55 protein-coding genes (1 of these 55 running past the window's edge) are annotated in these 57,671 nt (G+C 34.6%); 27 read left to right on the top strand and 28 right to left on the bottom strand.

Annotated elements, in window-relative coordinates; translation table 11 throughout:
- The 5 genes in view from N2Z58_08110 to N2Z58_08090 are tightly spaced (at most 35 nt apart) and all read right to left on the bottom strand, a layout consistent with a single transcriptional unit that may run on beyond the window.
- Positions 1–398 carry the beginning of a glycosidase gene (locus tag N2Z58_08110; protein MCX7654622.1) on the bottom strand. The gene continues 493 nt to the left of window position 1, outside the view, so only the first 398 of its 891 coding nucleotides appear in the window; its start codon is at positions 396–398; its stop codon lies off the left edge, out of view.
- Positions 399–415: 17 nt separating this feature from the next.
- The gene (locus tag N2Z58_08105; protein MCX7654621.1) at positions 416–1,240 is read right to left on the bottom strand and encodes a carbohydrate ABC transporter permease; all 825 of its coding nucleotides are present in this window, start codon (positions 1,238–1,240) and stop codon (positions 416–418) included.
- On the bottom strand, positions 1,237–2,121 hold the full coding sequence (locus N2Z58_08100) for a sugar ABC transporter permease (protein ID MCX7654620.1): 885 nt from the start codon (positions 2,119–2,121) through the stop codon (positions 1,237–1,239). Before N2Z58_08100 ends, N2Z58_08105 begins: the two co-directional genes overlap by 4 nt.
- A 35-nt stretch (positions 2,122–2,156) precedes the next feature.
- Positions 2,157–3,407, bottom strand: a complete 1,251-nt coding sequence (locus N2Z58_08095) for an extracellular solute-binding protein (GenBank protein MCX7654619.1) — start codon at positions 3,405–3,407, stop codon at positions 2,157–2,159.
- Between the two features lie 34 nt (positions 3,408–3,441).
- Positions 3,442–4,407, bottom strand: a complete 966-nt coding sequence (locus N2Z58_08090; GenBank protein MCX7654618.1) for a LacI family transcriptional regulator — start codon at positions 4,405–4,407, stop codon at positions 3,442–3,444.
- Positions 4,408–4,732: 325 nt separating this feature from the next.
- Here N2Z58_08090 and N2Z58_08085 point away from each other — a divergent pair, with 325 nt between their 5' ends.
- From N2Z58_08085 to N2Z58_08055, 7 genes are all read left to right on the top strand, one after another.
- Entirely contained in the window at positions 4,733–6,064 is a 1,332-nt protein-coding gene (locus N2Z58_08085; GenBank protein ID MCX7654617.1) for a DUF4861 domain-containing protein, read from the top strand.
- Positions 6,065–6,127: 63 nt separating this feature from the next.
- The gene (locus N2Z58_08080) at positions 6,128–8,284 is read left to right on the top strand and encodes a hypothetical protein (protein MCX7654616.1); all 2,157 of its coding nucleotides are present in this window, start codon (positions 6,128–6,130) and stop codon (positions 8,282–8,284) included.
- A 157-nt stretch (positions 8,285–8,441) separates the two neighbouring features.
- Positions 8,442–10,430, top strand: coding sequence for a glycoside hydrolase family 13 (locus N2Z58_08075; protein MCX7654615.1), 1,989 nt, complete (start codon positions 8,442–8,444; stop codon positions 10,428–10,430).
- 63 nt (positions 10,431–10,493) lie between these two features.
- Positions 10,494–10,964, top strand: a complete 471-nt coding sequence (locus N2Z58_08070; protein MCX7654614.1) for a pyridoxamine 5'-phosphate oxidase family protein — start codon at positions 10,494–10,496, stop codon at positions 10,962–10,964.
- 122 nt (positions 10,965–11,086) lie between these two features.
- Positions 11,087–11,506 (top strand): hypothetical protein, encoded by a 420-nt coding sequence (locus N2Z58_08065; GenBank protein MCX7654613.1) that lies wholly within the window; start codon positions 11,087–11,089, stop codon positions 11,504–11,506.
- Positions 11,507–11,853: 347 nt separating this feature from the next.
- Positions 11,854–12,837, top strand: coding sequence for a histidine kinase (locus N2Z58_08060; protein ID MCX7654612.1), 984 nt, complete (start codon positions 11,854–11,856; stop codon positions 12,835–12,837).
- A 51-nt stretch (positions 12,838–12,888) separates the two neighbouring features.
- The gene (locus N2Z58_08055; protein MCX7654611.1) at positions 12,889–13,626 is read left to right on the top strand and encodes a LytTR family DNA-binding domain-containing protein; all 738 of its coding nucleotides are present in this window, start codon (positions 12,889–12,891) and stop codon (positions 13,624–13,626) included.
- A 16-nt stretch (positions 13,627–13,642) separates the two neighbouring features.
- On the opposite strand, the gene N2Z58_08050 is transcribed toward N2Z58_08055, so the two are convergent.
- The 4 genes from N2Z58_08050 to hrcA are packed head-to-tail and all read right to left on the bottom strand — an operon-like array spanning position 13,643 to position 17,772.
- Complete coding sequence (locus tag N2Z58_08050; protein ID MCX7654610.1) at positions 13,643–14,917, bottom strand: hypothetical protein; 1,275 nt, start codon at positions 14,915–14,917, stop codon at positions 13,643–13,645.
- Positions 14,914–16,029 (bottom strand): molecular chaperone DnaJ, encoded by a 1,116-nt coding sequence (dnaJ, locus tag N2Z58_08045; GenBank protein ID MCX7654609.1) that lies wholly within the window; start codon positions 16,027–16,029, stop codon positions 14,914–14,916. The genes N2Z58_08050 and dnaJ overlap by 4 nt, the downstream gene beginning before the upstream one ends.
- 48 nt (positions 16,030–16,077) lie before the next feature.
- Positions 16,078–16,704, bottom strand: coding sequence for a nucleotide exchange factor GrpE (gene grpE / locus N2Z58_08040; GenBank protein MCX7654608.1), 627 nt, complete (start codon positions 16,702–16,704; stop codon positions 16,078–16,080).
- 45 nt (positions 16,705–16,749) lie between these two features.
- Entirely contained in the window at positions 16,750–17,772 is a 1,023-nt protein-coding gene (gene hrcA / locus N2Z58_08035; protein MCX7654607.1) for a heat-inducible transcriptional repressor HrcA, read from the bottom strand.
- Positions 17,773–18,109: 337 nt separating this feature from the next.
- On the opposite strand from hrcA, the gene N2Z58_08030 reads away from it, so the two are divergent.
- Complete coding sequence (locus tag N2Z58_08030; protein MCX7654606.1) at positions 18,110–19,846, top strand: methyl-accepting chemotaxis protein; 1,737 nt, start codon at positions 18,110–18,112, stop codon at positions 19,844–19,846.
- Positions 19,847–19,898: 52 nt separating this feature from the next.
- Here N2Z58_08030 and N2Z58_08025 read toward each other — a convergent pair whose 3' ends face one another.
- Genes N2Z58_08025 through N2Z58_08010 form a run of 4 tightly spaced genes read right to left on the bottom strand, consistent with a single transcriptional unit; the run spans position 19,899 to position 24,735 of the window.
- On the bottom strand, positions 19,899–21,728 hold the full coding sequence (locus tag N2Z58_08025; GenBank protein MCX7654605.1) for a PQQ-binding-like beta-propeller repeat protein: 1,830 nt from the start codon (positions 21,726–21,728) through the stop codon (positions 19,899–19,901).
- Positions 21,729–21,777: 49 nt separating this feature from the next.
- Entirely contained in the window at positions 21,778–21,957 is a 180-nt protein-coding gene (locus tag N2Z58_08020) for a MarR family transcriptional regulator (protein MCX7654604.1), read from the bottom strand.
- Between the two features lie 55 nt (positions 21,958–22,012).
- The gene (locus N2Z58_08015) at positions 22,013–23,068 is read right to left on the bottom strand and encodes a response regulator (protein ID MCX7654603.1); all 1,056 of its coding nucleotides are present in this window, start codon (positions 23,066–23,068) and stop codon (positions 22,013–22,015) included.
- Positions 23,056–24,735: a hybrid sensor histidine kinase/response regulator gene (locus tag N2Z58_08010; protein MCX7654602.1), complete on the bottom strand. Its 1,680-nt coding sequence runs from the start codon at positions 24,733–24,735 to the stop codon at positions 23,056–23,058. Before N2Z58_08010 ends, N2Z58_08015 begins: the two co-directional genes overlap by 13 nt.
- Positions 24,736–24,963: 228 nt before the next feature.
- Here N2Z58_08010 and N2Z58_08005 point away from each other — a divergent pair, with 228 nt between their 5' ends.
- Positions 24,964–25,890: a DUF523 and DUF1722 domain-containing protein gene (locus N2Z58_08005; GenBank protein ID MCX7654601.1), complete on the top strand. Its 927-nt coding sequence runs from the start codon at positions 24,964–24,966 to the stop codon at positions 25,888–25,890.
- A 30-nt stretch (positions 25,891–25,920) separates the two neighbouring features.
- On the opposite strand, the gene N2Z58_08000 is transcribed toward N2Z58_08005, so the two are convergent.
- The 14 genes from N2Z58_08000 to N2Z58_07935 form a co-directional block, all read right to left on the bottom strand.
- Positions 25,921–27,126: a D-alanyl-D-alanine carboxypeptidase gene (locus tag N2Z58_08000; GenBank protein MCX7654600.1), complete on the bottom strand. Its 1,206-nt coding sequence runs from the start codon at positions 27,124–27,126 to the stop codon at positions 25,921–25,923.
- The gene (locus tag N2Z58_07995; protein MCX7654599.1) at positions 27,095–27,808 is read right to left on the bottom strand and encodes a biotin--[acetyl-CoA-carboxylase] ligase; all 714 of its coding nucleotides are present in this window, start codon (positions 27,806–27,808) and stop codon (positions 27,095–27,097) included. The genes N2Z58_08000 and N2Z58_07995 overlap by 32 nt, the downstream gene beginning before the upstream one ends.
- 25 nt (positions 27,809–27,833) lie before the next feature.
- The gene (murJ, locus tag N2Z58_07990) at positions 27,834–29,264 is read right to left on the bottom strand and encodes a murein biosynthesis integral membrane protein MurJ (GenBank protein MCX7654598.1); all 1,431 of its coding nucleotides are present in this window, start codon (positions 29,262–29,264) and stop codon (positions 27,834–27,836) included.
- A gap of 20 nt (positions 29,265–29,284) precedes the next feature.
- Positions 29,285–30,838 carry a ribonuclease Y gene (gene rny / locus N2Z58_07985; protein MCX7654597.1) on the bottom strand — a complete coding sequence of 518 codons (1,554 nt, stop codon included), beginning with the start codon at positions 30,836–30,838 and terminating at the stop codon, positions 29,285–29,287.
- Positions 30,838–31,293, bottom strand: a complete 456-nt coding sequence (locus N2Z58_07980; protein MCX7654596.1) for a RecX family transcriptional regulator — start codon at positions 31,291–31,293, stop codon at positions 30,838–30,840. Before N2Z58_07980 ends, rny begins: the two co-directional genes overlap by 1 nt.
- Entirely contained in the window at positions 31,265–32,338 is a 1,074-nt protein-coding gene (gene recA / locus N2Z58_07975; protein ID MCX7654595.1) for a recombinase RecA, read from the bottom strand. Before recA ends, N2Z58_07980 begins: the two co-directional genes overlap by 29 nt.
- On the bottom strand, positions 32,328–32,900 hold the full coding sequence (gene thpR / locus N2Z58_07970) for an RNA 2',3'-cyclic phosphodiesterase (protein ID MCX7654594.1): 573 nt from the start codon (positions 32,898–32,900) through the stop codon (positions 32,328–32,330). Before thpR ends, recA begins: the two co-directional genes overlap by 11 nt.
- Positions 32,901–32,928: 28 nt before the next feature.
- Positions 32,929–33,492 carry a CDP-diacylglycerol--glycerol-3-phosphate 3-phosphatidyltransferase gene (gene pgsA, locus N2Z58_07965; GenBank protein MCX7654593.1) on the bottom strand — a complete coding sequence of 188 codons (564 nt, stop codon included), beginning with the start codon at positions 33,490–33,492 and terminating at the stop codon, positions 32,929–32,931.
- Complete coding sequence (rimO, locus tag N2Z58_07960) at positions 33,485–34,771, bottom strand: 30S ribosomal protein S12 methylthiotransferase RimO (GenBank protein ID MCX7654592.1); 1,287 nt, start codon at positions 34,769–34,771, stop codon at positions 33,485–33,487. Before rimO ends, pgsA begins: the two co-directional genes overlap by 8 nt.
- Before the next feature lie 62 nt (positions 34,772–34,833).
- On the bottom strand, positions 34,834–35,394 hold the full coding sequence (locus N2Z58_07955; GenBank protein MCX7654591.1) for a DUF4416 family protein: 561 nt from the start codon (positions 35,392–35,394) through the stop codon (positions 34,834–34,836).
- Entirely contained in the window at positions 35,382–35,684 is a 303-nt protein-coding gene (locus tag N2Z58_07950) for a hypothetical protein (GenBank protein MCX7654590.1), read from the bottom strand. The genes N2Z58_07955 and N2Z58_07950 overlap by 13 nt, the downstream gene beginning before the upstream one ends.
- 709 nt (positions 35,685–36,393) lie before the next feature.
- Positions 36,394–37,113 carry a Mut7-C ubiquitin/RNAse domain-containing protein gene (locus N2Z58_07945; GenBank protein ID MCX7654589.1) on the bottom strand — a complete coding sequence of 240 codons (720 nt, stop codon included), beginning with the start codon at positions 37,111–37,113 and terminating at the stop codon, positions 36,394–36,396.
- Positions 37,114–37,145: 32 nt separating this feature from the next.
- On the bottom strand, positions 37,146–38,354 hold the full coding sequence (locus N2Z58_07940; protein MCX7654588.1) for an adenylosuccinate synthase: 1,209 nt from the start codon (positions 38,352–38,354) through the stop codon (positions 37,146–37,148).
- A gap of 31 nt (positions 38,355–38,385) precedes the next feature.
- Positions 38,386–38,661 carry an acylphosphatase gene (locus tag N2Z58_07935; protein MCX7654587.1) on the bottom strand — a complete coding sequence of 92 codons (276 nt, stop codon included), beginning with the start codon at positions 38,659–38,661 and terminating at the stop codon, positions 38,386–38,388.
- A 134-nt stretch (positions 38,662–38,795) separates the two neighbouring features.
- Between N2Z58_07935 and N2Z58_07930 the strand changes: the two genes are divergently transcribed.
- The 6 genes from N2Z58_07930 (at position 38,796) to N2Z58_07905 (ending at position 44,952) form a co-directional block, all read left to right on the top strand.
- Positions 38,796–38,918 carry a hypothetical protein gene (locus tag N2Z58_07930; protein MCX7654586.1) on the top strand — a complete coding sequence of 41 codons (123 nt, stop codon included), beginning with the start codon at positions 38,796–38,798 and terminating at the stop codon, positions 38,916–38,918.
- A gap of 131 nt (positions 38,919–39,049) precedes the next feature.
- Positions 39,050–40,462, top strand: a complete 1,413-nt coding sequence (locus N2Z58_07925; protein MCX7654585.1) for an aspartate kinase — start codon at positions 39,050–39,052, stop codon at positions 40,460–40,462.
- A gap of 15 nt (positions 40,463–40,477) precedes the next feature.
- Entirely contained in the window at positions 40,478–41,884 is a 1,407-nt protein-coding gene (locus N2Z58_07920) for a 4Fe-4S dicluster domain-containing protein (GenBank protein ID MCX7654584.1), read from the top strand.
- A gap of 45 nt (positions 41,885–41,929) precedes the next feature.
- The gene (locus N2Z58_07915; GenBank protein MCX7654583.1) at positions 41,930–42,685 is read left to right on the top strand and encodes a UPF0280 family protein; all 756 of its coding nucleotides are present in this window, start codon (positions 41,930–41,932) and stop codon (positions 42,683–42,685) included.
- Positions 42,686–42,697: 12 nt separating this feature from the next.
- The gene (locus tag N2Z58_07910; GenBank protein ID MCX7654582.1) at positions 42,698–43,630 is read left to right on the top strand and encodes a methylenetetrahydrofolate reductase; all 933 of its coding nucleotides are present in this window, start codon (positions 42,698–42,700) and stop codon (positions 43,628–43,630) included.
- A 98-nt stretch (positions 43,631–43,728) separates the two neighbouring features.
- On the top strand, positions 43,729–44,952 hold the full coding sequence (locus tag N2Z58_07905; GenBank protein ID MCX7654581.1) for an L-serine ammonia-lyase, iron-sulfur-dependent, subunit alpha: 1,224 nt from the start codon (positions 43,729–43,731) through the stop codon (positions 44,950–44,952).
- On the opposite strand, the gene N2Z58_07900 is transcribed toward N2Z58_07905, so the two are convergent.
- On the bottom strand, positions 44,936–48,397 hold the full coding sequence (locus N2Z58_07900) for an ATP-binding protein (GenBank protein ID MCX7654580.1): 3,462 nt from the start codon (positions 48,395–48,397) through the stop codon (positions 44,936–44,938). The two genes, N2Z58_07905 and N2Z58_07900, sit on opposite strands and share 17 nt — an antisense overlap.
- A 196-nt stretch (positions 48,398–48,593) precedes the next feature.
- On the opposite strand from N2Z58_07900, the gene N2Z58_07895 reads away from it, so the two are divergent.
- The 12 genes from N2Z58_07895 to N2Z58_07840 form a co-directional block, all read left to right on the top strand.
- Positions 48,594–49,724 (top strand): sodium ion-translocating decarboxylase subunit beta, encoded by a 1,131-nt coding sequence (locus N2Z58_07895; protein ID MCX7654579.1) that lies wholly within the window; start codon positions 48,594–48,596, stop codon positions 49,722–49,724.
- Between the two features lie 39 nt (positions 49,725–49,763).
- A complete protein-coding gene (locus N2Z58_07890) occupies positions 49,764–49,898 on the top strand; it encodes a hypothetical protein (GenBank protein ID MCX7654578.1) in 135 nt (44 codons plus the stop codon).
- Positions 49,888–50,970: a diguanylate cyclase gene (locus N2Z58_07885; protein ID MCX7654577.1), complete on the top strand. Its 1,083-nt coding sequence runs from the start codon at positions 49,888–49,890 to the stop codon at positions 50,968–50,970. The genes N2Z58_07890 and N2Z58_07885 overlap by 11 nt, the downstream gene beginning before the upstream one ends.
- The gene (locus tag N2Z58_07880; GenBank protein MCX7654576.1) at positions 50,967–51,596 is read left to right on the top strand and encodes a class I SAM-dependent methyltransferase; all 630 of its coding nucleotides are present in this window, start codon (positions 50,967–50,969) and stop codon (positions 51,594–51,596) included. The genes N2Z58_07885 and N2Z58_07880 overlap by 4 nt, the downstream gene beginning before the upstream one ends.
- 6 nt (positions 51,597–51,602) lie before the next feature.
- Positions 51,603–52,271, top strand: coding sequence for an energy-coupling factor ABC transporter ATP-binding protein (locus N2Z58_07875; protein ID MCX7654575.1), 669 nt, complete (start codon positions 51,603–51,605; stop codon positions 52,269–52,271).
- Positions 52,272–52,298: 27 nt separating this feature from the next.
- The gene (locus tag N2Z58_07870; protein MCX7654574.1) at positions 52,299–53,519 is read left to right on the top strand and encodes a type II secretion system F family protein; all 1,221 of its coding nucleotides are present in this window, start codon (positions 52,299–52,301) and stop codon (positions 53,517–53,519) included.
- A gap of 32 nt (positions 53,520–53,551) precedes the next feature.
- Entirely contained in the window at positions 53,552–53,899 is a 348-nt protein-coding gene (locus N2Z58_07865) for a hypothetical protein (protein MCX7654573.1), read from the top strand.
- 1 nt (position 53,900) lies between these two features.
- Positions 53,901–54,821 carry a hypothetical protein gene (locus N2Z58_07860; GenBank protein MCX7654572.1) on the top strand — a complete coding sequence of 307 codons (921 nt, stop codon included), beginning with the start codon at positions 53,901–53,903 and terminating at the stop codon, positions 54,819–54,821.
- On the top strand, positions 54,793–55,353 hold the full coding sequence (locus tag N2Z58_07855) for a hypothetical protein (GenBank protein ID MCX7654571.1): 561 nt from the start codon (positions 54,793–54,795) through the stop codon (positions 55,351–55,353). Before N2Z58_07860 ends, N2Z58_07855 begins: the two co-directional genes overlap by 29 nt.
- Positions 55,353–55,760 (top strand): hypothetical protein, encoded by a 408-nt coding sequence (locus tag N2Z58_07850; GenBank protein ID MCX7654570.1) that lies wholly within the window; start codon positions 55,353–55,355, stop codon positions 55,758–55,760. The genes N2Z58_07855 and N2Z58_07850 overlap by 1 nt, the downstream gene beginning before the upstream one ends.
- A 1-nt stretch (position 55,761) precedes the next feature.
- Entirely contained in the window at positions 55,762–56,418 is a 657-nt protein-coding gene (locus tag N2Z58_07845) for a hypothetical protein (GenBank protein ID MCX7654569.1), read from the top strand.
- Between the two features lie 92 nt (positions 56,419–56,510).
- On the top strand, positions 56,511–57,671 hold a 1,161-nt coding region (locus N2Z58_07840; protein ID MCX7654568.1), incomplete at its 3' end, for a hypothetical protein.

Raw genomic sequence — 57,671 nt, 5'->3', positions numbered from 1 at the left:
TCAATTTCGTCTTTTATCACTATTCCATATCTTTCCCACGTAATGAAATTCTTGGTCGATGCCATCGCAACTCTTGGACCTTTTGGAGAATATGCAGTATAGAGCATATAATATTTATCACCTATCTTTGTAATCCTGGGATCTTCCACACCGTATAATTCATCTTGAGAAGCTGGTGAGAAAACAGGCTTTTCCAGTCGATTGAAGTGTACACCATCTGTACTTACGGCGTAGCCAATCCTTGAAACCATATCTTGACCTTGCGCCCTGTAAAGTAAATGAAATAACTCTCCATCGTAAACTACCGCACAATTAAAAACAAACTTATCTTCCCAAATATGCCCAGAAACAGGTGCAAGTAAAGGATTTAGTGGATGTCTCCTAAGCTTTAACTCCATGCACAAACTCCTCCTTCCTATTTTAATGACATTGATATGCCTTGTAAGAAATACTCTCTTAACACAAGAAAGATTAAAACCATAGGGATAGTTTGTATAACAGCACCAGCTAACACAGGTCCAACATAACTTGCATACTCATGGTTAAATGATGCAAGTAGGACTGAAAGTGGCATTCTGTCGTAATCTTTCATTACCATAAGTGGCCATAAGAAATTATCCCAAGTACCAATAAAGGTAAACATCCCAACTATTGAAGCCGTTGATTTACTTAATGGTACCATTATTCTAAAGATGATCCAAAAATTGTTTGCTCCATCTATTTTTGCTGCATCTATGTAATCTTTTGGTATAGTTTTGAAAGCTTGTGCGAACATGAATATGCCCCAAGAACTTGTCAAAGATGGAACTATAAGTGCTTGATAAGTATTTAGCCATCCAAGGTTTCTTATTAGAATAAACATCGGTATCATGAACATAAATCCTGGGAAAAGCATCTGATAAATCAAGAAATTGAAAAGATATTTACCTGCTTTAAAATCTATTTTTGATACGACATATCCTAATATAGCTGATGTGACTACGACAGAGAAAGTAACTGTCGATGTAACAAAAAGACTATTTAGAAAAGCTCTAACAAACGGTCTGTGGAATTTGTTCGCCATAAAGAAAATGAATTCATAGTGTTCAAGCGTAAGTTTTTTCGGTAAAAATGTTGTATATATATCCTCGGCTGGTTTGAACGATGATAAGACAAGCCACAAATATGGATAAATCCAAACTAAAGCGAGACCTAATAGTACAAATGTGACAATTAATGAAATAATTCGTTCTTTCTTCATACGAAAACCACTTCTTTCTCAAAAATTTTTCTTATAAGCATCACGAGTCCATAACTTACTAACGCAGTTACTATAGCTACAGTTGTTGCGTAAGATGGATCAATTCGCTTGAACGCCGTATCGTACATGTAAATCAAGAAGGTAGTCGTTCTTTGCATAGGTCCTCCACCAGTAATCATGTATGGCTCGGTAAAGATACCAAATGTAAGTGTAACAGCAAGAACAGTAACTGTTATTAACGATGGATTGAGTAACGGCAATGTAATTTTCCAAAATATAGTTCTCTTGTTAGCTCCATCAAGCTGGGCTGCTTCATAAATTGATTGAGGTATAGAAAGAAGACCAGCATAAATGATTAGTCCATAGTATCCTATGAATTTCCAGGTTATAATCAAGCATATTGAAAAAACTGCCAGCTGAGGATTACTAAACCACGGTATTGTGAAACCAAATAAAGCATCTACAAGCCTGTTTATTGGTCCATTTACAGAGAACAAATTTGAAAATAGTAGTGAATAAGCAACTCCTGATGAAACATTCGCAACAAGAAAACTGAGCATGATAAATGTTTTACCAAATCTTACTTTTGTCAGTGCTATGGCGAAAAGTAGTGAAGCAAATAATACCATCGGTATTAGGTACGCAAGGAAGTTCAAAGTGTTAAGGGCTATCCGTATGACTAAGCTATCGGTAAATATACGAAAGAAGTTATTTAAAAATACAAATTTTGGTTCTGAAAAGTAGTTCCACTTTGTAAATGCCAAGACTACCATCCAAATAAACGGATAGCCCCAAAAAATAGCAGTGTAAGCTAAGTAAGGAAATATAACAGAATAACCAAACATTCTTTCTTTCTTTCCAAGTTTTGAACAATTTGACATGTTTTCACGTCCAATCTACGTTGATAAATGAGTTCCTAGAAAAGCAATTTGTTTATTTCTTTCACCGCCTTGTCAAGGATGTCAAGAGGTTTACCTCTCAAATACATTAAGGGTTCTATGAGTTGTGTTGTCATAGCTTGTTGAATATCGATAGTTTTGTCTATTAAAGCTGGAGGTACTGCATATGGAACAAATTCGCAATATGCTTTGAAAAATTTGTCCTCCATGTATTTTGAAAATAGAGGATTTGTAGTTAAGTCTTCTCTTGCAGGAGGCATTTTGGTCTTTTCTATCCATAATGCATCGTTCTGTGCGTTAGAGAATACCCAAGATATGAATTCAAAAGCTTCTTTTTTGTACTTTGACGTTGAATAAATGACTAATCCCTTTGAGTCAGCGAAAGTGTAAATTGGTTTATCCTTCGGATAGTTATCAGGAACAGGTGGAGCAGAGAACCAAATTTCAGGTACAACCTTTGGGAATGTTTCTTTCGCCCAATTAACTTCCCAAGGACCTGTAATTTTGCCAAGTATTACTCCTTTGTAAAATGGGTTATCTCCTAGTTCCACAGCAGTGTATTTCTTTTCAAACATTGTATAGATGAACTGCACTATCTGTTTTCCGAAATCATCACCAAAATTGACCCTTCTTTTTGATACATCAATATATGGCTTACCTCCAGAAGCGGCATAGTAATAAGTGATAAAATCGAACCATCTGTCCCACCAGTTTCGTCCCACAACTACTTGCATTGTGAATTTTGTCTTACCATCTGCAAATTTCTTACTAAGCTCGTAAATATCACTGTAAGTTCTCGGTGGGTTGTTGTAACCAAGTTTCTTAAGTAAGTCTCCTCTCCACCAAAATAGCATAGGATTGGAATAAATTGGGAAAACATAGTACCTGCCTTTGATTTTCCAACCTTCAATAATATTTTTCATTTTTCTTGTTTCCACAAGTTTTTGAAAATCTGCTCCAAAGCTATCCAACGGATAAATAGCTCCAATATCCGCAAGCTGAGCCGCAAAACCACTGAATATGTTTTCCGAAAAGTCTGGAGCATTTCCAGCTGCAATAGCTGTAAGTATAGCTTCTTCAGAACTACCAGCAGCAGGTATAGTTTGCACCTTAATTTGTATATCCGGTCTCATCTTGTTCCATTGTGTCACGACGGTTTTCCAAAACTCTTCCTGTAATGGATTTGGAGCGGTCCAAAAAACAAGTTCAACAGCCAAAGCCAATCCTACTAACATACCAAACACCAAAACTGTCAAAACTTTTCTCATAACAATCCCTCCTCTTCAGATAGAGTCGAATCAATTATTTAGAAGAATTTCTCTTTACAAAAAGTGTATACAAACATTGCTTATACGGATGTAAACTCTGACCAGTTAGTAATTCATACATTCTTTTCACAGCATTCATTCCAAGCTCAGATTTTTGCACACGAAATGTTGATAATCCTTCCCTTTCAGCAGCTGGTATGTCATCGAAACCTATTACACTAATATCCTCAGGAACTTTGTATTCCCATTCTCTCAATTTTTTGAGAGTTCTAATAGCAATAACATCGTTAGAACATATAATTGCCTCTGGTATCCAATCTCTCAATACTTTTCTTAGAACGTTATCAACATCCTCGTGTAGATCATCGTATTCGTACGTAATTGGCAACTTTCCAAATCTTGACATCGCACTCACATATCCGTTATATCTATCCCTAAACCCGTAATATTTTAAAGGTCCATGTAAATGAACAATTCTGTTGAAACCTTTGTGTATGAGTTCTTTTGTAATAAAGAACACCCCATCGTAACCATCACTCACTATGCTATTAACCCTCAAACCATCTATATAATGATCCACAAGCACAACTTTTGCTTTAGAACTTAGCTTAGTTATCTGCTCTTCCGTTGCATCGCTTCCAACAATTATGTATCCATCGTGGTGAATTTTAAAGTCCCATTCATCTAACAACATTAACTCAACCGAAATTTTGTACATGACCGAAGCATTTTCTATGGCTTCTAGTATAATCTTGTAAAAAATACCAATTTCCGTTGGAAGTATTTCTTGTATTCTTCTACTTATAATTACCCCAACTTCAAAGCTTCTTTTTCTTGCAAGTGCCTGTGCAGAAAAATGCGGTTTGTAACCAAGTTCTTTAATTGCTTTAAGTACTTTGAGTTCCGTTTCTTCAGAAACGTATCCCGTTCCATTTAATACCCTTGAAACCGTAGCAATCGAAACTCCTGCTTTCAAAGCAACATCTTCTATCGAAACCATATTCTTCACTCCTTATTAGTGTAAGTCCCTGAATCAAATTTCCATTTGGAACAACAACTTTTTAACATTATAAGAAAACGCTTACACATCGAAGATATTATACAATTTCGAATTTTAGGTTCCAAGTGATAGAAAATAAAGAAAAATAAAATAAATATTTGTAACATGTTGTTTTATTTGTTTAATTATTGTTATTTTAAATTTCTTGAAGAAAATGGACAAATACGAGATTAAATTATCACGTTAGAGATGGGTATAATACCATGTAGATATGTAAGCGTTTACTTATCCCTATTTCCACCATATTAGAGGGAGGTGTGTTGAGATGAAAAGGTTATTTGTGATGTTTGGAGTTTTGTGTACGTTGCTTGGTTTTGCTGCAACTGTTTCTATTCCGGTGGTAGCTGGAAACGTAGAGGTTCCGGTAGTATTACAGATGGGAAAGTTGGTTGACATCTTACCAGAGAATTTTGAACCAGATTGGACAAGTTTGAAGGTACTAATTGACAACAAAGAGGTGCCCTACCAGATTGATGATGTAGATGGGAACAAACGAGTTTCAGCACCAGATTACTTAGTTTTTATAGCCAAAGGTAACGGCAGAATACAAGTATCGGATCAAGCAGCTAAAGCCACTGTTTATCCAAGAGCATTTACCTTAACGAAGGCAGAAAAGGGTTGGACGATAAGGACAACTGATAACACTCTAGAAGTATTTGTAAATGAAAAAGGAATAGCGAGGATTACCCAATTTGGCGACGTTAAGGCAAATTTAGTTGACGAAATTGGAATTGCGAGGATAGCCGGTTGGTCAAGATCAACTTACTATGTCGACGGTAGCATTGGGAATCAACATGATGAAGAAACGTCATCCGGATTGAGGGTTGTAGATTTAAAGATATTTGATCCAGGACCTGTAGCTATTGGAATAAAAGTGCTTCTTCAATCTGAAAGATTTTTTGGATTGTTCCAAGATTTACTCGTATACGTATTTAGAAACGGTGATATATACGTCGACAACAATTTCTTGTTCTATAATTATGCTGATATTATGAAATTACAAACAATGATCACAAAACCAATTATACCTGCATTCGACGATACCGTACATATATTACCCGTGTTTAGAAGATTAGCTTGGGCAGATCAACTTGGTATAACACCTTATGAATATTGGCTCGAGAGAAATGCAATAAGAATGGTAAACAACATACCATATGTCGTCTTTCCTGCTGGACAGAGTATGAAACCACCATTCTGGGGTGCAACATATATATTTGCTTCAGCTGAAAGGTGGAGAAGCAATTATTCAGCAAAGGGAAGAGTTGGTATTGCCGAAATATTCCCGACAATTCCTCTTCTAAAAGCAGATTATGCAAAATGGCTAGAAGGAGATACCTGGGTTTACGAAAGTCTTGAGTTTAGAACAGGTATATTCAAGTGGGTCGCTGACGAATTCAATGCTTATCCAGCTACGGAAAATGTTTATCCAGTCTGGGGAACGAAGAAGGAAGCCATGCCAAACAGATACAAAGCAGGTGATAAGGTAGAACACACTATACTTTACACTTTATATAGGGCTAATACTGTCGAAGATGCGATAAAGTTTATCGAAGAAAAGAGTAAGTCTTTCAGATCACTTAAGATAGGTGAATAATGTCTTTCTTCGGGTCAGGCGAAAGCCTGACCTTATATTTCGTTATGAAGGCTGGTGAGAATAGTGAATATTAAAAGATTAATTGTGATTTTTGGAGTGATTGTTTTTATGATTACCAAAGGCTTTTGTGATCTTACTTCAAGTTTTAATGTTTCCCATCTTGAGAAGTTATCTGAATGGTTTTTGCTTGAAGGAGAGTTGGTGAAAGGATATTGGGTTTACGCAGAAAACAAGGGCAATACATTTATCCCTGTCGGTGCAATTAACGAGGGAGATTTTTGTGTTGATGATGTGGCAAGAGTTGTATTACTTTATTCAGAGGCTTATGAACTCACAAAAGATCCTCGGTATTTGTCACTGGCATTGGATTCGGCAAAGTTTGTCTTGAAAATGCAAGCAAGTGACGGAGAATTTTACAACTTTGCTTACAAGGATGGAACGATTAATAGATACGGTATTACGAGTATGAAATCTTCTGGTTGGTGGGCTCTACGTGCCTTTTGGGGACTTTCAAAACTTGCGAAGTTTACAGATCAACAAGATATACACAGAGCTATTGTAAGGGCGTACAACGCAATTAAAAAGAAACCGCCAAATTCAGCCGATCAGCTTGCTTTGTTCGTCTTGGGATTATGCAATTATTACGATGTTTATAAATCAGAAGATGTTCTAAGAGATATAAGTAGATACACTGAAAATTTGCTTGAGTATGAAGTAAAAAGTTTGGATATTCTAAGGGGTTTTTTCTCTGTCCACAAGGATCGACTTTTATGGAACGGTTGGGGAAATCATTATGCAGAGGCTCTGATTCGCGCTTACAAGGTTACGGGTAACACCAAATTTTTGTCAGTCGCGGAAAGATCAATAATTCACCAGTCCTCTATACTCGTTTCAACAGGATTGATATATTCAATTGAGAATTACTTTAAAATGTATCCAGAACTTGCTTATGCCTTAGAATGTGTTACTATTCCTTTGGTAGAATTATATGATTTAATCAAGCAAGAAAAGTACGCTATATTATCTTCCTTAATGATCTCATGGCTTTTTGGAGGAAACAGGCTTGGAGTTAAGATGTTGGGTGAAAATGGTGAGGGTTTCGATGGTCTAGAATATATGCATTACAATAGAAACGCAGGTGCTGAATCAACAATATGTAGTTTGAGAACGGTGCTGTACGGTACAAAGTTACCCAAGTCTTATCAGTCGTTGGCAAAGAATCCGGAAATAATCGGAAGATCTGGTTTAAACGTGCTTGAAGCTGAATCTTTTGACGTAGGAATATCTTCAGTTAAGTTACTAACTGGGGATTATGGTTCGGGTGCAAGTTTACAAATAGATGGAAGAGGTAGAATAAGAAAAGCGGATGTTGATAGTGAAATTTACCTTGTACTTTTAGCTGGTAATTTCTCAAACACGGCAATAACAGTAAGTGGTAAAACAAGCGTAAGAAGGGATTTAACTGGCAAAGGGATTTTTGAAATTGGTTTTGTTGAAGTTAGTGATAGTATATCGATTTCCAATTCGAATAGTTGCATTATAGACCAGATTGTTCTCATTCCATCTAAGATAGGAATCTCCTATGGTAAAGAAAACCCAAAGACTTTCATCTACGATACAAATTCCAGAAATTTCATAATCCAAAATGGACAACTTTTTAAGACAAAAGGTAAAGTTTTTTCCTTCGAATCAGTAGTAACACTTGAAAACTTGGAAAATTTTGGAATGATAAACTTGAGCGAATTTTTCAACAACGATGGTTTTGGAACACCAAAGACACCTGGAAATTTTGATAATTTAGGCAGTGTGTTAGGTGCTTATCTTCCGCAAAACGAGATTGACGAAGGGGTCATATACGTTAATAATGTACCATTTTATTTAAAAGTTAACGGTTTGGACAATGTAAGATGCGATCGACAAGTAATAGTTTTCCCTGAAGAAATGCAAATAAGAAAAATACATATTCTTGCCGCAGCTAATCATGGCGATTACGACGTAGATTTAATTTTGAATGATATCTACTATAGTTTTAAGGTTAAGGATTGGTGCAATTTTCCTGATGGTATAATATTTGATTACAGATACATATCTTCTGGAGAAAAACAATATATAAAATGTGGTATAAGTGTATATACAGTAGAAGTTAATAAAAAAATCAAGAAGATAACCTTGCCACAGCAAATCAACACACATATCTTTGCTATTACTGTAGAAAAATAGCTTGTGAAAAGAGATCAAAAACACTGGCTTTAGCCAGTGTTTTTTTGTTTTCTTAAGTTAGTTTTGAAAATGTTCCAAGACGTGTTTGCAAAAAATTAGAAAAATGTGAGAAAATATATTGTAGTCGTTCAACAATCCTTTAAAAGGGGGGAGTAGTATGCGTATGGTAAGACTGACAGCAGTGATTTTTTGTATTTTATCCATTATCTCGTTTGCAGCCATAAAAGTTGAAGGTAACAGGATTGTTTTCACATTCAGCTATCCTCAAGCAACTACAGTGCATTTGGCTGGGACATTCAATAATTGGTCAACGACAGCTAATCCTATGAAAAAACAAGGAGATCTATGGATAACCGAACTCGAACTTAAGCCTGGAACGTATCAATATAAGTTTGTGATCGATGGTGGTAAAGTATGGAGAGAAGACCCAGATGCACCAGGTTACACAGACGACGGATTTGGGGGAAAAAATGGTGTTTTTACACTTGCTCAGAAAGACGGAAAACTTGTCATACTTGCACCAGCTGCGGAGATAAAAGAAAAAGTTGAAATCAACACACAAAGGCAGGAAAACTTCTCTGTTGAGGATAACAATTACGTAGTTATCAAATTTTACAAACCAGGGGCAAAATATGTATTCATAGCTGGATCGTTCAACAACTGGAGTATGAGTGATACAGAATGTTATAGTTCAGGTGGTGGATGGTGGGAAGCTGTTCTTGAATTATCAGTTGGTGTTTACCAGTACAAATTTGTTGTTGATGGAAAGGATTGGGTAGTTGATCCAAACGCCCCAGCATATGTGGATGACGGTTTTGGAGGAAAAAATGGTGTTTTTGAAGTTTGGAAAGAAGATGGCAAACTCAAAGTTGGCGCTCCGAGAATTCAAAAACAAGAACCACAACAAGTTGAACTACCAAAAGAGAACATAATAAGAGCTATTCAATACGAGATCGACGGAAAACTTTCCGAGGCTGAAAAAGCAACGGCAAGTTACAGTGGAAAAGTAATAAAAGCTGCATACATTTCAAGAACATCTACAACTGCGTACGTTGCTATAGTTCTTGAAAAAGCAGCCAAAGATTATGTTGGTCAAAATGTGCTTTTTGAAGTTTATACCGATGCACCTAGAATGCTAGCATCAAACAAAAAGACTTTCAACAATACTACGCTTAGCAAGCCTGTAGGTTTCAGATTTTCTATAAACATGAGGACTTGGCAAGCAAGAAAACGCGGTACATTTTTTGCAGCTGCTGGAGATGATTCCTGGATTCTTCAAGCTAACACTTTTAAAGCAGCTGTCGATGACATAGTTGAACTTGAGATCCCATACGATATACTTGGAGTAAAAAGTGGAGAGTCGTTCAATTTGTACGTTGTGTGTTCGATTGAAGGCAAAGACGAGATAGTACCTCAAGATGGTGTAGTTATAAAAGCGCCAACCATGCTTTCCGGTAATGTAATAGCAAAGTTTGTAGACAAAATCGGTGATGATTACGGATTTGGAACATACACGTATCCAAAAGATCCTGCATTTGCTCCATACAAGGGACTGTGGGATATTACCGAAGTTACTGTACTTGAAAATGATGAAGCTTTCGTTTTCAGCATAAAATTCGCTGAAATGACAAATCCATGGGCATCGCCAAAAGGATTTTCACATCAGTTAATAAACATCTACCTTGATACAAAAGAAGGAGGAAAGGTATCAACTTACAAAGAAGGTGCTCGGGTACAATTCAAAGATCCATGGGATTACTTTATAAAAGTTGCCGGTTGGCCAGATGATAGAATAGTTTTCGCCACTGCAGATGGTAAACAAATACAAGAAGCAATAACATACGAGGCAGATCCGGCTGATAAAGTAATACACATAGTAGTCTTTAAAAAATACATCGAAGTGAAAAGAGGTATAAAAGCGTACATATTGTCGCTTAGTCAAGATGGGTACGGCACAGATCATATAAGACCTATCTCAAAAGATTCTACTCAATGGACACTTGGAGGATATCCCGCTGATTCTAAGGATTTCGCTCCGTTCGTGCTCGATATAATCGTCCCAGAAGGATACACCCAAGAACAATTACTTAAATCATACGTACCGGGTCAATCCTATGCCACCTTGATTCCTGTGGTGATTAAATAACCTGTCAATGCTTACCAGCATCTTGGCTGGTAAGTTTTTCAATTAATGAAAGGGGAGATAGAGTTGGAAAGGTTTCCTAAGATGAGAAGAAAAGATAGAGAAGCGTCTAAACAAAAAGCTTTTGAAATACTCTCTTCGGCAGATTACGGTGTTTTGTCAACATTTAACGGTGAGTATCCTTATGGAGTACCTGTGAATTACGTTTTTTGTGATGATTTTATTTACATCCACTCAGCCCCTGAAGGACATAAATTGGAAAACATAAAAAAATTTCCCAATGTTTGCTTTACAGTGGTAAAATATTGCAAAGTTTTACCTGATGAATTGTCAACAGCTTACGAAAGTGCTATTGTTTTTGGAAAAGCACATATTGTGGAATCAGAAGAAGAAAAAAGGGAAGCACTCGAAAAAATAGGTATCAAATACTCAAAAAATTTGGATAAGATACAAAAAGAAATTCAGGAGAATATCGACAAGACTTGCATCATAAAAATCAAAATAGAACACATAAGTGCAAAAACGAGAAAAGAATAGAAAAATTTTAAGTTTACTAAAGGATCTAAGATTTTGGTAAACTAATAAAAAACTGAAAACCTATATATACCTGTTTTTTATTCAAAAAATACATTTTCAAATACTTCTTAGGAGGTGACAACATGAAGAGAATAGTAACTATGCTTTTGGCAGTGCTGCTTGTGTATTCATTGACCAATACCACAGCATTTGCGGCAAAGAAAAAGGAAGTTACCAGCGTAGGTGCCATATATGAAATCGACAGTTGGCTTGGTGCAACATATGAACTTTTCCTAAAAGAATACGAGCTCAAAATGCCAAGAAAAATTAAACTGAATTTCACATCATCCGATTCTGAGTTCTATTCCTTTGCCAAGATTAAAGCAGATGTTGGAGCAATTACAATAGAAGGAACTATTATAGTCTCTGGAGGACAAGTGACATCCAAAAATAGGACGGCACTACTAAAAGAATTAATTCGATTAACTTTGATGGAAAACAACAAAGCAAAAGATGCAGACAAAATTATAAGAAATTTCTTCGAAAAGCACAAAATTAAATAGTTTGATAAGCTCAATAGTTTTGCGAAAAATAACATGCCCCCTAAAAGGGGGCACTTTTTTTATCTGAAAATTACAAGTTATAGCTCTTGCAAAAATTACCTTTTTGTAGACAATTGATTGACAGATTTGCAATCAACTTCAGAAAATTTCATTTGAGATGATTAAAGACTAATTATCACTGCTAAGAACTTCGAAACCTGCGACGCCTTGATCTTTAGCTTCAGTTAGTCTCAAAGTAAGTTTTTGCACCTCTTTCCCTAAATTTTGTGCGTAAAGCTGCACAAAAATGCTTGAAACAAAAAACAGCCTATAGGTGATATAATAATATGCGAAAGAGGGTGGAATATGTGAGAGTGATTTTGTTTCTTCAACTCATTGTTTTAACTACTTTAACCTATTCTATGTACTTGCTTCCATCAAATGTATATCTCATCTCTGTGCTTTCTATATTTGTAATTTTCAACACTGTTGGTTTATTTTATTATGTGTTCAGAATGTGGTTTTCAAATATAAAAAATGGGAAGAATTCTGCAAAAATTTTATATACTATTGCTCTTGTATTTTCAGCTCTAAGTGTTGCTTACTTACTAATAAACCTGTTTAAGTTTTGGATAGAAAGATATTCGCAAGATGTGTTGACTTTATTCTTAAACACAGTATTGATAATATTGAGCTTCTTGGTTGTGTCATTTGGGATCGCCTACTTGACATTAAAAAGGGAACTCGAAAATCAACTTTTTGAGAATGAGAAATTAAGAGAAAAACAACTAATCTTCAAACTCGAATCTCTTAAATCAAAATTAAATCCACACTTTTTGTTTAACTCAATTGCAATCGCAATTTCCATGATTGACTTAGATGAAAGCAAAGACAAACTGAAGAATTATTTGTTAAACATAACTGAACTATTAAGAATGAGTATTGATGCACCTGAAGTTTGGAGTGTAAAAGAGGAATTTGAACTTGCGAGCAAATATTTAAACATTCAAAAAGAAAGGTTCAATAATTTTGATTTTAAAATTATAGTTTCCGAAGCATGTTTGAGTAAACAGATACCATCTTTAATCCTCCAGCCTATTATTGAAAACTCTATACTTCACGGTATTTCAAAAATAAAAGAAGATGGACTAATAACTATTTCATGTGAGACGTTGAATGACCAGGGAATTGTTATAGAAGTTAAAGATAATGGTAAGGGTGCTGAGCGTATTTCAAAAGGAACAGGCTTAACTATTGTGGAAGAAAGATTAAATTTATTTTCAAAAAAGTCAAAATTGGAATACTTAAGTAAAATAAATGAAGGAACTTGTGTAAAATTATATTTGGAATAATTTAGAATAACTATCAGATTTTTCAAGCTTTTGATAGAAAGGGTGGACAAAATGACTTGTATAATAATCGAGGATGAGAAACTTATCGCACTTTCACTTGAAAAAATGCTCAAAGATGAGGGACTTACGGTGCTTGGAATATCGTCTGATATCGAAGAAAGTGTGGAGCTAATCGATCGGCTAAAGCCTGATATCATTTTCTTAGACATAAATCTTGGCAAAGCAAATGGTTTTGAGATATTAAGAAGGATATCTCACAATCCATACATCATCTTTACAACTGCTTATTCAGAATATGCTGTAAAAGCCTTTGAAGAGAATGCAATTGATTATATATTAAAACCTATAAAGAAAGAGCGACTAAGAATGGCAATAGAAAAAGTTATAAAAGCAAAAGAGCAAAATCAGTTAAAGCAAACTTCGGAATTTTTAGACCTTTTCAGAAAACTTTATGTGAAAACTCCACAAAAAATAAATATCGAAACTGCAAATGAAGTTCACTTGGTTGATGTTGATGAGATAATATACCTGAAGTCAGAGGAAAAATATACATTTGTATTTTTGAAAGAAGAAGTTTTAAAAACAAGAGAAGCATTGAAAGATATTGAAACTAAACTTCCACAGGACAAACTCATTAGGGTTCATAAATCATACATAATATCTTTAAAGTACATAAGAAAGATAATCAAGAACTACTTTGGAGGGATGGCAGTCGAAATGACAAATGGAGATATAATTCCCGTTGGTCGAAATTACAAAGAACACCTAAAAAATACAATAGGTCTTTAGCTATCGTTCTTTTGACCTACCTTGGAAAAACACGAATATAACCAACCATCTTGCCATTAACTAAATTTGTACCCGTCAGGAATACAAATTCGTCGTCCAAACAAGTTGAAAGAAACGAACCGTACAAAGATTGTATTGGGTATTCTATAAGTACTGGCTGTGAATTTTCCAAACCGGAAGGAAGAATTAACTGACCATGCCATAGTTGTTTAGTCCCAGTATCTTTGTAGCCGGAGAATGCGATAGTTACTTTTTCTTCATCATCTTGAATTACTTTTAGAGAATTAATCCTTGTATTTTCAGAAAATACCTTCATGTAATCAACTCTACCAAGTTTTGATATCTTTGCAACAAACGATTTTTCTTTACCATCTTCGTAAACATAACCACCTACAAAAATTCCACTTTTCGAAATACATATATCCAAGGGAAATATACTCCTCAAATTCAAGAATGCACATTCCCAAAGTTTCTGCCCTTCCGAATTATATGCTATTGTGTAACCATCATATCTGACACCATCTGTAAAGGAATTTGAAAAACCAGTTACTACTATGATGTCGTTTTCCGGATCATAATCAGCGCTGGAAGCTTTGTCCCATCTTGTTCCGCCAAAACTTTTACTCCAGATCAAATCTCCCACATCGTTCACTTTTACTATCCAATAATCATGTCCACCAAAGTTTTCAAATACATCTCCACCTTTCATGGAGTTATCACCGATAAAAACATAACCACCTTTTACTTTTAAGATCTTATAAGCTCTGTCCCAATCTGGGCCTCCGTATACTTTACTCCAAAGTGTGTTTCCACCTGAATCTATAAGTACAAGCAGCGCATCATATCTACCTCTCACACCAAATTCTTTGGACGATGTTACACCGAGTACTAGATAATTGTCCCCATTTTTTAAAATATCAAATCCCCATTCATCACCACTACCTCCAAATTCTCTTCTCCATTTTTCTTTTCCTTCATTGTCAAGCGAAACAATAACAATCTGATACTTTTCAGAAGAGTTTTTCAGAAAACTTCCAACAGCCAATATCTGATTATCATCTCTAATAACTTTGTTAAACCTTGTTTCATAACCGTACAGTAGTGAAATTTCACTTTTGAAAAATTTTCCTTTGTTGCTCTCCGCGTTTGCAAACAACTGCTGTGGCCTAATAAAAAACAAGTATATGCTAAACCATGTTAGATTGATTAGTAACAAAGAAAGAAGTATTATCATGGTTTTTTTTGGCAATCTTGATTTGTTCTTCTTTAGCTTCTTACTATCAATTCTCAAATTTTCACACCTCTCTCTTTTGCTATTTCTTTCAGTAACTCCCTTTCCCTATGTGATACCCGTTTTGGAATCCTTACAATTATATTTGCAACAAGGTTTCCTCTTTTTCCTGTTTTTATATTTGGGAATCCCTTCCCACGAACAATCAGCTTTTCGTTAGGCTGTGTACCTGCTGGGATTTCCACATCCACTATTTCACCACTTGGTAAGTTGACTGTAACATTTCCACCCAATATTGCTGTCACATATTCGACTGGCACATCAATTATTATATCATCACCATCCCGTACATAGTCATATGTTTTTCTAACATTTACGTGGATATATAAATCACCATGCTCTCCTCCGTTAATTCCTGAGTTTCCTTTTCTTGGAATGCGTAAAACAGTACCGTTTTCAACCCCTGCAGGAATATTAACAGTTGTTGTTATCCGTTTACGTATTCTTCCGTTACCTCTGCAAACATGACATATTTCTCCGGGTACATTGCCGCGACCACCGCATACATCACAAGTGTATTGATTGATGAATACACCAAATGGTGTACGTCTTTCTTCTCTCACAACACCTGTACCGTGACATTTGGAGCACGTAACCCATCTACTACCTGGTTCCACTCCCTCACCATGACAATTTTCACATTCTGCGTACACGTCGTATTCAACGGAGATCTCCTTCCCAGTAAAGACGTCCTTTTCATTAATTGTAACCTCCAAATTAACATCTTCACCACGTTTTGGGACTTTTCTTGCGCTTCTTTGTGATGTTGATTGTGTCCTTTGACCACCGAAAAATATATTGAAAATATCATCATTTAAAAAATCTCTGAATATATCCTCAAAACCAAAGCCAGTATTATTTTGCTCGTATGCATATGGAGTACCCTCTCCAACGTATCCAAATTTGTCATACATTGCACGCTTTTGAGGGTCAGATAAAACCTCATATGCCTCCTGTATTTCCTTGAATTTTTGCTCTGCAATTCTTTTTTTGTCATCTGGATGTTTATCAGGATGCCATTCTTTTATAAGCTTTTTGTAAGCTGCCTTTATCTCTTCATCACTTGCATTACGTGGTACCCCGAGAATTTCATAATAATCTTTTTTTGCCATTTAAATCACCTCAACTCTCATCCAAAAACTTACGAACACTGGTCTCGATTATTCTTGCTCTTCTTTTGGTTCTTTTGGTTCTGATTTTCTTGGCTTTACTGCAACCTTAACTTTAGCTGGTTTTATAACTTGACCGTTGTACACATAACCTTCTTCTATGACTTCTAATATTGTATATTCTTCCACATCTTCCCTCTCTTCTCTCTCCATAGCTTCATGTGTGAAAGGATCAAATTTTCCATTCGTGTCTATAGACCTCAGTCCTTCATTTTCAAGTAATTTTACGAATTTTTCAAATATTTTCTTGGTGCCATTGTAAAATTCCTCAAGATCTTTAGATTTTTCAAAATAATTGAACGCCCTTTTAAGATCATCAATTACCGGAATTAACATCTTAAGCATTCTCAAAGCAGTGTTTTTTGAAACTTCTTTTAATTGCCTTTCACTATCCATTTTATAATTTTCGTACATAGCCTTTATAACCCTGGCAGCGTTTTGGATCTCTCTTAACTGGTTCTCCAGTTCTGTTATACGCTCCCTTAACTTTTTATTCTCCTCTTCATACTGATTTGCTTCTTGTTGCTGAACAACTGTATTTTCATTATCTTTCTTTTCTTCAGAAAGTTTGTCTTCATTGTTTATCGCTTGTTCTTTTCTTTCTTTTTCAATGTCCATACCAAATCCTCCTTTTCAAAAATTAATTAAATCAACATCAAGACGTTAAATATTCCTTGAAACAACTGTGAAATATTCAGTCAGTCTGTTTAACATGTATTCAAAACTATCAATTATTTGATCATATTTTCCAAATTTGTCAAATATCAGAGCCACCCTACCTATAACCTTTTTTTCTACATAAAAATCTCCCAACATGACCGAAAAATCATCCAGAAATCTTAAACCATGTTCTTTTCCAACGTATATATCACTTTTTAGCTCAAAAACATCCTTGTAAAATGTTTCACCTGTTACATATCCAAGAACACTTTGTAGTTTCTTAAGATTCATCCTGTCATTTGAAAGTAAGTTGTAAAGTCCATCTGTTATGTAATCCTCGTAGCTTTCCATCGAAAGTCGTTCAGTAATTTCCAGAAAACTTTTGTCTGTTGTTGAAAAATCAATTTCCTTGAAATTGTTAACTCTAAACATTATCTCACGAAGGCGAACTTTAAATTCATTCAGTGTTAAGCCACTCATAATTTTATTTAGTAACTCCTCAATCTGTTGTATATCCGTGACTTCTCCGTGCTGTAGTGGTATTGATGAACTCAGCCCAAGTGAGGTGATTATATTCGCAATCGAAAAATTCTTGCTTACAGGAGTAACAACAATTCTCCTAATTTGTAGGTTCAAAGGACTGGGCTTTTCAATTACAACCATTCCTTTTGTTGATGAACTCAACAACCTAGCAGCCCCAGTTAGTACTTTTTCCATATCACCTATTGGAAAATTAGCGGCTGCTTCAACGTAAGTGCTTTTAGATTTTATTTCTTCCCTTATCTTTTTCAATTCGTTTACATAAAATCTTAGCCCTTTATCTGTAGGAACTCTACCAGCAGAGGTATGTGGTTGGAAAATATATCCAAATTTCATCAGTCTGTTCATATCATTTCTAATAGTAGCACCTGAACGTTCTATAGTTGCATTTTCAAGTACCCTCTTTGAACTAACAGGGGTTTTCGTGTTTATGTATTCTTGCACTATGCAGTACAATATCTTTTTTTGGCGTTCGGTAATCTCCATATACTTCACCCCTTACCAATAATTATTCTCAAATCAACTCATTTTTTGGCAGACTTATTAGCAAACTCAACTGTAGTTTGCTAAATAATATTATAACAAATCTTTATTTGTTGTCAACCTTTTCACGCTATGCTTTTGTCAAAGAAAAATTGTTTTAATACATCAACGTATGTTGTTGTTGTTTTGTTGCTTAAAAATTACATAAAGTCACTAATATTTTACACAAATTGCAGTAAAAAAAATCACAAGTATCATAAAATCAAATATGTAAGTGTTGGAAACGACTATATTCGAAATGGTTTAATTTTATCTTGATTTTTCAACCGGAGGGATTGTTGTGAATTTATCGGGAAACTTAACAAAGGAATTGATCGATGATTTTAAAAAGGACGTTCTTAAGTCTTTGTTATCGATCATCTTTCTGGTTGATCCTCCAGCACTACTTTTATCTTATTACGTCTTTGCTGGTTTAAAAGATTATCCTGTCTGGGTTATTTTGCTTGGGTATGGAATTATGGCAGCTACCCTAGGTGTTTTTACTATTTTTCTTTCGCGTTTTCTTGCACAAAAAGCACTTATTAATGGAAATTATAATGTTCCTACTGTGCTCTCGGTAGTGCTCTTCTTAATGAATTTTGTTGCAGCAACTTTTATAGGTATATTTGCAAAATTCATCCAACCTTTGCCCGAGGAAACTTTAATTTTAAGACTTTCGGGAGCACTTGCTATAAACGTTAATATCTTGGCAATATTTGTATTTATATATTCCAAATCAAAGTTGTTAAAAGAAACATCTGATGATAGATATACAAAGGTAATGGTACCAATCTCTCTGAAGCTTGTACTTGGTGTTCTTTCCATTTCAATGTGGATTGGTCCCTTGCTTTTAAAGTACTTACTTTCGAAGATGGAACTGCCATCTGAGCTACAAAGGAATTTTGTTATTACCAACGTTGGACTTAACATTATATTGGCGTTTTTTATTATATTTTTGTCAAGACGCATATTAAGTGGCATGCCGAAGATTATAGAAGTTCTTTCTCTCGTTTCAACTGGAAATTTAACGGAGAGTGTAAATATCAAATCTGTAGATGAATTTAGGTACATCTCGGCTAAGATAAATAAAGCTGTTGGTGGTGTCAGAAATGTTTTGAGAGAGACCTTTCAAACTTCAAATTTTTCTGTTGAAGTTCTTTCTGCGTTGACATCAAATTTCAACAACTTTGAAAAAACTGCAAATAAGACGATTAACGCCGTACAAACACAGCAATCCGGTATTGAACGTATTACAAGTTCTATACAAGAGATAACAGCAAATATAGAGCAACTATCAGAACAATCTTATTCACTTGCAGATTTAGCTGTAAAAGTTCAAAGACTTTCAGATGAACTGGATGAAAAATCTAAAGCGAGTATTGAGCAGCTCAAGAGGGTTGAAGAAACAACCTCTGGGTTTGTCAAAGAATATGAGGTATTGGAAAAGGGAATAGCGGAATTAACAGAGGCAACCAAGAACATCAGTAACATAGTGGAAACTGTCCGTTCTATTGCAGAGCAGACTAATTTGCTCGCACTTAATGCCGCAATTGAGGCTGCAAGGGCTGGTGAGGCTGGTAGGGGCTTTGCCGTTGTGGCAGATGAAATAAGAAAACTTTCAGAGGAAACAAAGCGCTCAACAGATACAATTACATCTACAATCAAAGCAGTAGAACAATTTTCTAGAGTTTTGAGCAAGCAGATCGAAAATTTGAGAAATGGTATCATTTCAACAGAAAGTGGATATAAAACATTGTTTGATACCTTCGAATATCTACAAAAAGCAATTTCAGATATTTCAAGTGCCATAAATACATTAGCCGCTCATAGTGAAGAACAGAATGCATCTGCTGAGGAAATGAGAAGTGGTGCGAATGAGATTGTGGTAAATGTCTCCAAAATATCAAGTCAAGGCGAGGAAATCTCGGAAGTAATGCAAAATGTAAGTAAACAATTAGATGGTTTGTCTGAGAAACTAAAAGAAACGATAAATGCTTTCAACAATTTAAAAATATCCCTTGATAAGTTCAAAGTTTAAAACTTTGGCTTCAAAACTAAAAGAAATCCTGCCCAAAAGCAGGATTTCTTTTTTAGTTTGAAATCTTTATCATTTTCAATGTTCCATCGGTAAAGGCAAGAAAGGTTTTGTTATCCAAAATTATTGGATTTAAAAGGATATAAGATGGATGTATTTTCACTTTTTGTTCAATTCTACCACTTAAAGAAACTACTACTAATTCTCCACTTGTGGTTCCAACGACAAATTTGTCACTTGATAATTTCTGGGCAACCGAGCCATAAATAGGTGATCCTACAGGTATTTTTACACGAATTTGTGGAACTTTGGGGTCTAAGATGTAAATGGTACCATCTATGGAAGATACCACAGCTAACTGGTTTATTTTACCCACAGAAGAATATCCTACTTTTAAACCTTTCAACTCCCACTTTTTGCTACCGTTGATGTAGTCAAACGCTTGCAATGTACCCGAAGGATTGGTTACAAGTATCAATTCATTGAATATCTGCGGTGTTGAAGCACCAGCTGTTGTGTAGTTCAAGCCTGTTGGAATTCTTAGAATCAGTTCACCATCTTCGTTTACTACAGTTATGTCTCCTCCCCAAGATGTTTGAAAAAATAAGCCATCTTTGTACATCGCTGGTGCCTGAACAAGACCACCTAAATCATGAGTATTTGTGATAGATAAGTTTGGTAATTTGATTATATGAAGTTTTTTTCCACAACCAACTGCCAGGGATCGCATTCCTACCTTCATCGCAAATATTGGGGCATTTAAATTCACAATGCGGGTAATCTTACCAAATTTTGAATCTATCAAATGAATTTTACCTTCAAGATCACCTACCAATATCGTATTTTTGTAAACTTCTATGTTTGAAACAACTGGACACGAGAGTTTTAACTTCCAAACTAGTTTTCCGTTTGAATCAATACAGATAACATTACCGGAATAATCTACCACATAAATCATATTATCAAAAAATACTGGTTGAGATAAGATACTATTTTCCATTTTATACGAAAGTAATTCATCAAACGCTTGAGAAGACTTAGGTAATTCAGGTAATTTAACAGAATTATATTGTTGATTTTTTGAATTCTTCGATATTGATCTTACCAACTCAAAGTTATAGTGACCAATATTGTCTTTGTTTACCGCTAACTTCCATATGTAGAACTGATTTTTATCCCAACTTAGAATCGTTAGCCATCCATCTTTCGCAGCACCCAAGCTTTGGAACCAAGTTGATTTATAACCTCCATATCTTTGATAACTGTGGAGATGTCCAAAGAACACCAAAAAAACGTTTTCATCTAATAAATTCATTAATTTCCATCCATCATCCGTATAGTTTGATGGCCCACCAAAAGGATGGTGTGATAAAAGAATAATTGTTTTTGATTGTTTTTTGCAATCTTCCAATTGCTCTTTTATCCAACGAATTTGTGGTTCACCAATATGTCCAAATTGTTGAAAATACAGCGAGGTGTCTATTCCTATAAAAGAAATATCTTGTATATCCACTTTGAAATTTTCATAAAGTCCGCCTTCTATGTTTTTTGTTTTCCAAATTCTGTAAGCCCATCTTACATCATGGTTACCAAGAAGAATGTTGTACGGAATCTTAGAGTCAGACAGTAACTTTAAATAATTTTCTAGTTTCTCAAATTCGCTTTCCTTGCCCATTTCGGTTAAATCACCAAGCAAAAAAACATGCAAAGGTTTTAAATCTGTAACAATTTTCAAAACATTTTGAACTGTTTTAGAAGCGTATGGGATGTGCAAGTCGGCTAATAAAACGACAAAACCATCATGCTCAAAAAATGGTGTTGCAATAATATATAAAGAAAACAAAAAAACATACATCATCAAAATTATGATGCTTAATTTGTTCATGTCGTCACTCCCAAGCTTGTCTTTTAAAATGCTATACGAACAAAAATTGTTATTTTTTTATTTGATAAAAACATCTTTTTGGAGAATCTATCTTGCCATCTTTTTTCAATTCTTTCAATATCTTTTCTACGTCCTCTTTTGAGAGACCACTTTTTTCTGCTATGTCACCTGGTCTAAGAGGTTCTTTACTTTCCATTAATACTTTCAGAACAAGTTCTTTTTTCTCCATCAAGCCATACCTCCTTTGAATATTTGAATAAAGGATTTATTCAATCATGAAAGAATCATAAAATTTTACAGCTTTTTAAGTAATAGCATCTAACTTCGTCTCTCATTTTTAGCAATGTGTCCACCACATGTGGGTTATACCATAAACCTCTTAAGCTTTCTATTTCATCGAATGCTTCATTTAGACTTCTTGGTTCTTTATAAGGTCTTTTTGAAACGATTGCATCTAAACTGTCAGTAACGGAAACTATAGCAGCAGGCAAAGGAATTTCTTCACCCTTTAACCCATTTGGATAACCTGTTCCATCCCACTTTTCATGGTGGTAAAGAGCAATATTTGCCGCATAATTAAGTATAGAAGATGAACTTGTTTTAAGTATCTCATATCCAATTACGGTGTGTTTTTTCACAATCTCGAATTCATCATGTGTTAGTTTATTTGGTTTTAGAAGGATCGAATCATTTATACCTATTTTACCAATGTCGTGAAGTGGAGCTGCAAACTGTATCATTGTTACTTCTGAAGGTTGGAGCCCTAATTCTTCAGCTAATCTACCGCTTATCCATCCAACGCGAAGTGTATGTTCATGTGTTTCGTAATCTCTAAACTCAACAATTTTATAAAGTGTTTCTACAAGTTCGAATGTTAATTGATTGTTTTCTTCTATTAGTTTTTCAATTTCATCAAGTTGCATTGAAAGTTGGGAGAAAATTTGTGTGGTAAGACTCAACCTAAATTTGTGAAATGGCAGATTCTTTTTTAAAAACTGAAGTCTTGCTGAAAGAAGTAATAAATCAATCGGTTTCGTAATAAAATCATCAGCTCCGGCATTTGCCGCTTCTTCCATAATTTCTTTGTCGCCATAGGCTGTCAAAATTACTACTACGGCAGGATACCCCATAACACGTATCATTTTTGTGGCAGTGATTCCATCAACTTGTGGCATGTTTATATCCATCAATATTATGTCTATGTCCTTTTCTTTTTCCAATATACCTAAAGCCTCTTTACCATCTTCCGCACTTACAACTTGGTAACCTTCGTATTTTAACATCTTAGTAAGTAATTCTCTTATTTCTATTTCATCTTCAACAATCATTACTCGTACCAATCAAAATCTCCCCTTTCGTTCACAGTAGCTGCCACTATAATATTATTTGATACCATAAGCACCTTGCTTATAATCTGCTCGATTTCATAAACTTCATCGTGAGCCACTGTAACTACTATCAGTTCGCTCTGGGGTATTTTAAAAGGTTCGTCAAGTGGAACTAAATTACATTTTGAATTTCCACAGAACTGTTGTAACTTGTCCTTAGAGTTTGAAATTATTTCGTATGCCTTTTTTGTGGTCAAAAGTGTGATGTCTTTGCCAAATATAGAGGAAAGCTTGAACAACAACTTAAACGTATCTTTTACTACGTCAAATTCTTCGACGTTTCTTAATTGGCTTCGTCCACCTGTGTAAACAAAAAATTTTGTATTGGCTAACGTAGGTTCTTTTCTAAGCATAAGTATTAATTCGTCTCCACTTACATCCGGCAAACCTAAGGATGTTACTATAACATCAGGAGTATGCTCAAGAGCTAAAGCGTAAGCTTCTGCACCATTTCGAGCCACTTTCAGGTTATTTTCTTCAACGGAACGTCTAATAATTTTCTCAAGATTTTTGTCTGGATGAACCAGTAAAACTTGTACGCGTTCTTTTCTTTCGACTATTGTTGGTCTAAGTAATCTTGGTATAATAACTTCAAAAGTTGTTCCTTTCCCTAAACTACTCTCAACATGAAACTTACCATTCAAAAAGTCAACAAATTTCTTGACTATCGCCAATCCTAAGCCCGTGCTTAGTGTAGTCCTTTCACCGAAGAAAGGGTCGAAGATATGTCTCATCTGTTCTTCTGAAATACCTTTACCACTATCTGATATTCTTATAAATACCGAGTTGCTTGACACGTTTAACTCTCCACGAACAAAACCAGTGTCTGTATACTTTATTGCATTACTCAAAAGATTAGAAATAATAGTAGTTATTATTTTGTAATCACACGAAAACGTCTCGGCGCCAGAAAATTGGAAATCAAATTGTAGTCCCTTGTTAATTGCTAAAAGTTTGTATTGATTTATTAATTTCTCAAAGCTTTTTACATAGATCAATTCAGATTTTACGATTACCCTTCCCGTTTCTACCCTTGAAAGTTCAAGTAAATTATTTATAAGCTCTCCCGATTGCTTTGCAGCATCTTCAATAGCTTGGATAGGTTCTTTTAGATGACTCGCATCACCAAAAACGTTCATCTTAATCAGTTGTGCATTCCCAAGTATAATACTGAGAGGTGTTTTTAACTCATGGGATATGGAACGTACAAAGTTTATTCTGTATTCATCCAATTTTTTTAACTCCTCTATGGTTTGATTCAATTTCTCGCGTAATTCGATGTTTCCCATGGCAAGACTAAAACTTGGTAGTAGTGCATACAATACTTCTTTTGTATTATGAGATAAGTTTTTATGGTATAAAATTATGTTGTCAAGTCTAACACTTTCGATAGACGAAAGATTTTGCAAATTTTCTAATGGCAGGTCTTCAAATGCTTTTGTTGAGTAAAGTAACACATTTTTGTACCACACAGAATACTCTTCATCAGATGTTGAGGGTAGGAACGAAATAAGGGTTCTAAGCAAGTTCTGAATTTCACTTACAGACTGAACTTTTAATAGCTCCTTCCCTATGTTGACAATTAAACTCAAATATTTTTTCTCACTTTCAAAATTCATTTTATCACCTTCTTTTTACTGAATCATTCAAATTTATTGAAAAACTTAAAGCTTTTCTTTTATACGGTGCCCAAAGTCAATCAACTTTACCATAACCTATAACAGAGTTGTTTAAAATTTGATTGTCAAACTTCTTTACTAAGACCAAATCTATATTATATCACATAATGTTTATGATATAATCAAGAATATATATGAATTTTTACTCTCCAGACAAGGAGGGATTTTATGGAGTTTGCAAAGCCAAAGTTAGTTGTCAGCAGATGTTTTTTTGAGCATACACGTTACGATGGTGGAATGATTTCAAGTGATATCGTTAAGCAACTTGAAAAGTACTGTGATATTACAAGGATATGCCCAGAGGTTGAGATAGGTTTACCTATACCTCGTGAACCTATTGATGTATTTCTTATAAACGGACAATACCATTTGATGAACAAATCTCAAAGTATGGATTTAACAGAAAAAATGATATATTTTTCCAGGAATTTTGCTATGAGGATTAAAAATGAAAAGATCGATGGAATGATATTAAAGGCAAAATCCCCATCATGTGGATTGAACGATGCAAAGCTTTACGGACCTAATGGTAGGATTATATCAAAAACCGCGGGGCTTTTTGCAAAAACTATGATTGAACAACTAACTGATCTAGCAATTGAAAGTGAGATGAGATTGACAAACGATAGGATAAGATTTGAGTTCCTAACATTTATTTTTACACTTGCAAGTTTTAGAAAAGTTAGAACTAAGAGGCATTTAATAGAATTTCACTCAATAAACAAGTTTCTATTGCTCACAAAAAACGAGAAAATTATGAGGGAAATGGGAAAATTAGTTGCGCAAAAAAGATTTAATAATGCTTTGCTTGAGGAGTACAAAGCATTATTAATTAAAGCTCTAAGAACGTCTTTTAGGTCTTCTAAGGTTATAAATACCCTGCTACACATCTATGGATATTTTAAGGAAAAAATAACGAGCCACGAAAAATCCTTTTTCATGGAATTGATAGAAGATTATAAGAACAAGATCGTTAATTTACAGACTTTAGTTTCGATTATAAAATCTTGGGCTTTAAGATATAATGTGGAGTACATACTGATGCAAACCTTTTTAGAACCTTATCCGAAGGATCTTGAAAAAATCAAAGAATAGTCTATTTGATAAATACCCATCGGTAATGGTTTAATAATTGTTCCATACAAATCTCAGTATCTCATCTTGATAGGCCATAACAGTATAAGTTGGTACTATGAAATTATTTACCATAATACAAAATGCTACTTTCCTGCCGGTTTTTGTTATCATAACACCAGCGATGTTTGATACTCGTTGAAGTGTTCCTGTTTTACCATAGACAGTGATATCTCTCAATCTATTTTGTAAAGTTCCATCTTTTCCAGATATTGAGAATGTGGAGATATATCCATCTAATCCGCCATGATTTCGGTAAGCATATGTTATTGTTGAGGTTACCATGTATGGTGTTACTACATTGTACGTAGAAAGTCCGCAACCATCAGTCAGTTTAAAGTGATAGTATTCCCCAAAAAGTTTTTTGTAGAAATCATTTACAACCTTCGATGAGTTAGTTATACTACCAAGATTATAGACACGTAATCCCAAGGTTCTAAAAATTTGCTCAGCATAAGAATTACTACTTAATTTATTAGCTACTTCTAAAAGATTTTTCAGCGGGGCAGACTTAACAACTATGAATTCACGATAATTTGCTGGAAGTTTACCAACTTTTCCACTGCCGGAAACTTTTATCCCATAACTTTGCAATATTTTTATTACGTTTGCTGCGTAATTAAGTGCTACTGCGTTTTTATCTCTTGGATCAAATAAGTTAGAATATTCTTTTAGTACTAACGAATCTATACTTGGATTTTTGTAGTCCCACTCCCAACCTATTCCCCATCTTTCGTCAGAAAAAAATGAATTGTCTACTATCACATCGCCTTGTATTTCTTTCACTCCCTCGGTTACAAACTTTCTGAGGTTATTTTTTAATATGTCTATACTCATCGATGGATCACCATTGCCTTTTATAACAATGTCACCCTTTAATATAGAAGATACGTTTCCATTGTTCCCGTTTGGAATGTAGACGGTTGTTGTGTATCTAAAATCAGGTCCAAGAATTTCATAAGCTACCAGTGTTGTAAAAATTTTTGTCAACGAAGCGGGAACAAATAGATTATGTTCATTCTGTTTGAATAATACTGTACCATTTTCCACGTCTTGAAAATAGATACCAACAAAACTTCCTTGAGGTGCTTTAAAATTAATTAATTCGTATATATCCTGGGAAAACAAAACAATGTGAAAAAATAAAATATTCGCAATGAGTATATTAACCAACAATCTTTTGAACACTTTGTACACCAATTACTCCACCACCTATATCTACATACAATGTATCGTCAGAGATTTTTATAACTACTCCTTCAATTATTTCACTATCATTTTTTATTTTTATTTTGTCCCCTTCGCTTGGTGTAAGGTATTTTTTCCAAAGCTTTGTTATATTTTCTGTCTCGTTTCTGTAGCTTATTAATAAATTCCAAGCATGTTTGTTGATTTCATCCAAAAGGTAAGTAATTTTAACTTTCTTTTTTAATATATCTTTTAAGGCTATCGCGATGTCTTTTAATTCTTCTGGAATGTCGTTGTTTACGTTCATTCCAATTCCTACGACAATGGCAATAACCCTATTGTTGGACAAAACAGACTCTGAGAGTATGCCACATAATTTCTTTCCATTGTAGTAAATATCGTTAGGCCACTTTATATAGGCTTTTACCCTTATTTTCCTAAGTACTTCTACTATAGCTATAGAGAATATTTTGGTGTAAACATGTAAATTTAAGTGTATCTTGGGTTTAAACAACACTGAATACCATAAACCACCCTCGGGAGAGTACCAACTTCGACCCATACGTCCTTTTCCCGCTGTTTGTTTTATAGCAACAACTACCGCTCCATCATGAAAAGATTTGTAGTTTTTTTTCAAAAATTCATTTGTACTATCGACTTCGTAAAGTACTTCTATCTCTTCACCTATCATCTCATCGCTCTCCTTCTTTAAGTCGTTATCTTCTTTTGAGAAATTCCTTCAACCTTTCTCTGAAAAAAAATGCTGAAATCAAAATGTAAATTGTTCCTCCAAATAACGTAGAAACTATTGCCCATATCCTTCTGTTTGAAATGGTCGAGAAATAATAGGTTGCTATTCCCATGAGTATTGAAGAGATGATTATGTACAAATCTTCAAATTCGAATAGTTTTTTATTTTTCTCTTTGAAATAGAGGTAACCAAATCCAACTATACCTGCAACACTTGTTGCAAAGGATACACCAACAGGGCCAAATTTAAGACCAACGATTAAATCAAGTATTACATTGACCAAAGCCACTATAACTGTTGCTTTTAATGGGGTTTTCATATCTTTAACCGCATGTCTTGCTCTTGCCATAGTTGAGTAGATTCCGTAAAAAGGTAAACCAACAACGTAGGCAATTAAAACGTAAGCAGTCATCTGCGTGTCTTTTGAAGTAAACTGACCGTATTCGTAAAATAATCTGATAATAGGCTTTGCCAAAACTACAAGTCCAACTGCTGCTGGAACAGTAAAAAATATAGTTGACGTTATACCTTTTCTTAAGTGAACTACGTAATTTTCTCTGTCGTTAGCAATTGTGGAAAGTATAACTGTTGCTACGGCAACTCCAAACAACCCATAGGGCAGCATGTAAAATCTCGAAGCGTATTGAAGATATGAGACTCCTCCACCTTGTCCTTGACTGTAGTAAGAAACAACATTTGTATCAACTATACTGTTTATCTGCGAAACAGACATGGCTAAGAAACTTGGCCAAAAATATTTTAGAAATTCTTTCGTGTGTTTGAATGTTAAGCTCAATTTATGCCTTTTCAATGGATATGCAAGAGCAAGAAACGCTGCAAGTTCACCAATTAAGAATCCCCATGTAGGGCTGTAGATGCTAACACCTGGCATTATTAAGAATATTATCAATACAATGTTTGGAATTATCGGTGTTAGCGCTGGGTAAAAAAACTTACCTCTTGTGTTTTCGATTGAATATGTTATCGCCCACCAAAAGATGAATAGAATAGATGGAGCTGTTATGCGTACAAGTGTGCGTATCAGTTCTTTGGTCTTTGGTGCTGCTCCTGAACTGAATAAAAAAATTACAATGTCAGGAAAAACGAAAACAATCAGTACGATAATCAACAAAACTATTGTAAAACTTGTTAGTACAGAAGAAAGAAATTCATCTTTATCTTTTGATTCGGAATACAAAGGTATGAAAGCAGAGGTCATAGCTCCTTCACCAAAAACCCTTCTCAAAAAAAACGGGAAAAGTATAGCAACAAAATACGCATCAGCTTGCCAGGAAGTGCCGAATTTCGATGCCATAAGCATATCTCTGACAAGCCCTAGAAGCCTTGAGAGCAGTGTTGCTACAGCAAAAGCCAAGCTACTTACAAGAACACTCATGATAGCCTCCAAGTTATGCTTTATTTTGCGTAAGATACTGATCGTTTTTCCCTAATAACAACAACTTTTAGAACACCAGGATATTGCAATTCATTTTCAATTCTGACTGCGATATCATGTGCGAGTCTTTCTATGGTTGCATCGTCGGTTTTATCTGGTTGTACTATGACTCTAATTTCCCTTCCAGCTTGAATCGCATACGCATTTTCAACATATTTGTAACTCTTTGCAATTTCTTCAAGTTTCATCAAACGCTTGATGTAGTTTTCAATGTCTTCTCGTCTGGCACCAGGTCTCGCAGCCGATATGGCATCAGCAGCGGTTACAATAGCAGCCTCAGGTGTTATAGGTTCTTCCTGACCATGATGAGCCATAACCATGTTAATTATTTCGTCAGACTCGCCGTATCTTTTTAGTATCTCTGCACCTATATCTGTATGTGAACCTTCAACCTCGTGATCAATCGCTTTACCTATATCATGTAGCAGCCCCCCACGTTTCGCTTTATCAACATTTAACCCAAGCTCAGCTGCTAAAAGACCAGCGATTTGAGCAACTTCCACTGAATGAGCAAGTACATTCTGTCCGTAACTTGTTCTAAATTTAAGTCTACCAAGAAGCTTTATAATCTCTGGATGCAGTCCACCAACACCAACGGTTATAACAGCTTCTTGACCCGCTTCTTTGATCTCCCTTTCCACTTCAATTTTGGCCTTTTCATACATTTCTTCTATTCTGGCTGGATGTATTCTTCCATCTTGAACCAATTTTTCTATTGTACGTCTTGCTATTTCCCTTCTTAAAGGATTAAATGAACTTAATGTTACCATCTCAGGGGTATCGTCGATTATCAAGTCAACACCTGTAATTTTTTCAAAAGTTCTGATGTTTCTCCCTTCTCTACCTATAAGCCTACCCTTCATATCATCATTTGGAAGTGCGACAGTGCTTATTGTGACTTCTCCAGTGTATTCTGGTGCATATCTTTGTATAGCGTCCGCAATCACTTTTTTTGCATATTTATCGGCTTCATCTTCATAACGCGTTTTTATTTGAACAAATATCTTTGCTATCTCATGTTCATACTTTTCCCTTGCTTCTTGCAAAACTATCTCTCTTGCTTGTTCGTGGGTAATACCCGCAAGTTCAATGAACTTTTTCTCAATTTCTTTTGCTTTTTCCTCCAACTCTTTGACTTTTGAATCAAGTTCTATCTTCAAGTTTTCAACATAACTCTCTCTTTTATCAATTAACTCTTCACGTTTACTAAGCATTTCTTCCCTTTTAAGAATTCTTTCTTCAAGTTGTTTGATTTCTTCTTCCCTTCTTTTTCTTTCTTTCTCAATTTCCTCTCTAATTTGATGTGCCTCTTCCCGAGCTTCAATTATTGCTTTTTTCCTTATTTCTGTTGCCTCTTTTTCTGCGTTTTTGATGATACTTTCAGCATCTTGTTTAGCCGCTTTTAGCTTTATTTCAATATTTTCCTGTGCTCTCTTTCTTCCGATAGTAAGACCATAAAATGCTCCTATTGCAATTCCTATGACAAACATAATTATGTATATAATTATCTCCATTACCATTCACCTCCAAATCCATGTCTGTATAGCTTTTCCCTTTTTTTGTGTTCATCAAGGCCTTCTGTAAGTTTTCTTATAATTTCATTGATGTCTACTTCACTTAGTACTTTCTTGATAGCATCTTCTATTAAATAATCATCAATGTGAAGTTGTTTTAGCTCATATTTTATTCGATAAGGACCTTTGTACCTTATCACAAGGCTATCGTAGGCGTACAGATAAGCAAACTTTTCGTCGTCTATGAAACCACTCTTTTTTAACTTTGTAATTGTCTCAGAAATGACTTCTTCAGAAAAACCATATTGCTTGAGTTTATTTTTAACTTCCCACTCAGATCTTGCCCTAAACTTTATAAATCTTAGTGCAATCTGAACAGGATCTTTGAATTTTTTACTGCCATTTTCAAAACGAATCGATTTAAAATCATTTCTTTGCCGCTGTTTTCTGTGCATCTCGCTCATCGTTCTTTTCTGATTGCTGATTTTCACGTTTTGGCATATACTTTTCTCTTATTCTTTGTTCAATCTCATCAGCTATTTCACCATGTTCCATAAGATAGGCAACGGCGTTCGACTTTCCCTGCCCAAGTGAGTGTTCCTTTCCACTTAAATCCTCGTATGTGAACCAACTTCCTCTTCTATCAATAAAACCTTCGTTCACAGCTATGTTGAAAAGCTCGTTCTCCCTCACAATTCCTTTACCATAAATTATATCAACAGTTGCGGTTCTGAACGGTGGCGCAACTTTGTTCTTTACAAACTTGATTGTTACTTCATTACCAATATTTTCGTTACCTTCAACGATTTTTCCCGAAGATCTTACCTCCATTCTCATAGTTGCATAAAACTTAAGTGCAACACCACCAGTTGTAGTCTCCGGATTCCCATACATCACGCCTATTTTCATACGTGTCTGATTAATAAAAATTACAACAGCCTTTGATTTACTGACGTTACCTGCCAACTTTCTTAAGGCTTGCGACATAAGCCTCGCTTGCAACCCAATCTGAGCATCACCCATTGCACCCTCTATTTCTGCTCTTGGTACAAGCGCTGCAACAGAATCGACGACAATAAGATCTACGGCATTACTCCTAACGAGCTCATCAACTATATCAAGTGCTTGCTCACCATAATCTGGTTGAGAAACAAGTAATTCCGAAAGATTTATTCCAAGATTCCTGGCATAGTTCAAATCAAGTGCATGCTCTGCATCTACAAAAGCAGCAATTCCACCAAGTTTTTGGATGGATGCTATAGCGTGTAATGCTATGGTTGTTTTACCACTTGATTCAGGTCCGTAGATTTCTATTACTCTTCCTCTTGGATAACCTCCAACACCGGATGCTATGTCAATTGCAAGTGAACCGCTTGGAATGACATCAATTGTTTGAATTAAACTCTCTTCACCGAGTACCATTATGGAACCTTTACCATAAGCTTTCTCTATTTTGCTTATAGCTTTCTTTAATACATCTTTTTTCATTTCATCTGACATTTTTAACCAAACCTCCTTCAAATTTTGATTTATAAATCCATCTGTAAATAGGACCTTGTGGTGTTAGTGTGGAACTGTAAATAGTAAAACCATCTACCACGAGAGTTACCTTTGGAACCTCGATCTCACAAGCAAATTTTTCCCAGTTATCTGGGTATTCTTTAACCCTTCCAAGCGTTACGTGTGGTATGAAATTACCTTGTTCGTCGTATTTAAATTTGTGTTTGTTAAGCTCGGATTTCATTTCAAGGAACATCTTTTGTAAAGACTTAGTAGGTTCGAGTTTTAAAAACAAAACCCTTGGGGAATTTCTAAACTTAAAATACCCAAATCCATTCAATGATGTACTAAAAGAAGGAAAACCTTGCATCCTCTTATGAAGAGACTGTGCCATTGAATCAACAGACCTTTCCTCCATTTCCCCCATAAAAAACAATGTCAAATGTAAATTTTCCAGTTTCGTCCAAGTTGCTTTAAATCCAGCCGACTGCAGTTTTTCTATAACCTCTTGCGCAATCTCTCTTATTTCTTGATTTACATCAATGGCGATAAACGTTCGCACAGCTATCCCTCCGATAACATTTCTTGTTTCAATTATTCAAATAATCCCTATTCTGGTACATGTATATAACTCCAGATAGCACTGTGGTGATCGCTACAGCATAAACAAATACAGTGTTTATAAGATCTAATTGGGAGAATCCCAAGATCTCTATGTATAATCCTATCGAAAGAACCATCTGCAATATAGTTTTTAATTTTCCAAAGAAATTGGCAGCTATAACACTACCATGATCTGATGCCAACATACGTACTATACTTACAATTGTATCTCTAAAAATAATCAAAACCACAAGCCAACCCGGCACATATCCAAACTCCACAAAAACTACTAGGACAGAAGTTATAAGAATCTTATCACTCATTTGATCAAGTACTTTCCCCAAATTCGTTACTTGCTTTGTTTTCCTCGCTATATATCCGTCGAAATAATCGCTCAAAGCTGACAATAAAAACAAGACAAAAGCAGCCATGAACATCCTACTGTACATTAAAAATACAATGATAATTGTCGATAATATCCTTAACCAACTTATCGTGTTTGGAACATTAAAAACAACATTACGACTTGGAGTGTTTTTTTCTTTATTCAACAATTTCACCTTCCAAATCATAAGTATCTGCTTCAGTGACTTTTACTTTCACAAACCTATTTGTGCCATTTCCTTTTGCGAAAACATTTCCGTCAATCTCAGGTGCATCCATATAACCTCTTCCAATCAACACACCGTTTGCTTCTTCTTCAATAAGTACATCTATAATTTTACCAACAAGTCGTTGGTTTCTCATAAAAGATATTTCGGCTTGCACTTCCATAAGAGTATCAAGCCTTTTTTGTGCAACTTTTAGAGAAACTTTGTCTGGTAGATTATAAGATGCCGCATCTTCTTCATCAGAATAAACAAAGGCTCCAAGTTTGTCGAATTCAACGGACCTTATAAACTCCAGTAATTGTTCAAAGTCCTCTTTCTTTTCTCCCGGAAATCCAACAATGATAGAGGTTCTTAAAACAGCTTCCGGATAAAGTTGTCTTATTTTATCAAAAAGTTCTTCCAGTTCCCTTGTTCCTTTGTTTCGTCCCATGAGCTTGAGTATTTTATCACTGCCATGTTGAACTGGTATATCAAAATACTTAAGAACTTTTTTTGGTGCAAAACCTTCTATGATCTCATCCGTTACATGATCTGGGTGCATGTACATTACCCTAATCCAAAAGTTTCCTTCCAAATTGCTTAACCTATTGAGCAATTCTGGTAACATTTGTTTTCCATAAATATCCACACCATACCCTGTTGTATCTTGTGCAACAAGAACTACCTCTTTTTTTCCATTTGAAATAAGGTAGCGTACCTCACTTTCAATATCTTCGATCTTCCTGCTCACAAAACCTCCCTTGAACTTCGGTATAGTACAAAAAGTGCAAGCCCTATCACAACCATCAGCAATCTTCACATATGCATAAGGAATTTCATCATCTTCCCTACCTTCAAAATCGTAAATTGCAATGGGATCTGTGATGTACTTTTTAGTTTTCTCAAGTCTTTCAGCAAGCAACTTAGGTGGAATAACCCCAAACCAGCCATCAACCTCAGGTATTTCTAATGGTAATTCTTTTGGATATCTTTGTACCAAACAACCCGTTACAAACACCTTGAATCCTGGCTTACGTTTTTTACGCTCAACAAACTCAAGAATAGTATCAATAGATTCTTGCTTGGCATCGATTATAAAACCACATGTATCAATAACAACACCATCAGCTTCGTCTAAGTCGTCGACAATTTCGTATCCTATACTTTTTAGATGGTATTTGACAAGAGAAAAATCTGCCTCGTTTTTTGGACATCCAAGTACAACTATATATAGCTTCAAACATTCCACCAACCTTCCAAAAGTCATAATTAACTTTTAGGTACTCTCGATTATCTGATACGCTAACGAATATTTGTTTTTACTTTTGACAAAAATCTTTTTCTTTTTTCCAAATACAAATCTCTTATCTTACTTAACTGCGTTTTGTAGGTATCTTCTTTGTAGTTTGGATAAGTGAAATCGTAGTCTTTCCATTTTCCATTAATATACATAAGCGTTGGTTCTGCATATATACCATGACCGATATATATTCTGTGTGGCCACATCTTTGTAGTTGCAAGCACAAATTGCATATGGTGTATGTAACCTGGATCAAGATTAAATTTTCTTTTCCCATCAACTGAATATCTTTGCTCTATCTCGTTAGTCTTAATCTTTATCATAGCAAGCATCGAAGGATGTATAAGGTTCTCAAAACTAACAAGCTTGCCAGTTATACCCGATCCCATTTCCTCGTTGTAATAAAGCGTGTATTTCTCAAACTCAAGTTCACCACTTACATAATCAATCGGACCAAAGTTTTTAATAAGCTCATCTTTTATTCGTTCGAACCAATATTCAAGATGTGAAGAAAACATAAATATAACAAGATTGACCGGTTCAACTAACCTTATTTCTCCCATATAACTTCCACCTCGAAACGTGGTAGTTTTACCACTTTTGTTTTTCCATTGAACAACCTCAAAACAGAGGCACCAATTACAGTGTATTTACCAGGCTTTAATTCGATTTCTTTCTCAAATCTTTCACCATTTAGAATAAAACTTCCATACAAACCTTCAATAACAACCAAAGGTTCCGATTTCAGACGCTGCGTATACTTATATACCATAAAAAACATTATAACACTTACCAGTGTCATAATATAAAATAAAACTCTAATATTCATCTTCATATTTTCACACCTTTTCACACAATCCCCATTCGTAAACTCGAATCTTGAGCAAAACAACTTTTTTGTACACTAAGTATTATACAACAAAAACCAAATTTTGAACACATTTCAACTTTCGTTCAATTTTTTTCTAAAACATCCATAAATTCGCTGACTATTTTGACTAACTTTTTTAGTCGTAAATTGCATTAATACTTTATATAATATTTATTAATGTGGATACTATATACATTGGTATAGAAACTAAAATATCAATATATTGATATGTGGTAAATTCGTGGTAAGTTTGTGGTAAGTTTGTGGTAAGTTTTTTGAGTATTTTCACACAATATATGTGGTTTATAAAAGTTAGTCAACAATATCTATGTAGTTGAGATAGATTCTCAAAAAAATCAACTTACCAAACTTACCATTTGAGAAATAATTCACAAAGTTTTTCGAGATAGAATGTTCAAGAAGATATTTATTCACGATTGTTTAAGAAACTTACCACTCCAATTTAGGCTTAAACACTTATTCTTAGACAAAACTTACCACAGGTGGTAAGTTGTAACAAAAAGGTGGTAAGTTGTAATATTTGCTTTGTAACGCATGAATGCTAACTTTTTGTGTTACAAATAAGTAAACTTACCACTTTACCACCCTATAATAATAATAATAATATATACGATATAGTTATATACTATCGTTTAGTTTAAGGCAGCGTACAGGTGGTAAGTTGCAAAAGTTAGTCTGGTGGGAGCAGTGTATTAATGCGCTCTAACATATGCTTATGATGAGTTCCACTCCAGTAAACCTTACCACATTTGTCGCAAAGGGCAAAATTGTCATGTGTCTCAAAAACTCTTGGCGGAACCTTACCAACAACGTAATTTTTGTCAATTACCAACAAGTTTCCGTTGCATTCAATGCATCTTGTGAAAGGCTTTAACCAATTTTTCAAGCTGTATCTGTGGTAAACTTCTTTGAATTGTATCTCTGGAAAGTCACTGCGAACAATGTAACCAAATACAATATCTTTTCTCATCAAAAGCTTTCTATCACGAGTAAGTATTATTCCATTAACTCGCTTAGCTTTTTCAACAATTCCATCATCATCTATCATGCCAAATTCAGCATAGAGACCAAACATACGTAGTAGTCTTGCAAGTTTACCAAGGTGAATGTCAAGTACAAACTTTGGTTCACCTTGATAGACAGGTGTTAGTAAGAATTCCTTATCAATAAGCAAAGAGTGAGGATAGATACAGTAAAAATCTCCATTCTCGACTATTTTGGAAAAGTCAACAAAACGCTTGTTTAAAGTAATAAAAGCAACCTCGGTGTGTGGCACACCGAGGCGTTCAATACAGTCCTTTATCGTTTGATTTATCCCTGGATCAAATTGGAAAAGATATTTTCCGTTTGTTAATTCACACAAGGAACCAAATAGCCTCAAGGTTATCATGAAACCATCTCCAAAAGATTAGTAAATTTATTTCATGTTTTAATTATTTCATCAACTTTCGCACCTGTTGAAACATAAGATATTTTAACTCCTGTCTCAGCTTCAATGAAATCTTTAAACCTTTCAAAATTTGGATCCTCAAGATTTTTCCATCCTTCAAATTTCAAGTATTGAACTTCTACGTCTTTTAAAGAAGAAACGTCCTTTGGAATCTCTAAGTGTTTTCCGTTAATCTTGTAACTTACACCAACGCTGATCTTTTCCATTCCAGATAAAATATCTGCTTTAGTCATTATCATTTCAGTGCAGCCAGACACTTCGATAGCATACTTCAACAACGGCAAATCAAGCCAACCACAACGTCGAGGTCTACCTGTTGTTGCACCGTACTCTTTACCAGCTTTTCTCAAATTCTCGGCCTCTTGCCCAAAAATCTCAGTCGGAAATGGTCCTTCCCCAACTCTGGTTAAATACGCCTTGAACACACCTATTTTTTTGTCTATTTTTACAGGAAAACCAACACCACTTTCAATACCTGTTGTGCTACAATAACTACCGGTTACATATGGATAACTTCCCATATCTACATCAAGAAGTACACCTTGTGTACCTTCAAAAAGGACATTTAAATTTTCCAAAGTATTTTTTATTTCAACAGGATAGACTATAAACTCAGATACATTTTCATAAAGTTCAAATAATTTTTCATAATCATTCCACTCGATACCGTAGAGGTTTTTGTAAATGTGCGTGACAAATTCGAGTTTTTCAATAGCATTTGAATAATTAGAAAAATCTATTATACGTAATCCTATGCGGTGTACTTTATCTGCATAAGCAGGTCCTATACCTCTTTTTGTTGTTCCAACAGCTCTATCTGCTTTTACGCTTTCTATCTTCTCGTCCAACATTTTGTGTACCGGAAGTGCTACATGTGCTAAAGCGGAAATTTTTATTCTCTCGCAGACGTTAACTCCGATCTTTTTCAGTTCATTGATCTCTTGAATTAAAACTTCAAAATCAACTATTACACCATTTGCTATGTAACCTTTTGCGTTTTTTCTTACATCAAAAGATGGAATGAGATGATGAACAAGTTTAAAACTCTCGTATTCAACAGTATGCCCAGCATTGCTTCCTCCACTATATCTGACAACGTAATCAAAATCTTTTGAGAGATAAGTAGTAACTTTTCCTTTTCCTTCATCGCCCCATTGTAAACCATAACATACCACGTTCATAAAATCATCTCCTTAGTCGTCTTTTTGATTGCTAAAATTCAACGTGAAAGTCTTTGTATTCTTGTTTTTGTAGTTCCTTTTCGTCGTAATCTGATATATGGCTCCATCCGTTCCCTTCCATAATTCTTTTGAATAATTCGCTAATTTGTTCTCTGTTTCCACCAGCGACAACTGTTACACTACCATCATCTTCGTTCTTTACATATCCCTTCACACCTATTGCTCTTGCAATAGTTTTGACAAAATGCCTAAAACCGACACCTTGTACGATACCTCTAAAATTCCACTTTTTCCAAATTTCTTCCATAGGCACCACCCCGTAAAGTACTTATTAAACTAAAGAACGCATAAGGCCGTATTTTTCAGCTTTTGGTATTGCAATTTTTCAAATTTGTTGTATAATCACAAAAAAATACGTAAGTTAAGTTTGGAGGTTTTACCGTGATTATAGAGCAAGAGCAAAATACATACAGTTTAAAAAAGCTTAGAAAGAAAACCGATGCGATAACAGCTATAAATATGATGGCTATGATGATGAGGTGTACCGACCGCTGGGAAACGTAGGTACACCAGTTTGGTGTTGAAAAAAATCAGCGGTCGGGATTATAACCCGACCGCTTTTTTTATACCACATTTTTCAAATTTTTCAATTGCTAAATTTTTCTTGCCAGTGTAATTTAAAGGGGGAGAGAAAAATGGAAGGTACAGAGAGGAACGTAAATTTCTTTGTTTTCAAAGTTGGTGGCTCTGTGTTATCAAATTCAGAAGATATGGAAAGGGTTGTGAAGTTATTTTTGGGATTAAGGCAAAATAAGAAAAATTTTCGATTTGTTATTGTTGTCAGTGCATTCAAGGGTGTAACTAATAAACTTGTCAACGCTTTGGATAATGTGAACAACTTGGATGTCCAAAAATTTCTTGATGAACTGTATATCTTTCACAAAAGTTTTATTTTGGAGGAAAACGAAAGTATCTTTCAAATTTTAAAACAACAAGTGTATTCTGTTGAGCGTCTATTGATAGGAAGTAAGATGATTGGCAAAGTCCCAGACTTTCTGCGTGATAAAATCCTTTGTTGCGGTGAGCGTTTGAGTGCAATTATTTTGAATCATAATCTAAATACAATGGGATTGAATTGCAAGGTTATGTTTCCTGAAGATTTTATTGTGACCGATGGGGTATACGGCAATTCTAATGTATTACTTGAAAAAAGCAGAATGTTGGTAAGACTCAATATGAAGAAATGGGAAGAAAGCGACAGTGTAATTCCAGGTTTTTACGGAAGGTCTGTTGTAGACGAAAACATAACTATTCTTGGGCGTGGAGGTAGTGATTACACCGCCACTGCGCTTGGATATTGTCTTGATGCAGCCGGTGTTGTGCTTATAAAAGATGTTCCAGGCTTTCTCACAAGTGATCCAAGAATTACTAAGGTTACCAAGACGGTTAAGAGTTTAACTTACGCAGAAGCAGATGAATTATCATATTTTGGAGCGAAAATTTTGCACCACAACGCGGTGGAACCTTTGCGTTTGAAAAATATACCTCTTTATGTTTGCGATTGGAAAAGTCTTGAAAACTTTGAATTTAGTCCTTTTGATGGTTGCGATGGGTGTACTGTTATATTTTCATCAGACTCAAATGATAATGGTGCAAGGATAAAAAGTGTGTCTATGACAAGTGATATAGCTATTGTACAGATCAGAGGACACAATATAGGACGTGTGCCAGGAATTCTCGGAGAGATTGCTTCATGCGTCTCTCAAATAGGAGTGAATATAAAATTTGTAATAACTTCTCAAACATCGATAGTTCTAGTTATTTCTAAAAAAGATTTAGGTGCTGTTATGAGAATCTCCGAACAGTTTAAGACAAAGGAGATAGAACAGATAAGTTATAGTATGGACAAGTCGCTGATAGCCGTTGTTGGCAGTGGACTTTTAAACTATCATGGTATAGCCTCCAGGATATTTAAAGCTGTGGCAAGCGGAAAGATAAATGTAGAGATGATTTCAGCAGGTGCGTCGGATGTTTCAATTTATTTCATAGTTGATCAGAAAGACGGGGAAAAAGCTTTACAACTTGTTCACAACGAATTTTTCGGTTAAAGTGGAGGTGGGTGTATGTTCAAGTCGTTGGAAGAGATTAACAAAAAGATAGCAGAAGGGAAGGCAGTGGTGTTAACTGCACAGGAAGTTGTAAAAATGGCAAAAGAAGAAGGTATATCAGAGGTTGTTAAAAAAGTTGATGTTGTTACAACCGGCACATTTGCTCCTATGTGTTCAAGTGGGGCTTTTATAAATTTTGGACATACGTTTCCACCCATGAAGATGGAGAAAATCAAACTTGGTGGTGTTGAAGTATACGGTGGTATTGCTGCTGTTGATGGATACTTGGGTGCAACTCAAAAATCAGACTACGATGTGTCTTTTGGAGGAGCCCATATTATTGAAATGCTCATAAGGGGGGAAAATATACTTTTGGAGGCTTGGGGAAGTGGTACAGATTGTTATCCTGGAAAGTATTTTAAGACTTACATAAACAAAAATATTATTAACGACTTTTTTCTCTTTAATCCTCGTAACGCATATCAAAATTACGCTGCTGCAACAAATGGTTCAGACAGGATAATCTACACTTACATGGGTAAGTTGTTGCCAAACTATGGAAACGTCAATTACTCCACTTCTGGTGAATTAAGTCCTTTGTTGAAAGATCCAAAGATGCAAACTATAGGTATTGGAACAAAGATTTTCCTCGGAGGAACGGTGGGTTATGTTGCTTGGTACGGTACGCAGTTTAAGAATGTTGTCAAAGAAAATGAATACGGTGTACCAATTGGTCCATCCCGAACTTTAGCGCTTGTTGGCGATGCAAAGAAGATGAGTGCAGATTTTGTCAAAGGGGCGTATTTTAAGAATTATGGTGTTACACTGTTCGTAGGTGTTGGTATTCCAATACCTGTTGTAAATGAAGAAATAGCCTATTATGTTAGCTTGTCAAATAGAGAAATTTACACAGAGCTTAGGGATTATTCAAAAGTTGAAAGACCAATCTTGAAAATAGTAAATTATGAAGAGCTGCAAAGTGGAAAAATTGAGCTTGATGGAAAGATAGTGAGAACCAGCCCATTAACAAGCATTAGAAAATCTTTGGAAATAGCAAGTATTTTGAAAATTTGGATTCTGGAAGGTAAATTCTTGTTAAGCAATCCTGTTGAAAAGCTTTCAGAAGAAAGGTCTCTCAAGAGTTTAAACAGCACATTTGTGTATGTTGATATGCGAGAGCATTATCATGAATTAAAATCAAAGTACAAAAGACAGTGTTTGAATTGTGGTGCATGCATCGGTGTTTGTGAATATGGAGCGCTATACTTTGACTATTTTGACAATAATTCAGTGAGGTTGAATTCACAGAAATGTGTTGAGTGTCTTTTGTGTTCAGATGTATGTCCGATAGGAATTAAATTGCCGTATGAAAAAAACTACGAAGAAATGTCCAGAAATGAATTTCCAGATTCGCCATATTAAAAAAATTAAAGATAATTTAAACAGTTCACTTGAAAGGTGATATTTGTGAAAAATCCTGTGACAAAGAGATTTTACAGGGACTGGTACTTGGAGAAATTTGTTGAGTTTTATGTAAAATACAAACATACTGATTTATGGATTGGTTTTGACGGATTTACAGGAAATGTAGTTGAAGTCGTTGATTTTGTGTACGAGCAGGTAAAAATACTACACGATAAGCTTAGCGAGTTCATTAAAATCGTCCCGTCCTTTGCTACATCACTTGTACCGATATGTATGGAGAACAATGATGATTTACCAGAATTTGTGAAAAGAATGTTAAGCGCTTCATGGTTGGCAAACGTTGGTCCTATGGCATGTGTTGCTGGTACCTTCGCACAGATAATAGGAGATCAACTGATAGAGAAATACAATTGTACAAATGTGATTGTTGAGAATGGAGGAGACGTTTACATTAGTGCTGATAAGGAAACAAAAGTTGGCATCTTTGCGAATTTTGGCAATGAATTTAACAAAATCTCTCTGGTCTTAGGTCCAGGCAAGTATGGTGTATGTACTTCCTCTGGGAAGATAGGGCATTCGTTAAATTTTGGTAAAGCGGATGCTGTAACTGTGGTTTCGAAAAATGTGTCCATAGCTGATGCATTTGCTACCAAATATTCGAATATGGTCAAAAGTTCGGAGGATGTTGAGAAGGTTTTAAATGAAGCACAAAAGGCTATAGGTACGATGATAGAGGGGGTAGTTGTAATATATCAGAATAATTTAGGTGCTGTTGGTAATTTAAAATTTTCTTATTGAGGAGGTAGATATATGAAAGTAATTGAAAAACTAAAAACAGGTAAAATTTTATCGATAGAGATAATTCCTCCACGAAGGGGCGAGGATGTTGAAAAGATATTCTCAACGCTTGATAGACTCTTGAAATACAATATTTCATTTATTAACATAACAAGACACCCAATAGAGATAGATTTTCTCGAAACGGATAATGGGATTGTCAAGATACAAAAGGTGAAAAGACCAGGAACCATTGGACTCACAGCTGCTTTGATGAAAAGATACAATGTAGATGTTGTGCCACATATTATTTGTAAGGGTATGAATAAATTTGAATTGGAAGACATATTGATAGATTTATCCATAATGGGAGTTGAAAATATTTTTGTTGTTCGCGGTGAAGAAGTTGGTTTTAATTCAATGGTGAGCGATTATAAATTTGCTTCAGAACTTGTTAAGCAGATAAGCGATATGAAGAAAGGGAAATATTTGTATACATCTGCGAAACCTGTAGATTTTTGTATTGGTGTTGCAGGATATCCAGAAAAGCATTTTGAAGCTCCCAATATGCAAAAAGATTTAAAGTTTTTGAAAGATAAAATCGATTTAGGAGCAGACTTTGTAATAACTCAAATGGTTTTCGATGCGGATATTTATAAGTCTTTTGTTAAAAGTTGCAGAGAAGTAGGGATAAATGTGCCAATCATACCAGGGGTTAAACCAATTGTTAACAAAAAATCTATATACTCGATTCCTAAGAAATTCTTCGTAAGCATACCCCAAAGATTCATTGAATCGATGGAAAATTGTCAAACTTTAAATGAGGAATTTAGTACTGGTGTTCGTTTTACAATTCAGCTTATAGAAAAGTTACTTGAATATGGTGCGCCTGGTGTACATATCTTTACCATGGGACGAGGCGAAGAAGTGTGTGAAATTTTGAAAAATTTTCAGGATCTTCGATAAATAATTTTAAAGTGCTTTTTATTGAGTTTGAATAATAAATGCTAAGAAAATATAATTTATATATCAAGTATATGTCAAGTATTGAGGTGGTTAAAGTTATGGATATGAATAAGGCTGATGTAACAGAATTGATAAGAGAACTGTTTTTCGATAATGTTAAGCTGTCGTATGGTTGCACAGAGCCAGTTGCTGTTGGTTTATCTGTAGCAGTTGGCAAGAAATATCTGGTTGGAAAACTCAAAAAAATACACGTCACAATGGACAGAAATACGTACAAAAATGGGCTGGAAGTTGGTATACCAGGTACGCATTTGCGCGGTTTCGACCTCGCAATTGCTCTTGCTTATTTAGTAGGAAGATCTGAACTTGGTTTACAGGTTTTTAAAGATGTTGATTCAGATGCCATTGAAAAAACGAAGGAGGTTATTGACAAAATAACTGTTGATTATGAAAATAATTATTCTCTTCACATTAAAACAACACTTATTGGTGATAATGAAGTAGTTGTTGAGATCACAGATTCCCACGATAATGTAAGCAAGATAGTCGTTGATGGAGAAGAAGTTTATAACACACAGACAAGTGTTTCTTTTAAGAAAGATTTTGTCAGATCTATAAAATTGGATGACATATTTGAATACATTGAAGAGCCTCACTTAGATGTTGTTGAAGTCGTTGAGAGTGCTATAAAATATAACGTTGAAGCTGCGCGTTTGGGAAAGAAGAGGGAAGGGAATTTTGGTAAGTTGTTAGATGGTATACATTCTTATGTGGCTGCGGGTGTTGATGTAAGAATGAGTGGTGAACTGATTCCGATCATGACAGTGGCTGGTAGCGGTAATCAAGGAATATCATGTATTGTTCCACCTGCTCTTTACGGAATGAAAAAACGTATGGAACGAGATAAAATTACAAAATCTGTTTTGCTCAGTATACTTGTAACAATATATATAAAGGCTTACACAGGAAAGCTAACGCCTATATGTGGTGCTGGTTCAATTGCATCTGCAGGTAGTAGTGCGGCAATAACATATTTAATGAATGGAACAAAGGAACAAATGAAAAACGCCATAAACAATGTTTTGGCAACACTGTTTGGTATGACTTGTGACGGTGCCAAGAGGGGATGTGCTTTAAAAGCAAGCGTAGGAACACAGATGGCTTTTGATTCATCTAAACTTGCTATTAACAACACAAACGTACCTTGTGGAAATGGTTTTGCCGCAAAGGATGTTGAGGTTACCATCTCCAGGATAGAACTACTCACAAATTCGCTCAGGCAATTTGACAAAGATGTGATTGAATTCATTGGTCATTGTTAAGATTTAGTTCATAAGATGTCCTGTAGTATGTAATAACTTCATAGAGTTTTTCTTCGATATCTTTTAGACACTTTTCATAATCAAAACCTGCGTCTTTTACTTGCGCGTGTTTTTCTAATTCATAAGCTAATTCGCCCATATAGTTGAAGCTTAGTGATCTTGCAGCTCCTTTTATGCTATGAGCTTCTCTTTGTGCTGTTTCAAAATCATTTTTACTTAGGGATGATCTTATGTTATCGATACTTTGCTTTGTTGAATCGATAAATGTTTTGATTAGTTCAAACATAAATTTTTCATCGAAGCCTTGATCTTCTTTGATTTTTTGAATTTTTTCTTCGATTTCTGAATGCTTATTACCTTGCCATACATTAATTTTAGTTTCTTCCTTTTTCGCTGATTCAGAATTTCGAATTTCTAAATGTCCGCAGAATTTTTCAAGTATTCTATCAAGTTCCTCAATTTTTACTGGTTTTGTTACATAATCATTCATTCCAGCTGATAATACTTCTTCCTTTACATTTTTCAAAGCATGGGCTGTGAGTGCGACGATAGGTACATCCAGCTTTACTGTTCTTATCTTCTTGGTGGCTTCGATACCATCCATTTCTGGCATTAAGATGTCCATGAATATTAAGTCATAGTCATTTTTTAAAGCCATTTCTACACCTTGTAAACCATTGATTGCAAAGTCGGGTACGATGCCATACCTTTTTAACAATTCAGCCATAAGAATACTGTTTATCTCGTAATCTTCGACAACAAGTACCTTTGCATTGTACTTTCTTATAGTTTTCTCTTTATACTCTCTTGATTCTTGCTTTTTGCATTTTTTCAACTTAAGTTCAAAGTAAAATGTACTTCCTTTTCCTTCTTCACTTTCAACATTTATCTTCGATCCCATCATATTAACGATACGCTGACTTATCGATAGCCCAAGTCCTGTTCCACCGTATTTCCGGGTTACTGATATGTCAGCTTGTTCGAAAGGTTCGAAAATCTTGCTTAGTTTTTCCTTTGGAATACCTATACCAGTATCTTCTACTGAAAATCTTATCGTGTCGTAAAGCATTTCTTCTGAGACTTTTCTTATAGATACCTTAACGAATCCTCCTGCAGGTGTGAACTTTATGGCATTGTTTATTAAATTAAACATAACTTGCTGTATGCGTAAACTGTCAACTACAAGGCACTCGCTTATCTTTTCATCAATTTCTACCACATAACTTACATTCTTTTCCTTAGCCTTGGCATTGTACAATACGAGTGAACTTTGCATTTCCATTTTTAAATTACATTCTATCGGTTCAAGTTGGAACTTTCCACTTTCGATCTTTGCCAAGTCGAGTATATCGTTTATTATTCCAAGTAATACTTCTGTAGATTTTATTATTGTTTCAACGTACTTTCTTTGTTTCTCATCTAAATTAGTTTCTTTAAGTAAATTGGTGAAACCAACGATTCCATTCAAAGGTGTACGTATTTCATGACTCATGCTTGCCAAGAAAGCACTTTTTGCAATATTTGCTTGTTCTGCTTTTTGCTTTGCTTTTATAAGTTCTTGTTCGTAAATTCTTTTCATTTCTGTATTGGCTATCAGTGTTGCAAGTAATAACATAATGCGTTTTTCTGGGATGGTCCATTCTCTTTCGCTTTGCGAAGCAGCACTTATAAAACCTATGATTTCATTGTTGAGTTTTATAGGAGTGATTAGTGCAATTGTATTTTCACCAAAGAATTTGTTTATGTTCTCATTTGAGACTTTACCCTTTATAACCATAAATTGCTTTCCCAGCAGAAGCTCTTCGAGTTCTTTTCCTCTAACGACCGAACTATCGAAGGATACGAGCGGTGTTTCAGTACTTGAATTAGAGTAAAACCAATTACCAATTGATGTAAATTGTCCTTCCTTCGAAAATTTGTACACTCTGATCCTATTTATCTTGAGTTCCTTAGCCACAATGTCAATAGCCTTTTTTATTTCTTCATCAAGCCTTTCTAAAGGTAGATTTATAAAATTTAACGCAAGATCAAGTATTACTTGTTGGTACTTTGCGAGATTTCTTACAACTTGTTGAGTAATGACTTGTTTTGTGATATCTTTCTGTATTGAGAGTATTCCATATTTTGAATTTGGAAGAATTATTCTTGTCTCGTAAAGTTCAAAATATTTTTCCTCACCGAACTTCCCGATACTTTTGACTGTATGAACTAACGTTCGTCCCGAGATTATATTTTCAATGTTTTTTCTTACCAGATCGTAATCTTCTTTTGGTGCCAAGGTAGACACATGATTTCCCAACAATTCTTCTTTGCGCCTGGAACTTAACTTACAAAACTCAGGATTAGCGTCTAAAATAAAACCATTTTCGTCTTCTACAAGTATTCCAACTGGAGCAAATTCAAATAATCTTCTATATCTCTCATTTTCAAATAACTTTTCATTTTCAAGTCTTTTGAGATCAGTTATTTCGTGGAAAAATATTATCTTTCCCAGGAGCTTGCCTCTTTCCTCCAACATGCTTACCTTAACTTGAAAAAATCTGTTATCCCTTTCTATAATTCCATTTTCTTTATTTATAACTTCCACAATTTCTGGAGGTAAGATTTCGGATAGCTTCTTATTTTTTAAGTCTGTTCTTCCAAACATTTCATAAGCCATTTTTCCAAAATTATTGTTGAATTCTATTACAATTTCATCATAGTTGATTACAAGTATCAAATCTTGGGTAGAATTGTATACGATTTCTTTCGTTTTCTCTTTTATATCAAATCCCTGAATTTTTTGTGCCTCGTAAAGTAATATAATCACACTTATCATGAGTCCAAAGATAGTTAAATCAATATCTAAGTTTAGTGCTAAATAAATGATATTTGTACTAATTGGGATAAGAACAGCAACTAAAACATTGAACGCAGTAACCTTACGAATTGACAATGCTAACCTTTTTGCAGCTAAAAATAATTTTACGTAAGCAATTATTGCAAGTACGTAGTTATATACAATTAAGACATAATACAACGGTCCTCTTTGAATATAATGTCCCCCTTGGAGGTATCCTTTAAGATAAAGGTTATGAACATCGTTCGTCCAGACAGCAATTACCGATAACAATGGAATTATCAATAGAAAGACTACTAGCTTCTTCCCAATCCTTTTTTCGGCGAAGGCATTGGCAAACAAGTACCAAGAGAAAGAAATAAAAGGAATGGCAAAGTACTGGATTTTGTACCAAAGAAAAGCACTTGACTTATCATTGCTCATTATGGAAAGTAACTCCATAGCGTATCCAAAAGAGTATAATGCTATGACTAAGCAAATTATAATGCCGCTCTTACCTATATCTTTATTTTTGTATCTTGCAAATACTGTTAGGGTTTGATATGCTATTATTGAATTGTAAAGAAGCAGAAAAATATATACAACAGAGATGTTTATTTCTGTCATGTTAATCCCCCTCCTTTCTGATTTTTGACGTTCTCAAAAATTATTTTAAGAATTTTGTATTTAAATTTTGGTTAAGATATTTACATACTTAATGATAAATTGTAAAATTTCTAGAATGAGCAAATCTGCTTCTTTGCTTTGTGATAGAATAAGAACTGAATATATGAAAATGAGAAATTTCAATTGGAGGTGTTGTATGCTTTCGGCTTTATCTGTTGGTGTTCTTTCTGTTACATTTGGAAACATTTTAATGATAATGACAGGTTTAATACTCTTGTACCTTGGGATAAGAAAAGAATACGAACCAGCACTTTTGATACCAATTGGTTTTTCCACAATACTTGTGAATATTCCTTTTAGTTCGGCAGTAGACCAATTTCTTGATGGAGTATTTCACAAGGGAATTCTGAATATGTTGTTCGATATAGGTATTATAACAGAAATTTTTCCGCTTTTGATATTTATAGCTGTAGGTTCGATGATTGATTTTGGACCTCTGCTTGAAAATCCTGTGATGTTTCTTTTTGGTGCTGCAGCTCAATTTGGAATATTCGCAACGATGGTTGTGGCAACGCTCTTAGGTTTTAACATAAAAGAAGCTGCGTCAATTGGCATCATAGGAGCTGCTGACGGACCAACATCGATTTATGTAGCAAGCAGGTTTGCAAAGGACTTACTTGGACCTATTTCTGTTGCAGCATATTCTTATATGTCACTTGTACCGATAATCCAACCTGCAATTATTAGACTCTTAACAACGAGTGAAGAAAGAAAGATAAAGATGGAGGTAAAAACTGTAAGAATTAATAAGAGAATCAAGATAATCTTTCCTATAGCTGTTACGATAACGGCAAGTTTACTTGCACCAAGTTCCACAGCGCTTGTTGGTTTTCTTATGTTTGGAAATCTGCTCAAAGAATGTGGAGTCCTTAACAGCATTGCCAAATCTGCACAAAATGAACTTGCCAATATCGTAACGATAATGCTGGGACTATCAATAGGTTCAACAATGACCGCTGAAAAGTTTTTAAGACCTCAAACGCTATTAATTCTACTACTTGGACTCGTTGCGTTTATATTTGATACTGCAGGTGGCGTACTTTTTGCTAAATTTTTGAATATTTTTCTAAGAAGGAAGATAAATCCTATGATAGGAGCTGCTGGTATATCTGCTTTTCCAATGTCTGCAAGAGTTATCCATCAACTTGGTAGATCAGAAGATCCAACGAATTACCTACTCATGCATGCTGTTGGTGCTAATGTTGCTGGTCAGATAGGCTCTGTCTTAGCCGGTGGGATACTAATAGCACTTGTGGGTCAATTGTAGCTTATTAATAATTTAAAATTGGTTGAGGTGAGTGATTCTATGAGTGACTTTCTAAATGCCATAAGAATAGGAATAATAGGTTATTTTTTCTTGATAGGAGTTTTATTCCTGTTCTTTTTCTTAACAAGAATTTTTGTAAAGCTTTTTTCAAGAGGTGGAAGAAATGAAAAGTAAGTTAAACTCGGAAAAAGAGTTTAATAAGATGTTTTTTGAATTCAGCAAGACTCTTTTGAATCTGTCTACAGAAAGAGAGACCTCTTTAAAAAGAAAGGATTACGAAATGCTTTTAGAATCAGTTGTGGAGAACGTAAATTTTATCAATAGTGGCAGTGTATTACTTAGAGATGAAGAAGGAACATTTTATTATGTGGCTGCTTATAATCATGATTACAGGTTGTTGGAAAAAATAAAGTTTGATGAAAAAGAGATTATAATGCGACGTTTTAAACATGTTTACGTAATTAAAAGAAGAAATCTCGACTTAATAAAAGAGTTATCAAATAAATTAGGTAATATAGATGAAAGTTTGAAAGATTCTGTTCGGAGCATACAAAACATTAAAGCATTTGTTTCCATTCCTATACGTGTACATAGGAGAATCGTCGGGTTTTTTAACCTTGATTCTTGGGAAAGTGAAGATGTGTTCGAAAGGAAGAATTTTATTCCGGTAGCTGAAATGATTTCTGATTTGTTATCTTTATCTTTAGAGAGATTTGGATTGATAAAAGAATTGAAAGAAAAATACGAAGAGGTAAATAGATTATTGATGGTAGATCCTGTAACATTTTTACCAAATTCTAAATCTCTTGGAAACTACTTTGATAGATATGTTGCTATCGCTAAGCGAGAATCAAGCAATTTATACTTGGTACGTGTGAAAATAAACAATTTTGACGACATTTTGCGCAGCAGGGGTGTTGAATTTGGTAATATGTTATTGAAGAAGATGGGAAGATTGCTAACAAAAATATCGAGAAAAAGTGATTTGATTGCTTCACTTCGTGGTGGAACATTTGTGATTTTGAGTATATCCAAAGAAACTCCGAAAGCTCTTTTAGAACGAATACAAAGCTATTTGGAAGATTTTGGAAAAGAAGTTAATACTCATGTAGAAATTTTGATGAGTTTGTGCGAATATGGAAAAGATGGAAAAGATTTGGACTCTTTGCTGGAAGCTTTAGATGTTAATGTTTACAAAAAAATTGTAGAAAACTTTGCGAAAAGTTTGGGAGGTGTAAAGTTTTGAGAAACAGTAAAGATGAAAAAAAGAAATTTGAACATTACTATTCTGAAGAACCACAATCTATCTTAAGGATAAAAGAGGTTGAACTGAAACTTAAGAATGGGCATATTTACAAGTTTAAGACTCCTTCAAGTGTTTACTCGTTTGGCAAAATCGATAAGGCAACGCAGATACTTTTAGAAAATTGTAATCCTTTGACTGGAAGAGTGCTTGATATAGGTTGTGGATACGGTGTTATTGGAATAACTCTAAAAAAAGAGTTTCCAACAATACAAATTTATATGTCTGATATAAACAAACGTGCTGTTGAATTTGCAAAGATTAACGCTAAGGATAATAATATCGATGCAGATATACGTCAAGGAGATCTGTATGAACCATGGGATGATATGAAGTTTAATCACATAATTTCCAATCCACCGATAGTTGCTGGAAAAGAAGTTTGGATGAAGCTTATAGAAGGTGCGTTCCAGCATTTGGAATATTCAGGTACTTTGCAAATTGTTGCATATCACAACAAAGGAGGAGAAAGGATAAAGAACTACATGAAAGAGATCTTTGGTAATGTAGAAGATATTTGGAAAGAAGGCGGTATAAGGATATATCTTTCCATAAAATATGAAAGGTGATTTATTTTGAAAATAGAACTGAAAAATGTATACGTTATCTTTGAAAAAGGTACAGAGTTAGAAAAGACGGCTTTAAAAGGTATAAGTTTGTCTTTTACAACAAATGAAAGAATACTTCTTGTTGGAAACACAGGTTCAGGGAAAACAACATTAATTTATTTGTTAGACTTACTTTTGAAACCTTCATTTGGAACTATTTTATACGATGGTGTGAATCCATTTGAAGAAGCATACAATTTTAGAAGAAAGTTAGGTGTTGCCTTCCAAATTCCGGAAAGGCAATTTTTTAGTGAAACTGTAGAGGAAGAAGTAACTTATGTAGCAAGAAATTTTGATGTTCCATACAACAAGGATGATTTGTTATCTTTGCTAAGAAAAGTGGGACTGCAAGATTCTGTGCTTAAAAGTTCTCCGTTCAGATTATCTGGAGGAGAGCAAAGGAAGGTTGCTATTGCTTCTATTTTAATTCATAAGCCTGAATTTTTGATTTTTGATGAACCGACCGCCGGACTTGACTTAAAAGGTATTTTCTTTATAAGAGATATTTTGAAAACTTTTAAAGATGAAAACAAAGGTTTTTTAATTGCTACTCATGAGCCTGAGGTATTTCGTGATTTGTGTGAACGAAAGATAGTACTTGAAAATGGAAGGATTTTGGAAGATGTAAAGTTTTAGTACAAAGTTAAATTATAAATGTGCGAGGTGATAATTTTGGTTTTTGAATACAAAGGAGTTGATCGGAGTGGCAAAAAGCTAAAAGGAGTTATACAAGCAGAGAGCGTTAAAGAAGCCATTGATAAGTTAAAACAACAAGGTATATTGGTTACGGATCTTGTTCAAAAGAATATCAGAGAAAGACAATCAAATGTTGGGCGGAAAAAAAATCTGTTTCAGGCTAAACTTAAAGATATTGTGCTCTTTGCAAGACAATTGGAGACAATGATATCTGCAGGTATTAGACTTGCTGATGCGGTGATGACTTTGTCTGAACAAGAAGTATTTTCGAAGAAGTTTAGAAACGTATTAAAGGAAGTAGCATCAGATATGAAAGGTGGTATGTCTTTTTCATCTGCACTCGAACGTCAAGGCGTATTTGATTCTATATTCATAAATATGGTTCGTGCAGGAGAAGAAGGCGGTGTTCTTGATGTTACAATGAAAAAGGTAGCAAACTATTATGAAGGTGTCAACAGACTTAGAGAGCAAGTAAAATCATCGATGGCTTATCCAATGTTTATACTTGGTTTTGCCATTATTGTGGTTATTGTAATATCGGTATTTATATTACCAAGGCTTATATCTGTGTTTGGTACAACACCAAAAGGTGGGGTACTTGGAATGCTTGTAAAACTCAACTATATTTTCACACATCAATGGTATATACTAGCTCCAATAGCAATTGGTTTGGGTTTTGGAATCAAAGTTTTTCTTGATACTGTTTATGGTGCTTATGTAAAAGATTTCCTGGGGAACCTATTTCCGCCAATTCGAAAGCTAAGGCAGAAAATGGCCAATGAGCGATTTACTCGAACACTTGGAGTACTTATTGGTAGTGGGGTTCCGATGGTTAACGCGCTTGATATGGCTGCAAAAGCTTCCAATAACCCGAGGTTTATATCCATTATTTCTCGGGTTATCGATGAAGTTAAAGCTGGTAGCGGTTTAAAAGATTCTTTGAAACGAACTGGAATATTTCCCCAAATTGTTTATGAGATGGTAGGTACAGGTGAAGAAACTGGTAAACTTGATACTGTTATGGAAAAGGTTGCAGATTTTTATGAAGAAGAGATCCTTACAGATACAAAAAAACTTGTGAGTTTGATAGAACCAGCCTTGATAGCCTTTGTTGGTCTTTTCATAGCATTCATAGCCTTTACAATGTATTCAACGATATTCCAAATGCAAGGTCAATTTGGTAGATGAAGAAGAAATGAGATAAAATATTGGAGGTAAATATGATTGTAGAACTACTCACATGTTTAACTATAATTATTTGTATTGTTTTAATTGTATCCGTGAACCTTTTCAACATTACTGATATTGATTTTACATACTATTTTTTTGAAACAATTGTTTACTCTGGATTATGGAAGGGAAGTTTTACAAAATATTATGAAAAAGGGATCTGTACTCTTAGAAAAAGCGATGGCACTTTAATAAAAAACGAAAAACTTTATGATGAAAACATCAACGGTTTACTTGTAAATCCATTTTGTTTTGCAAAAAGTGATACGTATTGTCTAAACAAACCATTCCAGATAACAATAGAGCCAATATTATTCGAGGTTTCAAGGGGGAGATAAATTGGGTATTTTCAAGCACAGAATCTTAGTTTACAATCTTGATCATCCTGAAAACCATATACTAAGTGGTTCATATTTTGGAGGAAATATATTTGTAAAAGGATACTCTGAACAAAGATTGTTACCTGATCCGGAGGATATTGTTGTTATGAATCTTCCGTTTGATATTATTCAAACAGCCTTTATTGAATTACCAGTAGTGAAGAACGAAAAAGATGTGAGAAGAATTGTCGAACTTGAATTGAAAAGTGTTACTGATATTAACGATGAAATAAATGTTGGATATGTCAAAAGTATCCAGGACAAAGTACTCGCTCTTTATGTGAAAAAATCGGATTACTTACAGTACAAATTGTCGAGAAATATCAATTTTGAACCAGACGTAGCCTATCCAAATATTTTTTCTGACTTAATCATTGTTAAGAAGTTACCAGGGTATTGGATGTACCTGGTACTTGGACGAATGAATTCTGGTGTAGTTGTGATGAACGGTGATAGAGTTATAGGAATCAGAATTATAGACTTTGCACTTGAAGATATAAATAAAATTGTAAAAGAGGAAACCGGTTTCGGAATTTCGGAAATAGAGCGGAGCAACAACGAAGATTTGATCGAAGCAGCAAGAAAGATTATTGATACTTTATCTCCGGACATAGTTGGTTTACTGGAAAGAGAATTGATTATATCTATAAATACTACAGAAATCGAGAAAATAACAATCAACCAAATTGCAGGTCTGTGTTTGATCTGCGATTTTAAAGTACTTAAAGAAGCCATCTTGCAACTTCAATGGGATTTTAGAGAAAAACTTACTGAACCAATAACTATACTTAACATACCACAGAAATTGACCTATGCAGATGCCGGTCTTCTTTACAGAGGGGGGTTAGAACTTGGAAAGGTTAAATCTATCAAATGGTAAGGTAAGGGTTTTTAAGTTAAAGACTTTCCTCATATTATTATTATTTTGTTTGTTACCATCGTTAGCGCTTATCTTCGTTTCTTACCAAATTAGGATTTTGCGGGTAGGTGAGCTTTTAGGAAAATATCCAGTTATCTTTAATAATCTTTCGGATTTTAACATAGGTAGTATCGAGAACCAGATAAAAAATTTACAATCATCGTTTCAAAAAAAGTTTACGGAAATCAGCAAAGCAAATTTAGAGATTAAAAAACAACTACTGGATATTTACAAGAGTAATTATTTTCTGAACTACTTTTCAGAACTTTGTTCCTCAATACCAAATAAGGTATTTTTGAAGGAAATGGTATACGATGGAACAAGACTGAGAATTGAATTTTATGAGTATGGATTAGAGACAAAGGTTTCTACTTCGACAATTTATGAACGACTTTCAAAAGTGTATCAGAATGTTTCTGTGCAGTTAGTCGAGGAAAAGACGTTTTTCTCAAATACAAAATACTTTCATTATGTCGTGGAGGGAATGAAATAATGAACAATATTACTATAAGTAGAAAGTTTGCTCTTGCGTTTTCGTTAGCTTTTCTTGTGATTACAGTAGCTATCAGTGCTTATTATTTTTATAGTTCGTTTTTCAAATATTTCAGGAATTTTGAAAACCTACTGTCAGAAACAACAAGAAGCCATAATTTGATGAAACAGGCAGAAGAAGAAGCCAAATTTCTTGAAACAAAAAGACAAGAGTTTATGAATTCATTGATTTTAAATAAAGAAGGTGAGCTGATAGAATCTGAAGTAAAAGAACTCATTCAGAAAATATTAAATAATAAGACTGTTGAAATTAATTACCTTTATTTGACTGCAAGGGTTGATTATCCTATATTATTTGAAGATACTCCTGTAATCTACTACATATCCTTGAAAACGGGAGGTGAATGAAATGGCTTTAAATAAAAGAACAGTCATTTTGTTGGTTGTTGCCATTCTTATTTGGGTTGTAGTTATTTTTGTTCTTATTAAGATGAACACTAAACCTAACATAATTCAAACAACTCAAACAAATTCTCAAAGTGGTTCCGTGCAAACTATGACTCAAAGCAGCCAAGAAAGTACAAATAGTCAGCTTGAAAATGTTTCAAATATATCTTTAGCTGAGCTTGAAAATATGATTCCAGAGTCAACTTTTTCGGATTTTTTTTCACCTTTCAAGCTTGATTTAAAGGTAAGCTTGAAAGATTCTTTGTTTGCAGATCAAGGTCAAAAAAAGACAAACGAAGAGACTCTTACTCAGTATTATGAAAACATTCAAAAAACGGAAAGCCAAGTTGTAAAACCTTCGCTTTCTGAATCAGTGAGTTTGAGTGCAAGAGAACTTACTGAGCTCGAAGGAATTTACTATGTTGGTTACATTTCAATCGAAGATAATGGAAGGCAAATGAAAAAAGTTTATGTGCAGACTGGAGATGAAGTAAAGTCCGCTCTTGAGAACGAACTAATAGATGGAAAGTACAAAGTTCTTCAGGTAAATCCTACGTTCGTCGTTGTTCTTGATACAACTGATGGTAAAATAAAAAAGATACGTTACCTTGAACAATAGTCAACTAAATTTATTATGAGTGAATAAACCAAAAGGTGTCTAAGGGTTTTAAATTTTGATCAGAAAATTAATTTTTTAGGGGGATGTGAGTGATGAGGAAGGTTCTGGTTGCATTTTTATTGATGTTTGTGGTTTTATCGTTTTCGGAACTTACAGATGTTAACTTTGTATCCTCTACGAATCAAATTACAGTAATTTTATCATTTACTAAAACTCCAAAAGTTCTTTATTATGGTAAAAACGACAGCAGGACAGTTCATTACTTTCTTGTTAACGATAGTGTAAAAAATAAAACCTACTTGCCAGTTTCGAGTGGAACTGTCGAAGGTGTTCAAATAATTTCGATTAACAATCAAGTTAATATCTTTGTATATACACTGATGCCAGTGAATGCTACTTATGATGTCATAGGTAGCAAGTTGTATGTAAGATTTCCTTACAGCACAAGCTCTAAAAGGTTAACAGCAAACTTTATCAATATGAAGACGGATGTTTTCTTTAAAGATCTTGCAGAGTTTTTTGGTTTGAAAATCATTTTGTACGATAGTGCCAAAAACAAAAATATAAATATTAAAGCAAATAACTCAACTCTGGAAGAAATTATAAGAATGGTGCTCTCTGTAAGTGGCCTTTCCTATGCATATTCAGCGAATCAAACTTTGTATTTGGGAAGTCCAGAGGAAATTTTAAAGAACTTCGCAACTTTTTGGCAGGTGTACGATGGGCAGATTAACATTGAAAAGCTTAGACAAATACTTGGAGTGGGGACATATGCCGATGTGACCAAGGATAAGTCCAAAATTTTTGTTTTTGGTGGATTGAATGAATATAAAATGTTAACAGAAGCTTTAATTCCTCCAGCTAAAGATGAGTGGAGGTACATTTCTTTTGATATTAAAGATGAAGAAGCTAAAAATATAATGATGCAAATTTCAAAGGTTTACAACTTAAGTCCAGATAGTTACCAGGTGCTTGAAGGGCAAAAGAAATTGGCCTTGAAATCTTCAGTGCCAAAAGAAGCAGAAAATATGTTTAACCAAATGGCAGCGGATGTTAAGAAAAAAGGATGGATTTACTTAAGTTATGAAATTGATGATAACGAAATGGAACAACTAATTGAAAAATTAAAAAAGATTTACTCTATAAAAGACTATACAATAATACCTGCTATCAAAAAGATTGCGATTTTATTGGATGATCCCGCGCATTTAGCTCAGATCCAGCAAATTTTAAAAGATGCGAAGGCTGCTAAA

The organism is Fervidobacterium sp. (assembly GCA_026419195.1).
Classification (GTDB): Bacteria; Thermotogota; Thermotogae; order Thermotogales; family Fervidobacteriaceae; genus Fervidobacterium.
This window is presented reverse-complemented; position numbering and strand designations above follow the sequence as displayed.

What these genes read in the sequence shown, in the direction of transcription:
- N2Z58_08025 (MCX7654605.1), bottom strand. Translation starts at nt 21,728, where the DNA reads ATGAACAAATTAAGCATCATAATTTTGATGATGTATGTTTTTTTGTTT.
- N2Z58_07935 (MCX7654587.1), bottom strand. Translation starts at nt 38,661, where the DNA reads ATGGAAGAAATTTGGAAAAAGTGGAATTTTAGAGGTATCGTACAAGGT.
- N2Z58_08005 (MCX7654601.1), top strand. Translation starts at nt 24,964, where the DNA reads ATGGAGTTTGCAAAGCCAAAGTTAGTTGTCAGCAGATGTTTTTTTGAG.
- N2Z58_08010 (MCX7654602.1), bottom strand. Translation starts at nt 24,735, where the DNA reads ATGAATTTTGAAAGTGAGAAAAAATATTTGAGTTTAATTGTCAACATA.
- N2Z58_07895 (MCX7654579.1), top strand. Translation starts at nt 48,594, where the DNA reads ATGCTTTCGGCTTTATCTGTTGGTGTTCTTTCTGTTACATTTGGAAAC.
- N2Z58_08055 (MCX7654611.1), top strand. Translation starts at nt 12,889, where the DNA reads ATGACTTGTATAATAATCGAGGATGAGAAACTTATCGCACTTTCACTT.
- N2Z58_07920 (MCX7654584.1), top strand. Translation starts at nt 40,478, where the DNA reads ATGTTCAAGTCGTTGGAAGAGATTAACAAAAAGATAGCAGAAGGGAAG.
- N2Z58_07865 (MCX7654573.1), top strand. Translation starts at nt 53,552, where the DNA reads ATGATTGTAGAACTACTCACATGTTTAACTATAATTATTTGTATTGTT.
- hrcA (MCX7654607.1), bottom strand. Translation starts at nt 17,772, where the DNA reads ATGGAGATTACCGAACGCCAAAAAAAGATATTGTACTGCATAGTGCAA.
- recA (MCX7654595.1), bottom strand. Translation starts at nt 32,338, where the DNA reads ATGTCAGATGAAATGAAAAAAGATGTATTAAAGAAAGCTATAAGCAAA.
- N2Z58_07850 (MCX7654570.1), top strand. Translation starts at nt 55,353, where the DNA reads ATGAACAATATTACTATAAGTAGAAAGTTTGCTCTTGCGTTTTCGTTA.
- murJ (MCX7654598.1), bottom strand. Translation starts at nt 29,264, where the DNA reads ATGAGTGTTCTTGTAAGTAGCTTGGCTTTTGCTGTAGCAACACTGCTC.
- N2Z58_07995 (MCX7654599.1), bottom strand. Translation starts at nt 27,808, where the DNA reads ATGATAGGTGAAGAGATAGAAGTACTTTACGAAGTCGATAGTACAAAT.
- rny (MCX7654597.1), bottom strand. Translation starts at nt 30,838, where the DNA reads ATGGAGATAATTATATACATAATTATGTTTGTCATAGGAATTGCAATA.
- N2Z58_07845 (MCX7654569.1), top strand. Translation starts at nt 55,762, where the DNA reads ATGGCTTTAAATAAAAGAACAGTCATTTTGTTGGTTGTTGCCATTCTT.
- N2Z58_08090 (MCX7654618.1), bottom strand. Translation starts at nt 4,407, where the DNA reads ATGGTTTCGATAGAAGATGTTGCTTTGAAAGCAGGAGTTTCGATTGCT.
- N2Z58_08075 (MCX7654615.1), top strand. Translation starts at nt 8,442, where the DNA reads ATGCGTATGGTAAGACTGACAGCAGTGATTTTTTGTATTTTATCCATT.
- N2Z58_08020 (MCX7654604.1), bottom strand. Translation starts at nt 21,957, where the DNA reads ATGGAGAAAAAAGAACTTGTTCTGAAAGTATTAATGGAAAGTAAAGAA.
- N2Z58_08105 (MCX7654621.1), bottom strand. Translation starts at nt 1,240, where the DNA reads ATGAAGAAAGAACGAATTATTTCATTAATTGTCACATTTGTACTATTA.
- N2Z58_07910 (MCX7654582.1), top strand. Translation starts at nt 42,698, where the DNA reads ATGAAAGTAATTGAAAAACTAAAAACAGGTAAAATTTTATCGATAGAG.
- N2Z58_08100 (MCX7654620.1), bottom strand. Translation starts at nt 2,121, where the DNA reads ATGTCAAATTGTTCAAAACTTGGAAAGAAAGAAAGAATGTTTGGTTAT.
- grpE (MCX7654608.1), bottom strand. Translation starts at nt 16,704, where the DNA reads ATGGACATTGAAAAAGAAAGAAAAGAACAAGCGATAAACAATGAAGAC.
- N2Z58_08085 (MCX7654617.1), top strand. Translation starts at nt 4,733, where the DNA reads ATGAAAAGGTTATTTGTGATGTTTGGAGTTTTGTGTACGTTGCTTGGT.
- N2Z58_07940 (MCX7654588.1), bottom strand. Translation starts at nt 38,354, where the DNA reads ATGAACGTGGTATGTTATGGTTTACAATGGGGCGATGAAGGAAAAGGA.
- N2Z58_07900 (MCX7654580.1), bottom strand. Translation starts at nt 48,397, where the DNA reads ATGACAGAAATAAACATCTCTGTTGTATATATTTTTCTGCTTCTTTAC.
- N2Z58_07925 (MCX7654585.1), top strand. Translation starts at nt 39,050, where the DNA reads ATGGAAGGTACAGAGAGGAACGTAAATTTCTTTGTTTTCAAAGTTGGT.
- N2Z58_08065 (MCX7654613.1), top strand. Translation starts at nt 11,087, where the DNA reads ATGAAGAGAATAGTAACTATGCTTTTGGCAGTGCTGCTTGTGTATTCA.
- N2Z58_07885 (MCX7654577.1), top strand. Translation starts at nt 49,888, where the DNA reads ATGAAAAGTAAGTTAAACTCGGAAAAAGAGTTTAATAAGATGTTTTTT.
- N2Z58_07905 (MCX7654581.1), top strand. Translation starts at nt 43,729, where the DNA reads ATGGATATGAATAAGGCTGATGTAACAGAATTGATAAGAGAACTGTTT.
- N2Z58_07980 (MCX7654596.1), bottom strand. Translation starts at nt 31,293, where the DNA reads ATGCACAGAAAACAGCGGCAAAGAAATGATTTTAAATCGATTCGTTTT.
- N2Z58_07890 (MCX7654578.1), top strand. Translation starts at nt 49,764, where the DNA reads ATGAGTGACTTTCTAAATGCCATAAGAATAGGAATAATAGGTTATTTT.
- N2Z58_07945 (MCX7654589.1), bottom strand. Translation starts at nt 37,113, where the DNA reads ATGATAACCTTGAGGCTATTTGGTTCCTTGTGTGAATTAACAAACGGA.
- N2Z58_08095 (MCX7654619.1), bottom strand. Translation starts at nt 3,407, where the DNA reads ATGAGAAAAGTTTTGACAGTTTTGGTGTTTGGTATGTTAGTAGGATTG.
- N2Z58_07955 (MCX7654591.1), bottom strand. Translation starts at nt 35,394, where the DNA reads ATGGGAGAAATAAGGTTAGTTGAACCGGTCAATCTTGTTATATTTATG.
- dnaJ (MCX7654609.1), bottom strand. Translation starts at nt 16,029, where the DNA reads ATGGCAAAAAAAGATTATTATGAAATTCTCGGGGTACCACGTAATGCA.